The organism is Embleya sp. NPDC050154 (genome assembly GCF_044460165.1).
Taxonomy (GTDB): Bacteria; Actinomycetota; Actinomycetes; order Streptomycetales; family Streptomycetaceae; genus Embleya.
Genome location: NZ_JBITJP010000003.1, coordinates 418,244 through 475,914, shown reverse-complemented (window position 1 = coordinate 475,914; position 57,671 = coordinate 418,244). Strand labels below are relative to the sequence as shown.

48 protein-coding genes (2 of these 48 running past the window's edge) are annotated in these 57,671 nt (G+C 71.5%); 24 read left to right on the top strand and 24 right to left on the bottom strand.

Going from position 1 to position 57,671, the window contains the following annotated elements:
• Together ACIBSV_RS08725 and ACIBSV_RS08720 are read right to left on the bottom strand one after the other, a co-directional pair.
• A protein-coding gene (locus tag ACIBSV_RS08725) for a Cmx/CmrA family chloramphenicol efflux MFS transporter (RefSeq protein ID WP_395860674.1) crosses the window boundary here: on the bottom strand, nt 1-117 show its 5' portion. Its footprint begins 1,113 nt before the window's first position; 117 of the gene's 1,230 nt are visible here — the first part of the coding sequence; it begins with the start codon at nt 115-117; the stop codon falls past the left edge of the window.
• A complete protein-coding gene (locus tag ACIBSV_RS08720; RefSeq protein WP_395860672.1) occupies nt 114-446 on the bottom strand; it encodes a hypothetical protein in 333 nt (110 codons plus the stop codon). The genes ACIBSV_RS08725 and ACIBSV_RS08720 overlap by 4 nt, the downstream gene beginning before the upstream one ends.
• 90 nt (nt 447-536) lie before the next feature.
• Between ACIBSV_RS08720 and ACIBSV_RS08715 the strand changes: the two genes are divergently transcribed.
• The 3 genes from ACIBSV_RS08715 to ACIBSV_RS08705 all read left to right on the top strand — a co-directional run bounded on the left by ACIBSV_RS08715 (nt 537) and on the right by ACIBSV_RS08705 (nt 5,212).
• On the top strand, nt 537-1,130 hold the full coding sequence (locus tag ACIBSV_RS08715) for a helix-turn-helix domain-containing protein (protein ID WP_395860670.1): 594 nt from the start codon (nt 537-539) through the stop codon (nt 1,128-1,130).
• Nucleotides 1,131-1,744: 614 nt separating this feature from the next.
• Nucleotides 1,745-3,277: an ABC transporter substrate-binding protein gene (locus ACIBSV_RS08710; RefSeq protein WP_395860669.1), complete on the top strand. Its 1,533-nt coding sequence runs from the start codon at nt 1,745-1,747 to the stop codon at nt 3,275-3,277.
• A gap of 456 nt (nt 3,278-3,733) precedes the next feature.
• Complete coding sequence (locus ACIBSV_RS08705) at nt 3,734-5,212, top strand: PLP-dependent aminotransferase family protein (protein WP_395860667.1); 1,479 nt, start codon at nt 3,734-3,736, stop codon at nt 5,210-5,212.
• A gap of 36 nt (nt 5,213-5,248) precedes the next feature.
• Here ACIBSV_RS08705 and ACIBSV_RS08700 read toward each other — a convergent pair whose 3' ends face one another.
• From ACIBSV_RS08700 to ACIBSV_RS08685, 4 genes are all read right to left on the bottom strand, one after another.
• On the bottom strand, nt 5,249-6,103 hold the full coding sequence (locus tag ACIBSV_RS08700) for an NAD-dependent epimerase/dehydratase family protein (protein ID WP_395860665.1): 855 nt from the start codon (nt 6,101-6,103) through the stop codon (nt 5,249-5,251).
• Nucleotides 6,104-6,175: 72 nt separating this feature from the next.
• Nucleotides 6,176-6,580: a cupin domain-containing protein gene (locus ACIBSV_RS08695; protein ID WP_395860663.1), complete on the bottom strand. Its 405-nt coding sequence runs from the start codon at nt 6,578-6,580 to the stop codon at nt 6,176-6,178.
• 142 nt (nt 6,581-6,722) lie between these two features.
• On the bottom strand, nt 6,723-7,118 hold the full coding sequence (locus tag ACIBSV_RS08690; protein WP_395860661.1) for a GNAT family N-acetyltransferase: 396 nt from the start codon (nt 7,116-7,118) through the stop codon (nt 6,723-6,725).
• 123 nt (nt 7,119-7,241) lie between these two features.
• On the bottom strand, nt 7,242-7,907 hold the full coding sequence (locus ACIBSV_RS08685) for a TetR/AcrR family transcriptional regulator (protein ID WP_395860659.1): 666 nt from the start codon (nt 7,905-7,907) through the stop codon (nt 7,242-7,244).
• A gap of 69 nt (nt 7,908-7,976) precedes the next feature.
• On the opposite strand from ACIBSV_RS08685, the gene ACIBSV_RS08680 reads away from it, so the two are divergent.
• The 4 genes from ACIBSV_RS08680 (at nt 7,977) to ACIBSV_RS08665 (ending at nt 11,365) form a co-directional block, all read left to right on the top strand.
• Nucleotides 7,977-8,369, top strand: coding sequence for an O-methyltransferase (locus tag ACIBSV_RS08680; protein WP_395860657.1), 393 nt, complete (start codon nt 7,977-7,979; stop codon nt 8,367-8,369).
• The gene (locus tag ACIBSV_RS08675; RefSeq protein ID WP_395860977.1) at nt 8,321-8,638 is read left to right on the top strand and encodes an O-methyltransferase; all 318 of its coding nucleotides are present in this window, start codon (nt 8,321-8,323) and stop codon (nt 8,636-8,638) included. The genes ACIBSV_RS08680 and ACIBSV_RS08675 overlap by 49 nt, the downstream gene beginning before the upstream one ends.
• A gap of 223 nt (nt 8,639-8,861) precedes the next feature.
• Nucleotides 8,862-9,260, top strand: a complete 399-nt coding sequence (gene gcvH / locus ACIBSV_RS08670) for a glycine cleavage system protein GcvH (RefSeq protein WP_395860655.1) — start codon at nt 8,862-8,864, stop codon at nt 9,258-9,260.
• Nucleotides 9,261-9,559: 299 nt separating this feature from the next.
• Nucleotides 9,560-11,365, top strand: a complete 1,806-nt coding sequence (locus tag ACIBSV_RS08665; protein WP_395860653.1) for a gamma-glutamyltransferase family protein — start codon at nt 9,560-9,562, stop codon at nt 11,363-11,365.
• Between the two features lie 75 nt (nt 11,366-11,440).
• Here ACIBSV_RS08665 and ACIBSV_RS08660 read toward each other — a convergent pair whose 3' ends face one another.
• The 3 genes from ACIBSV_RS08660 to ACIBSV_RS08650 form a co-directional block, all read right to left on the bottom strand.
• A complete protein-coding gene (locus ACIBSV_RS08660) occupies nt 11,441-12,535 on the bottom strand; it encodes a C45 family autoproteolytic acyltransferase/hydolase (RefSeq protein ID WP_395860975.1) in 1,095 nt (364 codons plus the stop codon).
• Nucleotides 12,536-12,540: 5 nt separating this feature from the next.
• Entirely contained in the window at nt 12,541-14,172 is a 1,632-nt protein-coding gene (locus ACIBSV_RS08655; RefSeq protein WP_395860651.1) for an amidohydrolase, read from the bottom strand.
• A gap of 133 nt (nt 14,173-14,305) precedes the next feature.
• A complete protein-coding gene (locus ACIBSV_RS08650) occupies nt 14,306-15,730 on the bottom strand; it encodes a purine-cytosine permease family protein (RefSeq protein WP_395860649.1) in 1,425 nt (474 codons plus the stop codon).
• Between the two features lie 94 nt (nt 15,731-15,824).
• On the opposite strand from ACIBSV_RS08650, the gene ACIBSV_RS08645 reads away from it, so the two are divergent.
• Together ACIBSV_RS08645 and ACIBSV_RS08640 are read left to right on the top strand one after the other, a co-directional pair.
• Nucleotides 15,825-16,460, top strand: a complete 636-nt coding sequence (locus tag ACIBSV_RS08645; protein ID WP_395860647.1) for a TetR/AcrR family transcriptional regulator — start codon at nt 15,825-15,827, stop codon at nt 16,458-16,460.
• A gap of 92 nt (nt 16,461-16,552) precedes the next feature.
• Nucleotides 16,553-17,902, top strand: coding sequence for a hypothetical protein (locus ACIBSV_RS08640; protein ID WP_395860646.1), 1,350 nt, complete (start codon nt 16,553-16,555; stop codon nt 17,900-17,902).
• Nucleotides 17,903-18,001: 99 nt separating this feature from the next.
• On the opposite strand, the gene ACIBSV_RS08635 is transcribed toward ACIBSV_RS08640, so the two are convergent.
• The 6 genes from ACIBSV_RS08635 to ACIBSV_RS08610 all read right to left on the bottom strand — a co-directional run bounded on the left by ACIBSV_RS08635 (nt 18,002) and on the right by ACIBSV_RS08610 (nt 27,861).
• On the bottom strand, nt 18,002-19,708 hold the full coding sequence (locus ACIBSV_RS08635) for a hypothetical protein (RefSeq protein WP_395860644.1): 1,707 nt from the start codon (nt 19,706-19,708) through the stop codon (nt 18,002-18,004).
• 645 nt (nt 19,709-20,353) lie between these two features.
• The gene (locus tag ACIBSV_RS08630; RefSeq protein WP_395860643.1) at nt 20,354-20,632 is read right to left on the bottom strand and encodes a hypothetical protein; all 279 of its coding nucleotides are present in this window, start codon (nt 20,630-20,632) and stop codon (nt 20,354-20,356) included.
• 243 nt (nt 20,633-20,875) lie between these two features.
• Nucleotides 20,876-21,601 carry a respiratory nitrate reductase subunit gamma gene (narI, locus tag ACIBSV_RS08625; RefSeq protein WP_395860641.1) on the bottom strand — a complete coding sequence of 242 codons (726 nt, stop codon included), beginning with the start codon at nt 21,599-21,601 and terminating at the stop codon, nt 20,876-20,878.
• Entirely contained in the window at nt 21,598-22,269 is a 672-nt protein-coding gene (gene narJ / locus ACIBSV_RS08620; protein WP_395860639.1) for a nitrate reductase molybdenum cofactor assembly chaperone, read from the bottom strand. Before narJ ends, narI begins: the two co-directional genes overlap by 4 nt.
• Nucleotides 22,266-23,951 (bottom strand): nitrate reductase subunit beta, encoded by a 1,686-nt coding sequence (narH, locus tag ACIBSV_RS08615; protein ID WP_395860637.1) that lies wholly within the window; start codon nt 23,949-23,951, stop codon nt 22,266-22,268. The genes narJ and narH overlap by 4 nt, the downstream gene beginning before the upstream one ends.
• 1 nt (nt 23,952) lies before the next feature.
• On the bottom strand, nt 23,953-27,861 hold the full coding sequence (locus ACIBSV_RS08610) for a nitrate reductase subunit alpha (protein ID WP_395860635.1): 3,909 nt from the start codon (nt 27,859-27,861) through the stop codon (nt 23,953-23,955).
• A 136-nt stretch (nt 27,862-27,997) separates the two neighbouring features.
• On the opposite strand from ACIBSV_RS08610, the gene ACIBSV_RS08605 reads away from it, so the two are divergent.
• Complete coding sequence (locus ACIBSV_RS08605) at nt 27,998-29,257, top strand: nitrate/nitrite transporter (protein ID WP_395860633.1); 1,260 nt, start codon at nt 27,998-28,000, stop codon at nt 29,255-29,257.
• 63 nt (nt 29,258-29,320) lie between these two features.
• Here the strand turns inward: ACIBSV_RS08605 and ACIBSV_RS08600 are convergent, their stop codons facing one another.
• Nucleotides 29,321-30,268 (bottom strand): EamA family transporter, encoded by a 948-nt coding sequence (locus tag ACIBSV_RS08600; protein ID WP_395860631.1) that lies wholly within the window; start codon nt 30,266-30,268, stop codon nt 29,321-29,323.
• A 69-nt stretch (nt 30,269-30,337) separates the two neighbouring features.
• Here ACIBSV_RS08600 and ACIBSV_RS08595 point away from each other — a divergent pair, with 69 nt between their 5' ends.
• The 3 genes from ACIBSV_RS08595 to ACIBSV_RS08585 all read left to right on the top strand — a co-directional run bounded on the left by ACIBSV_RS08595 (nt 30,338) and on the right by ACIBSV_RS08585 (nt 34,214).
• The gene (locus ACIBSV_RS08595) at nt 30,338-31,285 is read left to right on the top strand and encodes a LysR family transcriptional regulator (protein ID WP_395860629.1); all 948 of its coding nucleotides are present in this window, start codon (nt 30,338-30,340) and stop codon (nt 31,283-31,285) included.
• A 214-nt stretch (nt 31,286-31,499) separates the two neighbouring features.
• Complete coding sequence (locus ACIBSV_RS08590; RefSeq protein WP_395860627.1) at nt 31,500-32,714, top strand: serine hydrolase domain-containing protein; 1,215 nt, start codon at nt 31,500-31,502, stop codon at nt 32,712-32,714.
• 234 nt (nt 32,715-32,948) lie between these two features.
• On the top strand, nt 32,949-34,214 hold the full coding sequence (locus tag ACIBSV_RS08585) for an APC family permease (protein ID WP_395860625.1): 1,266 nt from the start codon (nt 32,949-32,951) through the stop codon (nt 34,212-34,214).
• Nucleotides 34,215-34,251: 37 nt separating this feature from the next.
• On the opposite strand, the gene ACIBSV_RS08580 is transcribed toward ACIBSV_RS08585, so the two are convergent.
• On the bottom strand, nt 34,252-34,566 hold the full coding sequence (locus ACIBSV_RS08580; RefSeq protein WP_395860623.1) for a PadR family transcriptional regulator: 315 nt from the start codon (nt 34,564-34,566) through the stop codon (nt 34,252-34,254).
• A gap of 410 nt (nt 34,567-34,976) precedes the next feature.
• Between ACIBSV_RS08580 and ACIBSV_RS08575 the strand changes: the two genes are divergently transcribed.
• The 4 genes from ACIBSV_RS08575 (at nt 34,977) to ACIBSV_RS08560 (ending at nt 38,763) form a co-directional block, all read left to right on the top strand.
• Nucleotides 34,977-35,378 carry an SSI family serine proteinase inhibitor gene (locus ACIBSV_RS08575; RefSeq protein WP_395860621.1) on the top strand — a complete coding sequence of 134 codons (402 nt, stop codon included), beginning with the start codon at nt 34,977-34,979 and terminating at the stop codon, nt 35,376-35,378.
• Nucleotides 35,379-35,672: 294 nt separating this feature from the next.
• On the top strand, nt 35,673-36,101 hold the full coding sequence (locus ACIBSV_RS08570; protein WP_395860619.1) for a hypothetical protein: 429 nt from the start codon (nt 35,673-35,675) through the stop codon (nt 36,099-36,101).
• 317 nt (nt 36,102-36,418) lie between these two features.
• A complete protein-coding gene (locus ACIBSV_RS08565) occupies nt 36,419-37,426 on the top strand; it encodes an NAD(P)/FAD-dependent oxidoreductase (RefSeq protein ID WP_395860617.1) in 1,008 nt (335 codons plus the stop codon).
• 287 nt (nt 37,427-37,713) lie between these two features.
• Entirely contained in the window at nt 37,714-38,763 is a 1,050-nt protein-coding gene (locus ACIBSV_RS08560) for a phosphotransferase enzyme family protein (RefSeq protein ID WP_395860615.1), read from the top strand.
• A 99-nt stretch (nt 38,764-38,862) separates the two neighbouring features.
• On the opposite strand, the gene ACIBSV_RS08555 is transcribed toward ACIBSV_RS08560, so the two are convergent.
• The gene (locus ACIBSV_RS08555; protein ID WP_395860613.1) at nt 38,863-40,059 is read right to left on the bottom strand and encodes an FAD-dependent oxidoreductase; all 1,197 of its coding nucleotides are present in this window, start codon (nt 40,057-40,059) and stop codon (nt 38,863-38,865) included.
• Between the two features lie 59 nt (nt 40,060-40,118).
• On the opposite strand from ACIBSV_RS08555, the gene ACIBSV_RS08550 reads away from it, so the two are divergent.
• The gene (locus ACIBSV_RS08550; protein WP_395860611.1) at nt 40,119-40,817 is read left to right on the top strand and encodes a TetR/AcrR family transcriptional regulator; all 699 of its coding nucleotides are present in this window, start codon (nt 40,119-40,121) and stop codon (nt 40,815-40,817) included.
• Nucleotides 40,818-40,850: 33 nt separating this feature from the next.
• Here ACIBSV_RS08550 and ACIBSV_RS08545 read toward each other — a convergent pair whose 3' ends face one another.
• Entirely contained in the window at nt 40,851-41,492 is a 642-nt protein-coding gene (locus ACIBSV_RS08545) for a TetR/AcrR family transcriptional regulator (protein ID WP_395860608.1), read from the bottom strand.
• 70 nt (nt 41,493-41,562) lie between these two features.
• Between ACIBSV_RS08545 and ACIBSV_RS08540 the strand changes: the two genes are divergently transcribed.
• Nucleotides 41,563-42,363, top strand: a complete 801-nt coding sequence (locus tag ACIBSV_RS08540; RefSeq protein WP_395860607.1) for a TauD/TfdA dioxygenase family protein — start codon at nt 41,563-41,565, stop codon at nt 42,361-42,363.
• 271 nt (nt 42,364-42,634) lie between these two features.
• Here the strand turns inward: ACIBSV_RS08540 and ACIBSV_RS08535 are convergent, their stop codons facing one another.
• From ACIBSV_RS08535 to ACIBSV_RS08525, 3 genes are all read right to left on the bottom strand, one after another.
• Entirely contained in the window at nt 42,635-42,883 is a 249-nt protein-coding gene (locus tag ACIBSV_RS08535) for a hypothetical protein (protein ID WP_395860605.1), read from the bottom strand.
• 368 nt (nt 42,884-43,251) lie between these two features.
• Nucleotides 43,252-44,274, bottom strand: coding sequence for a hypothetical protein (locus ACIBSV_RS08530; protein WP_395860603.1), 1,023 nt, complete (start codon nt 44,272-44,274; stop codon nt 43,252-43,254).
• 123 nt (nt 44,275-44,397) lie between these two features.
• Nucleotides 44,398-44,835 carry a Fur family transcriptional regulator gene (locus ACIBSV_RS08525; RefSeq protein WP_395860601.1) on the bottom strand — a complete coding sequence of 146 codons (438 nt, stop codon included), beginning with the start codon at nt 44,833-44,835 and terminating at the stop codon, nt 44,398-44,400.
• A gap of 579 nt (nt 44,836-45,414) precedes the next feature.
• Here ACIBSV_RS08525 and katG point away from each other — a divergent pair.
• Complete coding sequence (gene katG, locus ACIBSV_RS08520; protein WP_395860599.1) at nt 45,415-47,646, top strand: catalase/peroxidase HPI; 2,232 nt, start codon at nt 45,415-45,417, stop codon at nt 47,644-47,646.
• Nucleotides 47,647-47,744: 98 nt separating this feature from the next.
• Here katG and ACIBSV_RS08515 read toward each other — a convergent pair whose 3' ends face one another.
• Complete coding sequence (locus ACIBSV_RS08515; protein ID WP_395860597.1) at nt 47,745-49,508, bottom strand: hypothetical protein; 1,764 nt, start codon at nt 49,506-49,508, stop codon at nt 47,745-47,747.
• A 1,008-nt stretch (nt 49,509-50,516) separates the two neighbouring features.
• Between ACIBSV_RS08515 and ACIBSV_RS08510 the strand changes: the two genes are divergently transcribed.
• The 4 genes from ACIBSV_RS08510 to ACIBSV_RS08495 all read left to right on the top strand — a co-directional run bounded on the left by ACIBSV_RS08510 (nt 50,517) and on the right by ACIBSV_RS08495 (nt 57,557).
• Entirely contained in the window at nt 50,517-53,219 is a 2,703-nt protein-coding gene (locus ACIBSV_RS08510; RefSeq protein ID WP_395860595.1) for an immune inhibitor A domain-containing protein, read from the top strand.
• 147 nt (nt 53,220-53,366) lie between these two features.
• Entirely contained in the window at nt 53,367-54,317 is a 951-nt protein-coding gene (locus ACIBSV_RS08505) for a LysR family transcriptional regulator (RefSeq protein WP_395860593.1), read from the top strand.
• Nucleotides 54,318-54,368: 51 nt separating this feature from the next.
• Nucleotides 54,369-54,665, top strand: a complete 297-nt coding sequence (locus ACIBSV_RS08500; protein ID WP_395860591.1) for a DUF6506 family protein — start codon at nt 54,369-54,371, stop codon at nt 54,663-54,665.
• A gap of 105 nt (nt 54,666-54,770) precedes the next feature.
• A complete protein-coding gene (locus tag ACIBSV_RS08495; protein ID WP_395860589.1) occupies nt 54,771-57,557 on the top strand; it encodes a SpoIIE family protein phosphatase in 2,787 nt (928 codons plus the stop codon).
• Nucleotides 57,558-57,638: 81 nt separating this feature from the next.
• On the opposite strand, the gene ACIBSV_RS08490 is transcribed toward ACIBSV_RS08495, so the two are convergent.
• Nucleotides 57,639-57,671 carry the 3' portion of an amidase gene (locus tag ACIBSV_RS08490; protein ID WP_395860587.1) on the bottom strand. The gene runs 1,557 nt beyond the window's last position, so only the last 33 of its 1,590 coding nucleotides appear in the window; its start codon lies off the right edge, out of view; its stop codon occupies nt 57,639-57,641.

The window sequence follows — 57,671 nt, the reverse complement described above, 5'->3', positions numbered from 1 at the left end:
TCCGGCGAGCAGGAACTCGGCGCTGCCCATCGCGAAGAGACTGAACGAGAGCAGGTACACGCCGAAGGGAAGTCGGCCCGCCGCGATCGGCTGTTGCGGTGTCTTCGTGGTGCTCATCGGGCCACACCCCCGGCGCACTCGTGCCGGACCGCCTCGGTGGTCACGTCCGGTTCACGGAGCCGGCCGATGATCGTGCCGGTCGCGCTTACTCGCCCGTGGTCGAACTCGCCTGCATAGCCGGTGGATTCACTGCGTCCGATGGCCAAACACCCGGACGGAGCCGTGCTGTCCCGGCACCCGAAGCCGGGTACGCGCGCGGCCCGCAGCTTCCGTGGCTTCCCGTCGTCCACCACCAGGACGGCTGCTTGCGCCCTGGCCACGACGATTCCGACGCTCGGGCCCGCGGCCCCCGCGCCGATGATCACTACATCACGATGGTCGGTCATGACTGTCACCTCCGAGACGACCGTGACGCTCGTGATGCCGAAAGAGCAATAATCGTTGCCGATACCGGGACGACGTGTTGTGATGGATCGATGGATTCCCTGCCCGCCATCGCCGCCACCCTCGGCCGGATCGGACCCCGACTGCGCCGGCTCCGGGAGAAGCGGAATCTGTCGCTGACCCGGCTCGGCGACATCACCGGCATCTCCAAAAGCACCCTGTCACGGCTCGAATCCGGGCAGCGCAAGCCAAGCCTGGAACTGCTCCTGCCGATTGCCGCCGCTCTGGCGGTGTCGTTGGACGACATCGTGGCCGCCCCACGAGTGGTCGCCCCTCGGGTCGTCCCGAAGCCGAGGGGATCGAACGGGCGAGTCTTCGTCTCGCTCGCGCGGCAGCAGGCCGGCGAGCCCAGGGCGTTCCGGGTGACGATCCCCCGAGACGAGACGGAGGCCGTCATGCGTACCCACACGGGATACGCGTGGCTGTACGTGCTCACCGGCAGACTCCGGCTGATCGTGGACGAACGCGACGTGATCCTCGGCCCCGGAGAGGCCGCCGAATTCGACACCCGACACCCCCACTGGTTCGGATCCAGCGGCCACGGCGACGTCGAGGTGCTCAGCCTGTTCGGCAAGCAGGGCGAACGCATCCGCGTCCGGGTCTCGGGCCGACCCCCGGCGGCCTGAAGCCCGAGCGCACGAGCCGCGGGCACCGACGATCACGGGGGCGACCGGTCGCCCGGATCGCGGCCCCCGCAGGGGACCTGGGATCCTGGCTCGCGTGGCCCGGGACTCCGATCTCGCGACGTCGGACCGAGCCGACTCGGCCGCGAGCCGGGGTTCGGGAACCGCCCTCTCCGTACGGCGAGTTGGTTGGTCGTCGGCCACGGTGCGTGTTTCGGGTCGCGGGTGGGCATTCCGCGTCGGATGGATAGCCTCCTCGCGAACGCGCCTATACCTTCTGTTGCGCCGCGAGATCCCGAGCGCGATCCGTCCGTGTCCCGTGGTGTTCTCGTCACGTCCCGGTAGCGACGGACCGATCGACACGCGAGACGCGCGAGGCGCGATGCGACGCGCGAACGCGAAGTGCGGCGCGAGTATTCGGGCGGTTCGACACCCGGACGCGGCGGACACCGGCTGACCGGCGACGCACGGTATCCAATTCCGTCGACACATTGGCAGGTAGGCACGTAGTGCTTTTTGCGAAACGAACGACACGAAGAACCACCGAAGTCGGCGGACCCGTTCGAGACGTCGGACCCGTTCGGAACGTACTGCGCCCCTCGGCCCTGGCGCTGGTGATGATCTGCCTGACCGCCACGGCGGGATGCGGGTTGGTCGGCGACGACGACTCCGACGCGGCCGGCAAGCCGCAGGCGGGCGGTTCGGCCGTCTTCCTCCTCCCCGGTGAGCCACGCGGGCTCGACCCGTTCAGCGCGAGCTACCCGAACGTGGCCGACGGGAACCGGATGACGGCGCTGTACGACGTCCTGGTCTGGACGGAACCGGCGACCGGCACCGTGCACCCCAAGCTGGCCGAGTCGTTGATCAGCGACGACCAACTCACGAACTGGACGCTGACCCTGCGTCCGGGACTGCGCTTCTCGGACGGATCGCCCCTGGACGCGGCCGCGGTCAAGGCGACCTGGGACGCCCACCGGGACCCGACGGTGAACTCGTTGGTCGGCGGGGTACTGCGGGACGTCAAGCTGGTCCAGGTGGCGCCGTTGCAACTGCGGATCGAACTCCCATCCGCCAACGCCAACTTCGATCACCTGGTCGCCCGCAACCTGGCGTTCGTCGCCCCCGCGAAGTACGTCGCGACCCCCGACGGTCGAGCCGCGCTCAAGCGCGCCCCGGTCGGCGCGGGCCCGTTCAAGCTGGCGGCCTGGGAGCCCGGAAAAGACCTGCGCATGGTGCGCAACGAGAATTACTGGCAGAAGGGACTGCCCCACCTGGACGAACTCGTGTTCCGGGTGGACCGCAACATCGCGGCGGCGCCGGAGTCGATCGCGGAGGGTCGGGCGGACATCACCGTCACCACCGACCCGACCGTGCTGGGCGACGCCCGGGACAAGAACCTGACGGTCGACGAAACCCTGCTCAACGGCGGCCTGATGATCGCCTTCAACATGCGCAAGCCGCCGTTCGACAACCCGGACGCACGTCGGGCGATCGCGCTGGCGCTCAGCGGCGAGGACCTCAACCGCCGCTTCTACAAGGGCCTCGGCGTCCAGGCCAGGGGTATCTTCAACGCGAGTTCCCCGCTGGCGAACGTCAACCTGGCCGCCGTGGAGAACAAGCCCCAGCAAGCCGGCGAGCTCTTTGCCAAGCTCACCTCGAACGGGCAAAAGCCTTTCGTCTTCCACTACATGGTGCCCGACAGCCCCAAGTCCCGGGAGATCGCCGAGTACATCCGCCGAACGCTGGCCGGATACCCGGGGGTGACCATGATCGTCGACGTCGTCGACATCGCGTCGCTGGTCACGCGCGTCTCCTCCAAGCGCGACTTCGAGGCCACCGTCTTCCAACTGTGGGCGGACGACGTGGAACCGACCGTGCACCAGTTCCTGGTCACGGGGGGCGTCAACAACATCACCGGCTACAGCAACGCCACCGTGGACAAGGCGCTGGGGGAGGGCCGACTGTCTCCCGACCCCAAGGTCCGCCGCGACGCCTACACACGTGTGCAGACCTCGCTGAACCGCGACATGCCCTTCTGGGTGTACCTGGAAGCTTCGGCGGCGGCCGTGCACAGTCGGCATATGACCGGCATCGAGCCCTTCAACGACGGACTCGTGCACTTCGACCAGATCACCCGCACCGGCAACTGACCGACGCCTTCCCTCGGGACCAGGACCCGACGAGCACCGCGGCCCCGCACCCATGACGAGCGCCGGTGGGAACCTCCCACCGGCGCGCCGTCGGGTCCTTGCCCGTCGACGTGGTCACCGATCGGCCGCCGAAGGTGTGCCGCGGACACCGGGCCGGACCGCGGGTGCGGATGGCGTCAGTCGGCGATGCGCGGGGCGAGTTTGCCCGTGGTGGTGGCGCGTTCGGCGTGGGCGTGGGCTTGTGCGGCCCGGTCCAAGGGAAAGGCTCGGTCCAGAGTACGAACTCACCGAGCTGGGACGGGGTGTCGCCCGGCCGTTGAGCGGGCTTCGGGACTGGGTCGAGACCAATGTGGACCTGGTCCGCCCCGGCTGAATCGGGCTTGGCACGCGTGACGGGCGGCGCGTCCGGGGGCACCGGCGGGCCGGAAGGCGGCGTGCGCCGGCAGGCTGTGGGGTATGCGTCATCCTTCCGTCGGCGGAGTCGATCCGCCTCCTTTCGTTGCCGGAGTCGATCTGCACATCGACGTCGATCGGCGTACCGCCGGGACCGGTCGCTCCGTGGAGGAGGCGTTGCGCGAGGCCGTGCGCTCGGGGCGCCTGGCTCCCGGTACTCGCTTGCCCGGCTCGCGCGCCCTGGCTGCGGATCTGGGCCTCGCGCGCGGCACGGTCGTCGGCGTGTACGGCCAACTCGTCGCCGAGGGGTGGCTGATCGCGGAGCCGGGGTCCGGCACGCGGGTGGCGGACGTCGGCGGCGTCGAGCCGTCCCGCGCCGGTGGCGGCGGAAGGCGGGTGCCGACCGAAAGCCGGGTGTGGGCCGATCTGCGACCGGGCCGGCCCGATCTCGCGTCCTTCCCCCGTACCGCGTGGGCGAGTGCGGTGCGTCGGGTCCTGGCCGGGGTGGAGGCGGGCGGCCTCGACTACGGCGACGTCGAGGGGACCGCGAGCCTGCGGGCGAACCTGGCCGCGTATGTGGCCCGGACCCGGGGCGTACGCGCCACACCGGACGCGGTCGTCGTCACTGCGGGATTCACCCACGCGCTCGCGGTGCTCGCGCGTGCGCTGCGCGGCCTGGGCGTACGCCGGGCCGCGACCGAGGACCCGGGGTTGGCCCGACACCGGGAACTGTTCGCCGCCGCGGGGGTGGACTGTGTCCCGCTGCGCGTGGACGAGTTCGGCGCGGACCCGGCGGGCCTCACGCCCGACACCGGGGTCGTGCTGCTGACCCCGGCGCACCAGCATCCGGCCGGCGTCGTGCTTTCGCCCGCGCGACGCGGCGAGTTCGCCGCCTGGGCCCGGCGTGCCGGTGGCTTTGTGATCGAGGACGACTACGACGGCGAGTTCCGCTACGACGGCCGGCCGGTCGGGGCGCTGCAGGCGCGCGATCCCGAACGGGTCGTCTTCGCGGGGAGTACCAGCAAGACCCTCGCTCCCGGCCTGCGCCTGGGCTGGCTGGTCGTGCCGCCGGCGCTGCGCGAGCCGGTGACGGCGGCGCTGCGCGAGAGCGGCACCGGGGTGTCCGTGATCGAGCAACTCACGCTCGCGGAGCTGATCGCGCACGGCGACTACGACCGGCATGTGCGTCGTGCCCGCCTGGCCTATCGGCGGCGCCGCGGCGAACTCGCCGATCGGGTCACCGCGGTGACCGGGATTTCCCTGGTGGGGGTCGCGGCGGGACTGCACGCGTTGCTGCCCCTGCCTTCGGCGGAGCACGAGCGCCGACTGATCGCCGCCGGGCAGTACGTGGGCCTGCGCCTGCACGGCCTGCACGTCTCCGGCTACCGACACCCACCCGACGAATCGGCCCCGGCCGCCCTCGTCCTGGGCTATGCCACGCCGTCACCGCACACCTGGCGCCGGGCGCTGGACCTGCTCGGCGAGGTGCTCGACGCGGAGGGTTTGCGGGCGGGGCCGACGCGGCGGCGACCGGGGGGATAGCGCGACGATCCCCCGGGTGTCGGAGCCTGCTCCCGGTTACAGGGTGGCGAAGCCCGATCGCCAGGAGAGGTGGGTCGGCGTCCAGCCCAGGTGCTTGCGGGCGAAGTGGTTGTCGGCGCCTCTGGCCCAACCGGCGCGTGGCGCGTCGGGCGCCTCGGCGGGCGGTGCCGCGCCCACCGCGGCGGCGAACACCGGCACCCAGGCGTCGGCCGCCGCCGGTTCGTCGTCGACGAGGTTGACCACGCCGCTCGGCCAGCCCAGTGCGGCCACCGCCGCCGCGGCCGCGTCGTCGACGTGGACGAAACTGGACACGTCCGCCCCGCCGGCCAACCGCCCCGCACGCGCGTCGGCCGCCCTGCTGCCGTCGGCCGCGAACCACGTGCCCGGGCCGTACAGCAGCCCGTAACGCAGCACCACCCACTCGGGCAGTTCGCGTACGGCCGACTCCAGGGCGAGCACGCCGTCGATCGTGCCACGTCGGGGCTCGTCCGTCGTGGCGTCCAGCGGCGTCGTCTCGTCGGCGGGCTCCTCGCCCGCCTCGTAGACCCACGCGATGCTCTGGGCCACGACGCGCCGTACGCCTGCCGCGTGTGCGGCGTCGACGAGGTTGCGGGTGCCGATCCGGCGCACGCGTGCGTTGGCGGAAAGGTCGCCCGCGGCCAGATCGGTGAGTTGGTGCATCACGAGGTCCGGCGCGGCGTCCACCACGACGCGGGTGAGCGCCTCGCGGTCGTAGACGTCCGCCGACACGACGGTGACGTCGGGTGCGTGCAACTCGGCCGCGGCGTCCGGGCGTCGCGAGAGCGCGGTGACCCGGTGTCCCGCCGCGACGAGCCGGGGGACGATACGCCGTCCCAGGACACCGGTGGCGCCGGCAACGAGAACGTGCATGGTGTGGAACTCCTGTACGGGGTCGGGATCGGATGACGATGCGCCCGCGCCGGGATGGCGGGGGCGCGGTACTCACGGGGTGGGTCGGGGCGCCCGCCGGTCCCGCCGTTCGGCCAGTTCACGCTCGTCGACGACGGTCAGCATGGGTTCGCCGGGAACGCCGAGCATGACCACCACGAAGCGACTCCACGCGTCGGTGAGGTTGTTGCCGGCCCGGTAGTGGATGACGTCGCCGCCCGGTTCCCAGAACGCCTCGCCGGCATGGATGATCCGCTCGGGTTCGCCTTCGAGTTCGAAGACCATCTCGCCTTCCAACATGTAACCGAAGACCGGACCCGAGTGCCGGTGCGGCGGTGTCCCCGGGTCGCCCGGCGGCAGTTCGACCGTCATCGTCATGGCTTCGGTGGGGGTCGGCAGGAAGGGCGGTATCTGGTGGAGGAGGGATGTCAGCACGGTCCCACCGCTTTTTTCGTTCATGGCGGCAAACGTAGAGGCGGACCGGACCGCATGACTGGTCCACTTCACGCCGGATCGGATGGACCGGTTCGCCCCGTCGGACCGCCCGGATCGACCGAAGCGCCCGGTCCGCGCCCCGGAACCCGAGGGGTCGGCCACGGGTTCACAACGCGATCAGGCCCGCCGCGGTCTCGCCGAAGCCGCAGACATCGACGTAGAACGACCGCAAGTGCTCCTCGAAGTCGACGTGCAGCCATGCGCACCCCGCCGCGCGGGCCCCTTCGGCGGCCGTGCCGACCAGCACGGAGCCGATGCCCCGGGACCGGGCGCGCCGAGCCACGACCGTGTCCAGGACGAAGGCATGGACCCCGCCGTCCCAGGCAACGTTGACGAAGCCGATCAAGCGGCCGTCCTCGCGCGCACAGACCCAGCCGAGGCTGTGCCGCTCCAGCCGTGCGCGCCAGGGGATCCGCCCGATCGGGTGGTCGAACCCTTCGGCGTGCAACTCCTCGAGGGCCGAATCGTCGAAGTCGCCCCGCCATTCGTACGTGATATCCACGGCCCGAACGTAGCGACGGCAAGGGCGGATGCCGGCACGACCCGTCGGGTCGAGACCGTGCGCACCCGAGTCGGGCGGGAGGCCGCCCTCCGGGCGTCGGGTGGCCACGTGGGGCGATTCGGGTCAGGGCCGCGTTCGTGGGGCCGGCTCGTGTCGGGCCAGGAACGCGTCGACGAGGGCGTCGGTGAAGGTGTCGCCGATGGGTTCGTCGGTCACCAGTACGCGATAGTAGAGCGGGCCCACGAGTTGGTCCGTCTCAGTCGCGATGTCGAGATCGGCGGGCAACGAGCCGCCGTTCATGGCGCGTTCCAACGGCAGGCGATCGCGACCGCGTTGCGCGTCGAGCCATCGGACCCGGAAGTCCCGGGCGAATGCCGGATCGTGCTGAGCCTGTGCGATCAGCGCCCGGAAGACGGCCCCGGAGTCGGACTCGGCGAGGAAGTACGCCAACCGTCGCAGGTAGTCGCGCAGGTCCCCCGCGAGGTCGCCGGAATCGGGCGGCGACAGGTCCTCTGCGGCGTCCTCGAGGAAGGCGTCCATCAGGACGTCGGTCTTGGTGCTCCACCAACGGTAGATGGTCTGCTTGGCCACGCCGGCTCGCGCGGCGATGCCCTCCATCGTGACGCCGGCGAATCCCTTCTCGGCGAGCAGGTCGTCGGCCGCCTCGAGAACCGCCCTGCGGGCCTGTTCGCTGCGTCCGTGCCGGTTGCCGTGGTGTGCCCGCCCGGATCCACCGGTGCCGGCCGGCGTGGCGTCATCCGCCGTGGCCCTGTGAGTCTCGGATGTCATCTTCTCGCCTCCCCGCGCCGAGGATATTGCATCTAGAAAAGACGTGACGTTGCGTCTAGCCTAGCTTTCATGACACCCACCCTCACGCTCGCCGACCCCCGAGTCCGAACGGCCCTCGGCAGGATGTTCGAGGAAGCCGAACAGGACGACACCGTCGCCGCCCGGCGCGACGCGGAACTGCCCGGCGGCTTCGCCCCGCTGTCACCCCAGGAACGGGCCGACGCCTCGGCCGAGGTCTACATGCCGATCTCCGCCGACGGCGGAGCACTGCTGTACAACCTGGTCCGAGCCGCGCGCCCGAGCACGGTCGTCGAGTTCGGCACGTCCTTCGGGATCTCCACGCTGTACCTGGCTGCGGCCGTGCGCGACAACGGCGCCGGACGCGTCGTCACCACCGAGATGAGAAGGAAAAGATCGCCGCGGCGCGCCGCACCTTCGCCGAGACCGGCCTGGACGACCTGATCACCGTGCTGGAGGGAGATGCCCGGGACACCCTCCGCGATCTGGACGCCCCCGCCGACTTCCTGCTGCTGGACGGGTGGAAGGACTTGTGCCTGCCGGTATTGCGCCTGTTGGAGCCACGCCTGCGGCCCGGCACGCTGGTCGTGGCCGACGACGTCGAACTGAGCAGTCTGCAGCCGTATCTCGACTACGTCCGCGACCCGGAGAACGGCTATCACAACGTGACGTTCCCGGTGGAGGACGGCATGGAGATCAGTTGCCGTCTGTGAACCGGCGGAGAACCCGCCGGTGGGCGTGCCGGGGAACGTGACGGAGAACGTGCCGACGGGGCGTGCCCGGTCGGCTGCGGGCCGGCGATGCGGCGGCATGTCCGTAATGGAGCCTTTCGGGTGAGTGCACTGTTCCGGTGGGTCTCCTCTGCGTCAGGCTGGTCGCGGCCGTGCGCGGATCTCGCGTCGGCGTACGCATGACATCGGCAGGAGACCGACCGATATGACGACCGTGCCCGCGGACCGCAAGTACACCCAGGACCACGAATGGATCCTGCCGACCACGGGCGGCAAGGCCCGGATCGGCATCACCGACTTCGCGCAAAAGCAGCTTGGCGACGTCGTGTTCGTGGAGGTGCCCACCGTCGGCTACACGCTTCAGGCCACGGAGGCGCTCGGGAGCGTCGAGTCGGTCAAGGCCGTCACCGAGATCTACGCCCCCGTCGACGGCAGCGTCATCGCCGTGAACGAACTCCTCGAAGGCGAACCCGAACTCCTCAACACCGACCCTTACGACAAGGGATGGGTCGTGGAGGTCACCCTCGTCGATCCCAAAAGCCTGAACGACCTCCTCACCGCCGAGCGGTACCAGGCGTACCTCGACCGGGAAGAGTCCGACTGACTCCCACCGCCGCGGTCGCCGACGCGACGCGCACGGGCACGGTCGACTCCCACGCAACCCGCGGCACACGACGGGTGAGCCCGAGCGGGCCGAAGACGAGACCGTGTCCGTGTCCGTGCCCGTGTCCGGCCAGTGGACGCGGCGAGGGGTGAGGGGCGAGGTCGCGGGACGGGACGTGCGAGGTCGCGGCCCGGTCGACGGTCCGTGCGTGGCAACGCCGACGTCAACGCCAACGGGCACCGGACTCCGGGCGAACCCGCGCTCTTGTTGCGATGCCGGCGCCGGCGTACGGTCCGGCCATGGGCATTCGACCGGCGCTTCGGGGCGACTTCGGCATGGTGTCGTCCACCCACCGGCTGGCCTCCGAGGCGGCCTTCGCGGTGCTGGAGGACGACGGGAACGCGTTCGACGCCGCGGTCGCGGCCGCGTTCGTACTGCATGTCGTCGAACCGCACCTGAACGGACCGGCCGGCGAGGTGCCGATTCTGCTCGCACCCGCCGGCGGCCCAGTGCGAGTGTTATGCGGTCAGGGCATCGCGCCGGCGGGTGCGAGCATCGCCCACTACACCGGGTTGGGCCTGGAACTGGTCCCCGGCACCGGCCCGTTGGCCGCCGCCGTGCCGGGAGCCTTCGACGCGTGGATGCTGCTGTTGCGCGACCACGGCAGCAAGTCGCCGGCGACGGTGCTCGATCACGCGATCGGCCTCGCCGAGCACGGGCACCTGCCGCTTCCGGGCGTCGCGCAGACCGTGACCCGCATGCGCGAGCTCTTCGAGACGGAATGGACCACCTCCGCCGAGGTCTACCTCCCGCACGGGATGACGCCGAGCCCGCGCCGACCCCTGCGCAACCAAGCCCTCGCGCACACGTGGCGGCGTGTGCTGGCCGAGGCGGCCGCGGCCGGCGGCGATCGCGAGGCGCAGATCGACGCGGCCCGCCGCTGCTGGCGCGAGGGCTTCGTGGCCCTGGATATCGCGGAGTTCGCGGCCCGACCCACCATGGACACCTCCGGTGAGCGGCACGCCGGCACCCTCACCGGCGCGGACCTGGCGAACTGGTCGGCGGCGTACGAGGAACCGATCCGTCGGCGGTGGCGGGACTGGGAGGTGTGCAAGCCGGGCGGCTGGTCCCAAGGGCCGGTCATGTTGCAGCAGTTGGCCCTGCTCGCGGACGAACCGGCCTACGGATCGGCCGAGTACGTGCACACCCTGATCGAGGGCGGCAAACTCGCGATGGCCGATCGCGAGGCCTGGTACGGGGACGCCGCCGAGGTGCCGTTGGACGACCTGCTCAGCGCCGACTACAGCGCCGACCGACGTGCCCTGATCGGCCGCGAGGCATCCTACGTGCTGCGCCCGGGTCGGCCCGGCGGACGTACCCCGATCCTCGGCCGACACGCACGCGAGGCGGCCGACCGCGCGGCGGGACACCGCGATCGGCAACCGAGTCGCGTGCACCACCCGGGGACGGGTGAGCCGACGGTCGCGCCGACCGGAGCCACCCGGGGCGACACCTGCCATCTCGACGTGGTCGACCGCTGGGGCAACCTGGTCTCGGCCACCCCCAGCGGCGGTTGGCTCCAGTCCAATCCGGTGATCCCCACGCTCGGCTTTCCGCTCGGTACCCGACTCCAGATGACCTGGCTCGAACCGGGCCTGCCCAACTCGTTGACTCCGGGCCGTCGGCCGCGCACCACCCTCAGTCCCTCGCTGGCCCTGCGCGGCGGCGTCCCGGTCCTGGCCTTCGGCACGCCGGGTGGCGACCGGCAGGACCAATGGCAGACCCACTTCCTGCTCGCCCTCACGCTCAGCGGCCGAACCGCCGGCACGCTCGACGTCCAGGGTGCGATCGACGAGCCCAACTGGCACCAGGACAGCTTTCCTTCCTCGTTCTACCCGCGCGAGATGCTGCCCGGCGGCGTGACCGCCGAGGCCGGCCTGGGACCGGCGGTGCTCGACGACCTGCGCCGCCGCGGGCACGACCTGACCGTCGTCGAGCCCGGTTCGGTGAGCCGGCTGTGTGCCGTCGCCCGCGATCCGGAGACCGGCGCGCTGACGGCGGGCGTACACCGGTCCGGCGGACAGGGCCACGCGACCGGGCGCTGAGGCCCGGCCCCGATCGGCCACGCCGATTCCCGAGGCGCGTACACCCCGCGACCCCGCCGCGCGGCATCCGCGCGATCAGGCCCGGAGCGTGCGCCAGTCCCGCGAGGCGGCTTCGGCGGGTGTGCCGTCCAGGACGGTCGCGGTGCGTGCGGCCGGTTCCAGGACGACGGTCGCGAGCGTGGCCCAGCGTTGCCCCAGTGGCTTGTCCGGATCGGCGCGGCAGGTCACGGGTGGTTCGCCGGCTCCCGTCACGAGGTAGTCCACCAATTCGTCGGCCGCGTTCGGCGCGCCCCGGTGCGCGAGACGCGCGCGCACGAAGTCGTAGCGCTCACCGGAGTCGGGTTGGTAGAGCCAGGTCTTCTCGTCGGCCGCGGGCGTCGGGGAGAGGAAGTGGTTCGTGCGGACCAGGACGCCGTTCTGCGGTGCGATCTCGAAGACGCCGACGGGACTCACGTCGAGCAGGACCGCCGTCGATTCGTCGAAGAGCGAGAACGATCCCGACGACGCGATCGGCGCGCCGCGGACGATCTCCACCGCCTCGGCGACGCTGCCGGCCTCTTCCAGCACGATCGCCGCGAGTACGTGCACGGGGACGCCGCCGACACCGTCGCGGAGGTGACCGAGGATGTTGAAGTGCAGGGCGAGGCCGGCGCTGTTGACGCCGATCTTGCCCAGGATGCCGTTCTCGGTGAGGCCGACCACGTCGTGCCTGCCGCCGCGCGATTCGAGCGTGTGCCAACAATCGCTCAGCTCGACGTGCCAGTCCCAGGTCTGGATGCCGAACGTGCGTGAAGCCGCGGAGTCGCCGTCTCCGAGCCGGCGCACGATCGTGGTGCACTCGCCCGGCGGCACGACCGTGCTGCGCGCGAGGATCTCCGTGCGCGCGTTGAGCGCCGCGACGCGCCACGGTTCCACCCGGGCTCCCTCGGCGATGCCCTCGATCTCGGCGCGGGCGCCGGGACGGAAGTCGTCGATCGTGTCGAGGGCTCGCGCGGCATCCGCCCGCGCCCGCGTCGATGTGATGCCGCCGAGTGCGAAGAGCCGGTCGTAGATCTCGACCGCGTCGTGGATCCCCGCGCGCAGTCCCGCGCCGCGGGCCACGCCGCGGGCGTGTGGATCGATCGCGGAGGCGACGATGTGCGGGCGGGAATCGGGATGGGGGTTCGGCATGACGATCACGAGCGTTCCTTCGGGAGGTCGGTGTACAGGCGGACGTCGCCGTCGACGACCGTCGCCAGGACGGCGTTGTCGGCCTGGGCCTCGGGAGTCAGGTCGAGCGGATTCGCGGCGAGGATCGTGAGATCGGCGAGGTAACCCGGGGCGACGCGCCCGAGTTCGTGGCCGGCGCCGCCGGCGTGCGCGGCGGCGAGCGTCATGCCCGCATAGGCCTCGCGAGCCGAGAGCGCCTGCTCCGGATGTACCGGCGTGCTGCCCGGTTCCTCGACGGGGCGTCGCAGTTGGCAGTCGGCGAGCCCCACGCGCGGGTCGCCCGGGCCGATCGGCCAGTCGGATCCGAGCGCCACGACGGCGTGATGGTCCACGAGGTCGCGCGTACGCCAGCCGTGCGCGGCGCGATCGGGGCCGATGCGGCGCGACCAGTTGTCGGTGCCGTCCCCGCGTGTGTGTCGGGTGGCGTGCGCGGGTTGCAGGCTCGCCACGACGCCGAGTTCGGCGAACCGGCCGAGGAGGTCGTCGGGGATCGATTCGACGTGCTCGATCCGGTGCGGACCCCGGACGACGGACCCGACCTCCTCGATCACGTCGAGCGCGAAGCGCACGGCCCGATCGCCGATCGCGTGCGTCGCGGTGGGGATGCCACGCTCGACGAAGAACCGCATCGCGGCGCGATAGGCGTCCACGTCGCGCCACAGCGGCTCGCAGTTCTCGCCGTGCGTGTCCGGGCGCTCGAACCAGGCGGTGCCGTTGTCCGCGGTTCCGTCGAGCATGAATTTCGCCCCCTCGACGTGCCAGCGTCGGCCGCGCAGACCCTGGAGACCGGCGACACGCCGCCACTCGTCCGGACCGGAATCGGCCGCCACCAGAGGTGAACAGCGGATCCGCAACGGCAGGTCGGTGTCTTCCTCGATGCGTCGATACACGGCCTCCGACGGGTCGGTGAAGTCCAGCGCGTGCAGGCCGGTGAGGCCGGCGCGGGCCAGGCGTTCGAGTTCGTGTCGGACGTACTCGGCGGCGGTGTCCACGGAGACTTCCGGATAGTGCGCGAACACCAGGTCCATCGCCTGGAGTTCGACGACGTATCCGGTCGGGCGGCCGTCCGGCCCGACCTCGACCGAGGAGGCGTCGGTGAATGTCTCACGACCGGTCAGGCCGACGAGTTCCACGGCATGGGTACTGACCACGAGCGCGTGCGCGTCGCGCGTCATCAGCGAGATCGCGCGCCCGGGGAAACGCTCGTCGAACACGGAACCGGTGGGCTCGTCGGGAAAGGCGTTGACGTCGAGGTCGTAGCCCGTGATCCAGCCGTCCTCGGGCTGTGCGTCGACGGCTTCGGCCAGGTGGTCGCACACCTGGTCGAGGGTGCGGGCCCCGGACAGGTCGACGCCGCTGCCGATCGAGATGGAGCCCCACACGGGATGGGCGTGCACGTCGGTGAGGCCCGGCAGGATCGTGGCGTCCGGGAACTCGTACACGGTCGTCTCGGGACCGCGCAACGACGCGGTGCTCGACGCGTCGCCGACGGCGAGGATGCGACCGTCGCGGATCGCGACCGCGTCGGCGGGCGGTGCCGCGGTATCGGTGCGGAGATGTTCGACGTGTCGGGCGAGCACTATGACATCGGCGTGCACGGGTTGGTTCTCTTTCGGAGTCGAGGCGTCGGAGTCGAGGCGTCCGGACCGGGGTGCCCGGTTCGGGGCGTCCGGTTCGGGGCGTACAAGGGGGCGCGGGCGCGCGGGGGGCCACCGGTGCGCGAGGGGCGCGTCAGGCGTCGGGGATCGATCGAAGGAAGCGGCACAGGCCCCAGTAGATCGCCGCCGCGGTGAGCATCCCGCCCGGAATGGCCAGGTCGAGATCACCCGTGCCGGCCGCGACGGGGCCGGTCCAAAAGCTGGTGGTCACACACATCGCGGCGATGATCCCGCCGACGGTGATGGCGAGGATCCCGGCCCAATGCACACCGCCGCGATACCAGAACGGGCCGTCGCGCCGTTCGGCGAGCAGTTCGGAGCCGTCGTAGCGGTTGCGCCGCAGAACCAGGTCGGTCACCGCAACCGCCATGGCCGGCCCCGTCACCACGACGACGAGTTCGAGCATCGTGTTGACGCTCGTGAGGAAGTCGAAGACGAGGATCGCGAAGAGCGTCATGGTCGTGCCCAGGACGCCGATGATGAGCACGGCCGGGATCCGGGCGAGGCGGATGCCGACGGACTGGACCGCGAGGCCGGCGCTGTAGGCCGTCATGCCGTTGTTCGCCACGGTGTTGCAGACGACCGCGATGACGAACACGGGGACGAACCAGCCCGGGAGGATGTTCTCCAGCGCACGTTGCGGATCGCTCATGTCCAGGCTCGTGGCCGCCAGCGCGCCCACGCCGGTGAAGACGACGCTCGGCAGGTACGCGCCGAAGGCCGTCCACCCGGCGATGGCGACGGGGCTGGTGCCGCGGGGGAGATAGCGGGCGAGGTCCGGGCTGTTGCTGTAGGACAGCGGCGTGGAGGCGATGATCGTGAAGCCCGCCGTGAGGGTGGCGAACAGGGCGGCTCCGTGCAGCGGTTCGGCGGGCGCGTAGGACCAGTCGGTCTCGGCCAGAACGTAGCCCGTCACCACCACGAACACGATCGTCAGGAAGGTGCTGAGGCCGGCGTACAGCCGCACGATCGTCGCGTGCCCGTAGATCGCGACGAGCAGCGTCGCGCCGGCTATCGCGCAGACGATCACGGCCTCGACGGCCGAATTGTCCGGGAGGCCGACGCGCCGCGCGAGGCCGATGCCCGCGACCGACGCGGCCGACCAGTTCAGGGCCAGATAGGCGGATGCGATCAGCCATCCGGTGAGCACCAGGACGATCCTGTTGCCCAGCACGCCGTACATGGCGCGGGAGACCACCGACCCGCTCGTGCCGGCGGCCGGACCGCTGATCGCGACCACGCCCGTGAGGATCCACAGCAGGTTGCCGACGAGTGCGACACCGATGGCCTGCACCGGCGAGAGCCCCATCAGGACCAGCGTCGCGCCGATGACGAAGCTCAGGTAGCTGACGTTCGGGGCCGCCCAGATGGCGAAGAGTTCACGGGCTCGCCCGTGCCGTTCGGTGACGGGGACCTGGTCGATGCCCCGGGTCTCCGGGCGACCCGCACGGTCGCGGGCACAGTCGTCGGGGGCCGCCGTGGGGAGTGCGTGGTTCATACGTCGAGACCTCTCGGGGCACACCGCTAGCAACCACTGCTATTGGTCTCTTGGCCAATGGGGTATTGGCCACACATCCAATAGGGTGGTCGGTATGACGTCAAGCCCCCCGTCGACGCGGGTTCGCAAGATGCCCGAGGAGCGTCGCGCCGAGATCGTCGCAACCGCCGCGCGGATCGCGCTCGAAGAGGGTCTCGAGCGCATCACGCTCCGTCGCGTCGCCGACGAACTCGGCGTGCGCCCCGGACTGATCGGCCACTACTTCCCGGCCGCCGACGACCTGGTGAGCGAGGCGTTCACGCACGCCGCCACCAAGGAACGCGCGGCGCTGCTGCCGGAGGAGGAGGCCGGGCTCGCCCCCGTCGATCGACTCGGCCGCTTTCTCGTGCGCCTGACCGACGGCGAATTCGTCGACCTCGGCCGCCTCTGGCTCAACGCACGCCACGTCAGCCGGTTCAAACCCGGTCTTCGCGCCGCGGTGCGGGCACAGGAGTCGCTCACCCGCGACGCCCTCACCGCGCTCGTCGACGAGGGTGTGCGCTCGGGCGAGTTCACGACGGACGACCCGCTCGGGGTCACCCTGCACATCCTCGTCAACGTGGACGGCCTCGGCGCGTACAGCAACGACGACGTGCCGTTCGACCACCCCGCCCTGCACGACATGTCGATCGGGACGGCCGAGCGCATGCTCGGACTGCCGCCGGGCACGCTGCGCGCTCGTACACGCTGAGACGGCTTCCCGGGGCCTGCCTGTTCCCGGGGCCGGCGTCCGCACGGGGCCGACTTCCGCACGGGCCGGCGCGGCGGCAGTAGCCTGAATACATGACGAAAGTCGCATTTCGGTGCCAGTGCCTACCGCCGAAGACGGCCGTCCTCGGGCTCGCGCTCGTGCTGGCGGTCCTGCTCTTCGCGGCGGCGCCCGCCCACGCGGCGGCCGGCGGCGGCATCGGGACGATCGCCGCGTCGCTGCGCGACGACCCCGTGTACACCGTCCCGGCGGCCGAGGACGTGCTGCCGTCGGCCACCGCCGACGCGTTGCGGACGAAGATCCGGTCCGCCGACAAGCCGATCTTCGTGGTCTCGGTACCGGCCGACTCGCCACTCGCGTCGGCCGGTTCGCCCGCGGCCGTACTGTCGGGCCTGCGTGAGCAGGTGGGCCGACCGGGCGTGTACGCGGTCACCGTGGGTCGCACGTTCGACGCCGCGGCCGACGCGTCGGTGATGTCCCGCGCACGGCTCGCCACCCTCAAGAGCGACGTACTGGCCGCACACCAGGGAGACGGACCGGGCCTGCTGACCGCCTTCGTCGACGGGGCCGCGGCCGACGCGCAGCAGCCGTCGGCACCGGCGCGCGACGACGGCGGCTCGTCGTGGGTCGGCCTCGCCGTGGTCGGGGCCGTGCTCGTCGCCGGAGCCGGCACGATCCTCATGCTGCGCAGGCGGACCCGCACCCGCCGGGCGGCGCAGGCACGGCAGGAACTGGAGCAGGTGCGGCCGGTCGTCGACGAGGACATCACCGCATACGGCGAGACGCTCGATCGGGCCGCCTTCGATCCGGGGGCGGCCGACTCCGACGACGCCATGCGCGAGGAATGGACCAGGGCCCTCGACGCCTACGAACGGGCGAAGTCGGCCATGGCGTCGGCCCGGGAACCCGCGGATGTGCGTGCGGTCAGCGAGGCCCTGGACGACGGACGATTCGCCCTCGCGACCCTGGCGGCCCGACGTACCGGCGCGGCCCTGCCGCAACGCCGACCGCCGTGCTTCTTCGACCCGCGCCACGGTCCGTCCGTGCGCGACATGCGCTGGGCACCGGCGAACGGCGCCGAGCGGGAGGTACCGGTGTGTGCGGCCGACGCGGCCCGCCTGGACGACGGTCTGGACCCGGAGATCCGCGAGGTGGACAGTGCCGGCGGTCGTCGCCCGTACTGGGAGGCCGGTCCCGCCTACGGTCCATGGGCGGCCGGGTGGTACGGCGGCATGTTGCTCCCGGGCCTGCTCATCGGGACCACACTGGGCGCGTCGATGAACCTGGGCTACGCGGCGGAGGCGGGCGCGGCCGGGGCGGGGGACGGCGGATTCGGTGGCCTCGGTGACGGGGGCGGCGGCTTCGGGGGCTGGGGCGGAGACGGCGGTGGCGGCTGGGGCGGTGACGGCGGCGGCTCGTTCTGACCCCGAAGAAGACGACGCCGGCGCCTGTCGTCGGGACCGGGCGCCGGCGCCCGGTTCCCCGCCCGCCCGAAGCCGGGCGCGCGGGGAACCGCGTCCTTCTCAATAATCGATCGTGCTCTGGTACAGGCTCTTCAGCGGACCGTTCGCGGAGGTGTCGTATCCGTCGGCCCTGCGCTGTTGCCAGAACTCGGCGAATGTCGTGGACCGGTGTCGCAGGAACGTGTTCCAGACATTGCCCGGGGCGGCCTCGCCGTAGACGTCGGAGCCCTCGTTCGTGGTGTCGGTGAGGTCGATCAACGCACCGGCCACGCGACCCTCGACCGCGTCACCGTCGTCCCAACCCGACGTGCTCCAGGAGGGAGTCTCCAGGTTCATGGACGCACCGCTCGGCCACCGGTAGTACGGATCCTTGTACACGCTCGCCGGCACCCACTCGGCGAAGCCCTCCACCCACGCGCACCCCGTCGAGGACTTCGCCGAGACACCGTGCGGGCTGCAGTTGGGGATGGGCGGCGCGTGGTCCTCGTAGACGTCGCCCATGATGGCGTGCGTGAGTTCGTGGACCACGGTCATGTGCGAGTCGGGGGCGTCCGCCTTGAGGTGGATCTGCTTGTTCCCGTAGTAGTTGCCGACCGTCGAGTCCGGTGCCCAGTTGAGCACGACCTGCCGGCACGTGGTGTCCAGGCCGTCCCAGCAGGTGTTGCCCGGTACCCACTTCCACGCGTCGTTGAGCGCGTCGAACGCGTGCAGCGCGCGCATCCTGTCGGCCGCGCCGGGCTTGCGGTCGCCGAACGAGGTGGTGCTTCCGTTGGCGACGTTGGAGACCGTGGGCGTGTTGAACGTGAACGCGTTCGTGGTGCCGGTGGCCTGGACGCGCCAGTTCTTGTTGGTGGTGGTGAGCTTGACGTAGACGTCCTGGCCCGAATTGTTGCTCTCGGCGTTGTCGAAGCACAGTTTGTACTCGCCCTTGGTCCCGGTGAGGCCGGAGGCGAGCCGGTCGTGCGCGTTGCTCGTGTCGGCGTCCCACGCCTCGACGGTCATGTTGACCACCGGCCGGGTGACACCCTTCTCGTCGACGTACAGCCACTTGCCGGTCGCGCAGGCGGTCGGTGCCGCGGCGGCGACGAGGGCGCGCGGTGCCGGCGGGTCGTCGCCGGCGGGTGCGGCCAGACCGGCCGGGGACAACGACTCGGCCGTCAGGTGCGGTGTCGATTCCTGCGGCGTGACGTCGGGCGAGACCTCGACGGAGTCCGCGTCGGTCGACCGCTGCGCGCCGAAGCTCGACATGCCCGGGGCCGCGCCCACGGTGAGCGGGATCAGGTCCTCGGCGGCGTCCACTCCCGCGCGCAGGTCGGCGGCGGCGCGCACCTTGACCTCCGCGGGACCGGCCGCCTTCGCGACGATCCGTCCCGTGTAGATGACGGACTGCCCGGCCTTGAACGAACGCACGGTGCCCGCACGGTTGATGCCGCCCAGGTGCACGGGGTTGGGCGAGGGATGCGAGGACAGGGTCAGTCCCACGGGCGGGTCGACCCAGGCGAGGTTGGCGGGCAGATCCGCCTCGACGCGCACACCCTTCGCCGCGATCTGGGCGCTCACCACGAACCGGACGCCGGCGGTCTCGCCGACCGCGAGGGGGTGATCGACGGTGGCGTCCACCGAGAAGCAACCGCGCTCCTCTCCGGCCTCCGGCGCGTCCGGATTCGGGCGGGTGGTGCACGCCTGCGGTCCGGTGGGGCCCTTGGTCGAGCTCCCGGAGTCCAGGGCCGCGAACGCCCCGGCCCCCAATCCGACCTGAATCGCCACGGCGCCGGCGACGACTATCAGCACACGTCGTCTGGACCGTACGGATTTTCGGTTGATCATGGTGGTCGAACCTAGCCACACACGTCGGGCGCCACTATCCGATGTGCGCGAGGGGACCGGGAAGTGCCGGCCTCGGCCGGATCGGGGCTCACGGGTGGCGCCGGGTCGGGAGGCTCGCGGGTGGTGTCGGGGCGCGGTGCGACGACCACGCACGGGGAGGACGGTCGGTGTCCTGCCCCGCGCGGAATCGGTGATCGGGATCCCGGGTGGGGGTTCGCGGCGTGCTGTCCAGGCCGCCGATCGCCACTGCCCGGGATACCCGATGTGGCCCACCGCGTGGATTACGGACGGGGCTCGGCGCTCCCTGCCGAAGTACCACCTCCGGCCAGGCCCCCGAGTCGCCCGCAGCCCGCCCGACCACGCGTGTGGGTGTGTTGCCCGAGACGCCGATCCATGTCGTTCGTCGTCTCTCGGGCAGCCTGTCGCATGTGCCCGATGGTGCCAAGTGATGCAGCCCCAGGATCGGTTGGCGTCCGGGCCACGACGTCTGGGCCTGCGTCGAGGCGCGTCGGCGGCGCGCACACGGGGACTGCGCGTGCTCGGCGTCTGCTCGGTACGCGCCGACGGGCGGCTGCCTCCCTGCGCCTACTTGACGTAGAGCGCGAAGTAGCCCAGGAGGATGTCGTACGGACACTTCCAGGTCGAGAAGCCCTCACGCTGGTACTGCTGGCCGGCGTCCACACACTTGTTCCGGGTCGTGTAGTAGTCGATGAACAGCCAGCCGGCCGCCGCCTGGGCCGGGGCCGACGCCACCGTCGTCGAGGCCGGTGGGGCCTTCGCCGTCGTCGCCTGGGCCGGGGCGCCGAGCGCCGTCATCGACGCGATGGCGAGTGTCGTGGTCAGCAGTGCGGCACGCTTGCGCATGAGGAATTCCCTCCGGGAATGCGAGTGGAAGAGGCAAAGCGCCCCCGATCCTTGTTCGCAAACTCCGTACCGCGCAAGGCATTTGCCGGCTTTGCGGGGGGCAAACGCCGACCGCTCGGGCCGCCCGGACCACGCGTTTTCGGCCACCCGATGCCCTGCCGCACGCTCTCCGACCACACTCTCCGACCACGCTCTCCGACCTTGATTGCCGAGCACTCCGCCCCGCGAAGTCCGGCCCCGCCGTTACCGGCCGACCCGCTCCCAGCCGCGTCGGGGTTCCGTCGCGCCCGGCGAGCGGGTATCGCGGCTGCGATAGACGACATACGGGCGGAAGAGGTAGCCCAGTGGCGCGCTGAAGGCGTGCACGAGGCGGGTGAACGGGAACAGCGCGAACAGCAGCATCGCGAGCACGACGTGTACCCGGTAGGTGGTCGGTGCCTCGGCCATCAGCTCCGTTCTCGGCCGCAGGTAGGACAGGCTGCGGAACCACGGGGCGATCGTCTCGCGGTAGTTGTGCTCGTGCGGGCCCACCGTGTTCCACAACGTCGCGGCGGTGCCCGCGAGGATGGTGCCGGCGAGGAAGACGTACATCAGCTTGTCGTTGCGGGTGGTGGCCGAGAACACCGGGCCGGTGGTGCGCCGGCGCAGGATCAGCAGCACGATGCCGGCGATTGTCATCAGCGCGGCGACCAGCCCCAGGGCGGTGGCCGCGACGTGGTAGGCGTGTTCGCCGACGCCCACCGCGTCCGTCCACGACTGCGGGATCAACAGGCCCACGACGTGCCCGGCGATCACGAACAGCAGGCCGTAGTGGAACAGCGGGCTGCCGATCCGTAGCAGTCGCGACTCGTACAACTGGGAGGAGCGGGTGGTCCAGCCGAATTTGTCGTAGCGGTGGCGCCAGACGGTCCCGCCGACGAGGACGACCAGGGCCAGATACGGCAGCACCGCCCACAACATGGTGTTCATCGCTCGACCCCGCGCGCTCGATAGCCGTCCAGGCCCACGTCCTCGCGCGGTGGCCCGGCGTGCGCGAGGGCGCGGGCCTGGGCGCGGTCCGCGGGGGAGGCGCCGGGCAGCGTCGCGCACACCGCCTCCAGGACGCCCGCGTACGGGGTCCCCACGTCGAGCAGCGCGAACCGCAACAGCTCGATGCCGGGGCGGTGTTCGCCCAGCAGCGCCTCGCCGGCCGCGGCCGGTCCGGGACCGCCGGTGGCGGCGAACTCCAGCACCGCGGGCAGGAAGTCCGGCAGTTCCTCGCCGGTGAACTCCAGGCCGTGCTCGCGATAGATGCGCTTGAAGGTCACCAGTGCCTCGCCGCGCCGTCGGGTGTCGCCCTCGCGCCACCAACTCAGGTACAGACTCCGCCGGTTGCGCATATCGAAGACGGTCACGTAGTGCGCGGCAAGCTCGGCCGCCGGCCACGCGCACACGTCGTCGAGGAAGGCCGTCAGCAGTGCGCCGGCCGGCCTCGGACCGATCTGTGCCAGCGCGCCGCGCACCAGCGGCACCCGGGAGTGGAAGATCTCGTCCGGGTAGTGCAGGCACAACGCGGCGGCCTGGCGGATCACCGCCGTCGAGTACCGGTCGTCGAGCCGGGCCGACTTGGCCCGGAACCGGTTGGTGAGCGACCTCATCGGTGCGTGCCCCCCTCTTCGCGTTCGGGGAACAGCCCGGCCGGTCGACCGTTGCCGTCCCAGTTGAGCAGGTTCACCCGGGCGCCGGGGCCCGAGGTGTCCGCGGGCCGGTCGGCGGTGCCGCGGTCGCGCAGGGCGTGGAAGTTCTCCACGCTCACCGGTACCGGTCTCCCGGACGCCTCGCCGAAGGGCCCGGATCCGCCCATTCCCGGCCCGCCGTCGAAGTCCAGGCTGCATCCGCCGGGCAGCGCGGATTCCTCCAGGCGGCGGGCGTCGCCGATCGCGGCGGTGGGGATCACGTAGCGCTCGTCGTACTTGGCGATCGCCAACAGGCGGTACAGGTCACGCACTTCCTGCCCGGTAAGACCGGCCAGGGCGGCCACGGCCTCGTCCGGTTCCTCGTCGAGGTTGATCGCCCGCATGTAGGAGCGTATGGCCGCGAGCCGTTCCAGCGCCGCGCGGACCGGCGCGGTGTCGCCGGCGGTGAACAACTCGGCGAGGTACTCGAGCGGGACGCGCAGGGTGTCGATCGCGCCGAAGAGGTTGCCGGCCTCCTCACCGTCGAAGCCGGTCGAGGTCAGCGCGTCGACCACCGGGGACAGGGGCGGGATGTACCAGACCATCGGCATGGTCCGGAACTCCGGGTGCAGGGGCAGGGCGACCCGGTACTCGGCGATCAGCGCGTACACCGGTGAGCGGCGGGCCGCCTCGATCCAGGCGTGGGTGATGCCGGCCTCCTCGGCCGCGCGCCGCACGGCGGGGTCCTCGGGGTCCAGGAACACGCCCAGTTGGGCCCGGTACAGGTCCCTGTCGTCCTCGACGGAGGCCGCCGCCAGTACCGCGTCCGCGTCGTAGAGGACGACGCCGAGGTAGCGCAACCGGCCCACGCAGGTCTCCGAGCACACGGTCGGCAGCCCCACCTCGATCCGGGGGTAACACATCGTGCACTTCTCGGCCTTGCCGGTCTTGTGGTTGAAGTAGACCTTCTTGTATGGGCAGGCGGTGACGCACATGCGCCAGCCGCGGCAGTCGTCCTGGTCGACCAGGACGATGCCGTCCTCGCTGCGCTTGTACATCGCGCCGGACGGGCAGGCGGACACGCACGAGGGGTTGAGGCAGTGTTCGCAGATCCTGGGCAGATAGAACATGAAGGTCTGTTCGAACTCGAAGCGGACCTTGTCCGCGACCTTCTCCCGGGTCTTGGCCACCATCGGGTCCAGGTGCCCGAGTTCGGCGGTGCCGCCGAGGTTGTCGTCCCAGTTGGAACTCCAGGTGATCTCCATCGGCTCGCCGCTGAGCAGCGAGCGCGGACGGGCGACCGGGATGTCGTCGCCGAGCGGGGCGTCGGTGAGGTTGCGGTAGTCGTAGGTCCAGGGCTCGTAGTAGTCCGCGATGGTCGGCATTCTCGGGTTGGAGAAGATCCGCGAGAGTCGGTGCAGCCGTCCGCCGGAAGCCAGTTGCAGCCTTCCGCGCCTGTTGCGCCGCCAACCTCCCTGCCACTGCCGTTGGTCCTCGTAGCGGCGCGGGTAGCCCTGGCCGGGGCGGGTCTCGACGTTGTTGAACCACGCGTACTCCACGCCGCCGCGGTTGGTCCAGGTCTGTTTGCAGGTGACCGAGCAGGTGTGGCAGCCGATGCACTTGTCGAGGTTCATCACCATGGCGATCTGGGCCATCACGCGCATCTCAGTACTCCACGTCCTGCGAGCGGCGGCGGATCACGGTGACCTCGTCGCGTTGGTTGCCGGTCGGACCCAGGTAGTTGAACGCCCAGCTCAGTTGCGCGTATCCGCCGATCAGATGGGTGGGTTTGAGCAGGACGCGGGTGAGCGTGTTGTGGATGCCGCCGCGTTTGCCGGTGCTCTGCGCCTTGGGCACGCCCACGGTGCGATCCTGCGCGTGGTGCATGTAGACGGTGCCGGTGGGCATCCGGTGCGAGACCACCGCGCGGGCGGTGACCACACCGTTGCGGTTGACCGCCTCGATCCAGTCGTTGTCGCGGACCCCGATCGCCCGCGCGTCGGCGGTGCTCAGCCAGATGCCCGGTCCGCCGCGCGAGAGCGAGAGCATGAAGAGGTTGTCCTGGTACTCGGAGTGGATCGACCACTTGTTGTGCGGGGTCAGATAGCGGACCGTCACCTCGCGGTTGCCGTCCGGGCCCAGGCGGGGTTCGCCGAACAGGCGGTGCACGTCCAGCGGCGGCCGGTAGACCGGCAGCGCCTCGCCGAGTTCGTGCATCCAGTCGTGGTCGAGGAAGAAGTGCTGGCGGCCGGTGAGGGTGTGCCAGGGTTTGAGGTGTTCGGTGTTGAGGGTGAACGCGGTGTAGCGACGGCCGCCGGCCTCGCTGCCGGACCACTCCGGCGAGGTGATCACCGGCTCGGGCCGGGCCTGGGTGTCCGCGTAGCCGATGCGCTTGCCCTCGTGTTCGGCGGCCAGGTGCGCCATCGGCTGTCCGGTGCGCGCCTCCAGGGTGCGGAATCCTTGAACGGCCAGCCTGCCGTTGGTCGTTCCGGACAGGGTCAGGATCGCGTCGCAGGCCCGTACGGCGGTGTCGACGAGCGGGCGGCCGTCGGCGACCCCGCCGCGCGCGGTGCCGTTGAGCCGGCGCAGGTCCTCGATCTCGGCCCGCACGTCGAAGGTGATGCCCTTGACCGGCAGGCCCAGCGCCTCGGCGAGCGGTCCCAGGGTGGCCATCTTGGCCGCCACCGCGGTGTAGTCGCGCTCGACCACGGTCAGGTTCGGCATGGTCCGGCCCGGCACCGGCGGGCACCGACCGGCGCGCCAGTCCGGCGCGGTCCCGCCGGGTTGGGCGATCTCGCCGGGGGTGTCGTGCTGGAGCGCGGTGGCCACCAGGTCGCGGCGGGTGCCCAGGTGTTCGCGCGCCAGTTCGCTGAAGCGCGCGGCGATCGCGTGGAACGTGTCGAAGTCGGTGCGAGCCTGCCACGGCGGGTCGATCGCGGGGGTGAACGCGTGCACGAAGGGGTGCATGTCGGTGGAGGACAGGTCGTGCTTCTCGTACCAGGTCGCGGCCGGCAGCACCACGTCCGACATCAGCGTCGTGGACGTCATCCGGAAGTCCAGCGACAGCAGCAGGTCGAGCTTGCCCTCCGGGGCCTGTTCGCGCCAACGCACCCCGCGCGGCCGGGAGTCCGGCGGCGCCTGCTCGGCGCGCAGCGAACTGTCGGTGCCCAGCAGGTGTTTGGTGAAGTATTCGGCGCCCTTGGCGGAGGAGCCGAGCAGGTTGGAGCGCCACACGGTGAGCACCCGCGGCCAGTTCCGCGGCGCGTCCGGGTCCTCGCAGGCGAAGCCGAGTCTCCCGTCGCGCAGGGCCTCGACCGTGTGCTCGACGGGGTCGGCGCCGGCGCGGTCGGCCTCGTCGACCAGGTCCAGCGGGTTGCGGTCGAAGGTGGGGTACGAGGGCATCCAGCCCAGCCGGGCCGACATCGCCAGGCAGTCCGCGCCGGTCATCCCGCTCAGGTCGCCCGCGCCCAGCGGCGAGGCCAGCACGTCGGCGGTGAAGCCGTCGTAGCGCCACTGGTCGGTGTTGAGGTACCAGTACGCGGTGCCGATCATCTGCCGCGGCGGCCGGGACCAGTCGTTGGCGCTCGCGAGGGTGGCCCACCCGGTGGCCGGCCGACACTTCTCCTGACCCACGTAGTGCGCCCAGCCGCCACCGTTGCGGCCCTGGCAGCCGGTGAGTTGCAGCAGGGCCAGGAAGGTGCGGTAGATCGTCTCGGAGTGGAACCAGTGGTTGGTGCCGGCGCCCATCAGGATCATGCAGCGGCCCTTGGACCGCTCGGCGGTGTCGGCGAATTCGCGGGCGATCTTGACCGTGCGCGCCGCCGGCACCGAGGTGAGCGTCTCCTGCCACGCGGGTGTGCCCGGTTGGGTCGCGTCGCCGTAGCCGGTGGGCCAGGTGCCCGGCAGGCCCTCGCGAGGCACTCCGTACTGGGCGAGGAGCAGGTCGAACACCGTGGTGACCAGGGGGCCGTCGGGGGTGAGTCGACGGGCCGGTACACCCCGGCGCAGCACCTCGCCGCGCCCTTGGCCGTGGGCGCCGCCCTCGGTGTCGAAGCGGGGCAGCAGCACCTCGACGCCGTGTGCGCGCGGATCCCGGTGCAGGGTCAGTCGCGGGCGGACGCCGGCCAGGTCGAGGTTCCAGTGGCCCTTCCCGGATTCGGTCCAGCGGAAGCCGATCGAGCCGCCGGGGACGACGGGTTCGCCGGTGCGCTCGTCCAGGAGCACGGTCTTCCAGTCCGCGCCCTCGTCCGCCGGGCCGGTCGGCCCGTGCGGGTGTGCGCCCGCCGCGATCGGGTCGGCGAGATCGGCGGCGCGCAGGAACTTGGCGGGGGTGTACGCGCCGGGCTCGTCGGCGCGTTCGGTCAGGGTGACCAGGAACGGCAGGTCGGTGAACTGTTTGACGTAGCCGTCGAAGAAGTCGACCGTCCGGTCGACGAAACACTCCTTGAGGATCACGTGGCCCATCGCCATGGCCAGCGCGGCGTCGGTGCCCGGGTGCGGGTGCAGCCATTCGTCGGCGAACTTCGCGTTGTCCGCGTAGTCCGGCGCGACCACCACCACCTTCTGCCCGCGATAGCGCGCCTCCGCCATCCAGTGCGCGTCGGGCGTACGGGTGACGGGCACGTTGGAGCCCCACATGAACAAGTACGCCGCGTCCCACCAGTCGCCCGACTCGGGCACGTCGGTCTGGTCGCCGAACACCTGCGGCGAGGCCACCGGCAGGTCGGCGTACCAGTCGTAGAAGGACAACATCGGCGCGCCGATCAGGCTCATGAAGCGCGCGCCGGCCGCGTGCGAGACCATCGACATCGCCGGGATCGGCGAGAACCCGGCGACCCGGTCGGGGCCGTGGGTCTTGATGGTGTGCACGTGCGCGGCGGCGACCATCTCGACCGCCTCGTCCCACGTCGCCCGGACCAGACCGCCCCGGCCCCGGGCGCGTTGGTAGCACCGGCGGCGTTCGGGGTCGCCGACCACGTCGGCCCAGGCCAGGACCGGGTCGCCGAGGCGCTGTAGGGCCTCGCGGTACATCCGGAGGAGCACCCCGCGCACGTAGGGGAAGCGCACCCGGGTGGGGGAGTAGGTGTACCAGGAGAACGCGGCACCGCGCGGGCAGCCGCGCGGTTCGTATTCGGGCCGGTCGGGACCGACCGAGGGATAGTCGGTGGCCTGGGTCTCCCAGGTGATCACGCCGTCCTTGACGTACACCTTCCAGCGACACGAGCCGGTGCAGTTGACGCCGTGGGTGGAGTCGACGACCTTGTCGTGGCTCCATCGCTCGCGGTAGAAGACGTCGCCCTGTCTGCCGCCCCGGCGGTATTGGGTGCGCAGGTCCGGCGAGACCACCGCGTTGCGCCGGAAGAACCGGCCGGTGCGCAGGAGCAGGTCGCTCGCGGGACCGTCCAGGCCGGGTGCCGGGGGCGGGTCGAAGGGCGGCGGGCCGATCGGGAGCGGGTCTGCGGGTGAGGCGTCCGAGGATGACGGGTCTGCGGACGATCGGTCTGCGGGCGGGGGCGAACCGTTGTCCATGACGACCCTTCGAGGCGACTGCTCCGCGTCCTGAATGCGAGTCAATGTCCTATATATAACGGTTCGGTCATCGGATTCGGGTGCATAGCTCACCGTGTCCGGCCACCTGGGCGCAGAACACGCGAAGGGACCATCACACGTGGAGCAGACTCGGCCTGCGGCTCGGGCGAGGGGTGCCCGGGTGCCGCGCGCCGCCTGGGTCAACCTCGCGGTCGCCACCTTCGGCATCCTGATCAACTTCTGGGCCTGGGGCCTGATCAGCCCGCTCGGCCCCACCTACAAGGAAGACCTCGGGCTCAGTTCGTTCCAGCAGTCGTTCCTGGTCGCCGTGCCGGTCCTGGTCGGCGCGCTCGGGCGGATCCCGGCCGGCGCGCTGACCGACCGCTACGGCGCGCGGATGATGGTGCCGGCGATCAGCTTCCTGACCGTGCTGCCGGTGCTTGCCCTGAGCGTGTTCGACTCGTTCGCGATGCTGCTCGTGGTCGGGTTCGTGCTCGGTGTCGGCGGCAGCTTCTTCGCGGTCGGCGTGCCCTACGTCAACGCGTGGTTCCCGCCGGACAAGCGCGGTACCGCGATCGGCGTCTTCGGCATCGGCACCGGCGGCACCGCGATCGCCGCGTTCTTCACGCCCCGGCTGCTGCGCTGGGTGGACGACCCGAACTTCCAGTTCTACCTGGTCGCGTGCGTCCTGATCGGGTACGGCCTGATCGCCGCCCTGGTGGTGCGGGACGCCCCCGGGCGCACCGTGCCCGACCGGTTGTTCGGTCCGCGCTTCACCGCCGCGCTCAAGCAGCCCTCGACGCTGCCGATGGCGCTGCTGTACGCGGTGTCCTTCGGCGGGTTCGTCGCGTTCGGCGTGTACCTGCCCACCTACCTGCGCGAGGTGTACGCGGTGAGCCAGGACTCGGCGTCCACCCGCGCGGCCGGCTTCACCGTGATCGCGGTGTTGTGTCGGCCGATCGGCGGCGCGCTGTCCGACCGGATCGGGCCGGCGAAGGTGCTGATCGGGTCGTACGCGGTGCTCGGCGTGGCGGCCGTGTGGCAGGCGTTCAGCCCGGACCTGATGCCGCAGGGCACGATCGCGTTCCTGGTAATGGCCGGCATGCTCGGCGCGGGCAGCGGCGCGGTGTTCGCGCTGGTCGCCAACCTGACGCCGAAGGACAAGGTCGGCACGGTCACCGGTCTGGTCGGTGCGGCGGGCGGTCTCGGCGGCTTCGTGCCACCGCTGATCATGGGCTCGGTCTACAGCGGGACCGGCTCGTACGCGATCGGCCTGATGCTGCTGTCCGACGCGGCCTTCGCGGCCATGGTGTACTGCGCGGCGCGGCTCCTGGGGCACGATCGTCGACCTGCCGAATCGGCGGAGTCGGCGGAGTCGGCGGAGCCGGGGAAGTCGGCGGAGTGGCGAGCGGGCACGGGGGCCGGGGCCGAGACCCGTTAGGTCCCGGATCCGGCTCGGCGCGCACGGATCGCCGACCGTGCGCCGGCCGGTGGTTCGGCCCGCTCAGCACGCTTCCCGGGCGACGGGGCGCGGACGCGGCGGGTCGGCGTGCGGGTCCCGGGGTTCGGGGCTTGTGCGGGCGCCCGTGCGGGTTGCGCCGATGCCGGCGATCACCACGAAGACGACGCCGGCCGCGGGTACCGGACCGGGTATCTGGTCGAGCACCAGCAGGCCCATCAGGAGCGCGATGGCCGGCTCCAGGCTCATCAGCGTGCCGAAGGCGGACGTGGTGAGCCGGCGCAACGCGAGGAATTCGAGGGTGAACGGCAGTACGGCGCTCATCGCGGCCAGCCCCAGCATGGCCGCGAGCAGGGGCCAGGTCAGGCCACCGAACCCGGTGGGAGCGGCGACGAGGACGGCGAGGAGGCCGGCCACGGACATCGAGACGGCCAGCCCGTTCAGGCCGGTGACCCGATCGCCGATGTGTTGGGTCAGCAGGATGTACGCCGCCCAACAGACCGCGGCGGCCAACGCGAAGCCCACACCGGCGAGATCGGTGCCCGCGTGCCAGGGTTCGGTCAGCAGGAGCACGCCCGCGCCGGCCATGGCCGTCCAGTGCCTGCGTCCACCGCCCGATCCGTACAGGGAGACGGCCAGCGGCCCGAGGAACTCCAGGGCACTCGCGGTGCCGAGTGGCAGGCGCGCCACGGCGAGCATGAAGAAGAGCATCATGCCGCCGCTCACCGCACCGAGCATGACGCACGCCCCCAGGTCCCGGCCGGCGAAGTCGCGGCGGCGCGGGCGCACGAGGACCAGCAGGAGCACGCCGGCCCACGCCAGGCGCAGCCCGGCGGTTCCCAGCGCGCCGAGCCGGTCGATCAGCGGTACCGAGAGCGCCAGCCCGAGCTGGACGGTGGACATGGAGACCACGGCCATCAGGGCTCCGGTCGCCGGGTCCGGCAGGCGCGGCCGGGCGATCGCGAGTCGGGTGCGTGATTGCGGCGTGCTCATGGGATCAAGTAGATGACCTCGGCATTGTTCGTGTCCACGTGCCGATTCGAAACATATCGTTCGTCAATCGTGGACAATGGGGAGGTGGAGACCCGACGGCTGCAGATATTGGTGGAATTGGCCCGGCTGGGATCCATGCGCGCGGTCGCGGACATGTTGGAAACCACCACCTCGACGGTCTCGCAGCAGATCGCCGCGCTGGCCCGAGACATGGGTGCCGCCCTGATCGAGCCGCAGGGGCGCCGGGTCCGGCTCACTCCGGCGGGGCGTCGGCTGGCGGAACACGCCGTGACCATCCTCGCCGCGGTGGAGGCGGCGCGGCACGACCTCTCGCCCGGCGCGGAGCCCAACGGCACTGTGCGCGTCGCCGGGTTCGCCACCGCCATCCGGACCCGTCTGCTGCCCGTGGTCATCGACCTCGCCGTCGCCCATCCGCGGGTCCGGGTCCTGATCCGCGAGCACGAACCCGCCGAGGCGCTGGAACTCCTGGCGGAGGACGGTACGGACCTTGCGCTCACCTACGACTACAACCTGGCGCCGGCCGCCGAGGACCCGAGCGTGCGGACCACCGCGCTGTGGACCGCCCGATGGGGGCTGGGCGTTCCCGCGCACGCCGACGCCGGCGAGGGGACGACAGCGGAGGTGTTCGCCCGCTTCGACGCCCACTCCTGGATCGTCAACTCCCGCAACACTGCGGACGAGACCGTCATCCGTACGCTCGCCTCGACTGCGGGGTTCACCCCGCACATCACGCACCAGGCCGACAGCCTCGACCTGGTGCAGGGCATGATCGTCGCCGGTCTCGGCGTGGGCCTGCTGCCCATGCACACCGAGCCGTTGCCCGGGGTGCGGCTGGTCCCGCTCGCCGTCCCGGAGGTGGAACAGCGCGTCTTCGCGGTAGCCCGCCACGGCCGGCTGAACTGGCCCCCGCTCGCCCTGGTGACCGATCTCCTCCTGCGGCGGACCGGCGAGGCCGCTGCCGGGGGACCGGGTGAGGTGTCCTCCGGGGGTGCGTGACGCGCCTTCCGGTGGGATGCGACGCCTCTTCCGGCGGCGTGTGACGCCCTCTTCCGGTGGACCGCGTGACGTCCGCGCGCCGGCGGCGGCGGGGGCCGGTGCGGCCGTACGGGTGGAATCGCCGGGGCGTGTTCGGGGGCGCGGGGGCCGGGGCCGGGGCGGATGGTGATCTTGGCCGACAAAGTCCCCGCACTCCCGGAAGAGACGTCCCGCCATGCGTCGTGCCCCCGCCTGCCGACTCGCCACCGCCCTGTTCGCCCTCACCGCACTGGTCCCGCTCACCCTGACCGCGCCCGCGGCACAGGCCTCGCGGCCGACGGCCGTCGTGGTCGCCGCGGACCCGCACAACGACGACCGTCCCCCGCACCACGGACTCGACCCCGCGCTCGTGGCCCGCCTCGACGAGGCGATCGAGCGCACCCGCCAGGAGGCCGGCGTGCCCGGCGTGACCGTGGGGTTGTGGCTGCCCGGACGCGGCAACTACGTCCGGTCCACCGGCGTGGCCGACAAGGAGACCGGTGCGCCGATGACGCCCGACCTCAACATGCGGATCGGCAGCGAGACCAAGACCTTCACCATCACCGCCCTGCTGGAACTGGTCGACGACGGACTGATCGGGCTGGACGACCCGATCTCCGACTACATCGACGGCGTCCCCGACGGCGAACACATCACCATCCGGCAGATGGCGGAGATGCGCAGCGGCCTGTTCTCGTACACCTTCGACGAGGAGTTCGTGACCACCCTGCTGGGCGACCCGACCCGCCCGTGGACCCCGCAGGAACTGCTGGCGTACGCCTTCCGGCACCCGAACGTCTTCGCTCCGGGTACACAGTTCCAGTACTCCAACACCAACACCGTCCTGCTCGGTCTCGTCGTGGAGAAGCTCGGCGGGATGCCGCTCGCCGAGTTCATCCACCGACGCGTCACCGGCCCGGCCAAGCTGCGCCACACCCTGTTCCCGGAGGGCGCCGAGTTCCCGTCGCCGCACGCGCACGGGTACACCGACCAGACGCTGTCCGGCGAGGTCGTCGACGCGACCGACTGGAACCCGAGTTGGGGCTGGGCGGCGGGCGCGATGATCTCCGACCTGCACGATCTGCGCCGCTGGGCCAAGGTGGTCGCCACCGGCACGCTGCTCTCCCCGGCTACCCAGGCGGAGCGGGAGAAGTTCATCCCGGTACCGAACTTCGACGACGCCGGGTACGGCCTGGGCCTGTTCCGGACCCACGGCTGGGTCGGGCACAACGGCTCGCTGCCGGGCTACGAGAGCGTGACGATGTACCTGCCGGAGCAGGACGCCACCATGGTGATCCTGCTCAACACCGACATCCTGCACGACGGTTCCGAGCCGAGCACGCTCTTCGCCAAGGCGATCACGTCCATCATCACTCCGGACCACGTCTACGATCTGCCGCCTCAGGGCTGATCGCAGCACGGTGCGACGCACCGCACCGCGCCACGGCACACCGCACCGCTTCGTTCGCACGGCAGCGTGTGCCGCGAGTCGCCCGGGTCTCCGGGGGCTCGTGGCCGCGCTGCCGGCCGCGTTTCGACGTCGCACCGCTGTTCGGGCTTTGTCGGCGGCGCGATGGGTCGGTCCTATATCGTGATCCGATATCGGGGTCCGTAATGGATGTGAAGCGCGGTCGGGGAGCGAGCGATGGGGATGTCGGCGGCGTCTGCCGAGGCGGGGGAGCTGAAGCGCCATCTGGGCGTTTTCGACGCCGTGGTGATCGGGCTCGGGTCGATGATCGGCGCCGGCATCTTCGCGGCGCTCGCGCCGGCCGCGGGCGCGGCGGGCTCGGGTCTGCTGCCGGCTCTGGCGCTGGCCGCGGTGGTGGCCTACTGCAACGCCACCTCCTCGGCCCGGCTGGCGGCCCGCTACCCGCAGTCCGGCGGCACGTACGTGTACGGACGCGAGCGCCTCGGCGACTTCTGGGGCTACCTGGCCGGGTGGGGCTTCGTGGTCGGCAAGACCGCCTCGTGCGCGGCCATGGCGCTGACCGTCGGCTCATACGCGTGGCCGGGCCAGGCGCACGCGGTCGCCGTGGCCGCGGTGGTGGCGCTGACCGCGGTCAACTATGTCGGGGTACAGAAGGCCGCGTGGCTGACCCGGGGGATCGTCGCGGTCGTGCTCGCGGTGCTCGCCGCCGTGGTCACCGCCTGCCTCACCGGCGGTACCGGCGACGGCGCGCACCTGCGGATCGGCGCGGACGCCACGTTCGGCGGAGTGCTCCAGGCGGCCGGTCTGCTGTTCTTCGCGTTCGCCGGGTACGCGCGCATCGCCACCCTCGGCGAGGAGGTCCGCGACCCGAAGCGGACCATCCCCCGGGCGATCCCGACCGCGCTGGGCATCACCCTGGTGGTGTACGCGGCCGTAGCCGCGGCAGTGCTCGCGGTGCTGGGACCCGAGCGCCTCGCGCACACCGCCGACCCGCTCGCCGAGGCCGTACGCGCCGCCGGCGTCCCCGAACTCGCGCCGCTGGTGCGCGTCGGGGCGGTCGTCGCGGCGCTCGGCTCGTTGCTGGCGCTGATCCTGGGCGTCTCCCGCACCACGCTGGCGATGGCCCGCGACCGGCATCTGCCGCACGTCCTGGCCGCCGTACATCCGCGATTCGAGGTGCCGCACCGCGCCGAGCTCGCGGTCGGCGCGGTGGTGGCCGTACTGGCCGGCACGACGGACGTGCGCGGCGCGATCGGGTTCTCCTCGTTCGGCGTGCTGGCCTACTACGCGATCGCCAACGCCAGTGCCTGGACGCTCACTCCGACCGAGGGCCGCCCGCCGCGGGTCGTGCCGATCCTTGGCACGGCCGGTTGCCTGGTGCTGGCCTTCTCGCTCCCCGTGGCCTCGGTGGTGTGGGGGGCCGCGGTGCTCGCGGCGGGCGCCGCCGGCTACGGCCTGCGCAGGAGGTTCGCCGGCGCCTGACGGATCGTCGGGTCGTCGTGGGGGAACCGGCCGCCGGCTACCGGCGGGGCCGGTCCGCTTCGGGCAACACCTCGCGGGCCAGTTCCGCCAGCGCCCGGCGGTCCTCGGCCAGCGCGGCCCGGCCCGCGTCGGTCGCCCGATACACGCGGCGGGTGCGGCCCTCGACCACCCGCTGCTCGGAGGTCAGCAGCCCGTCCGCCTCCATGCGGTGCAGCGTCGGGTAGAGCGTGCCCGGGCTGATCCGGTAGCCGTGACCGGCCAGTTCCTCGGCCATCCACGCACCGTGGATCTCGTCCTCGGCCGCGTGGTGGAGGATGTGCAGTCGCACCGCACCTCGTTGGAACTCCCGCACCCGTCGACCACCCCTCCCCGGGTCACCCACCAGGTGACGAATCCGATATCGAACTCCGATACTACGGGCGGTCGGTCACGGTGCGCGTCGGGTCGTTCGCGTCGCCGGCGGCCCGGTTTCGGGAGGGCCGGGTGGGAGTGGCGGCGACTTCGCGCGGGGCGGGGCGCGGTGACGGGCTTCCGGTTGCGCGGGAACGGTGAAACCCGATTACTTTACGTGTGCGATCGACTACGTTGAGGACATGGGTGGATCCGGAGCTACTCCGCAGCGAGTCCGGAGCGAGTCCGGAGCCGCGCGGCTCGGCCGCGACGGTCGAGGCGAGCCGGTCGAATCCGACCCTTCGGTGAGTCGTTCTTGTTCCTTTTCGACCCATGCGCGCGATGCCGCGCGCCCTATCCCGGGAGCAGCCCGTGTTGATCCGCCGTCTTGTCGTCGCCGTCGCCGTTGTCGTCGCGGTGCAATGCCCGATTCCCTCCGCCGTCGCGCGCACGGTGGACCACTTGACCGTGACGGTGGCCGACAACCCCGAGGGGGTGATCACGTACACCCTGGCATGTCACCCCGCGGGCGGCAGCCATCCCGAGTCGCGGGCGGCCTGCGATCGACTGGACGCCACGACCACCGGCGGACGCGACCCGTTCGCGCCGGTCCCCGCCGGCGCGCACTGCACGATGATCTATGGCGGACCCGCCACCGCGCGCATCACCGGCACCTGGGCGGGCCGTTCGATCGACGCCGGCTTCAAGCGTGTCGACGGTTGCGAGATCTCCCGCTGGGACAACCTCGTCCCGGTCCTGCCCCGGGCTCGCTGATCCCCCGCAGGCGCGCCCCCGGTTGATCCCCCGCGCCTGTCCCGGGCATGCGATGCCCGAACGAACTCCGTGACCGCGTACGAGTGGTGCGCGCAGGCGACGCCCGCGCGGCGGGCGTCACGGCTTCGGGGAATGCGGCATTAGTGGCAATGTCACCGCCCGTTCGGCGCGCTCCGGGCGCGCCGGCGGCCGGGGCGTGGTGGAGTCGACGGCGAGCCGGGTCGTGGGCGCGAGGACGAACGCGCCCACGATTCGGACGAAGCGTCGGCGTGACAGGCCCGGACAGGAGCGGTGATGACTCCCGACATCCACATCGAGGACCAGGAGGACCGGGGCAGGCGGTGTCCGTTGGGCGCGTGCTCGTCGCACGCGTGCGGTGGACCCACCGACGAGAGCGGCGTGCCGATGCTCGGCCGGGTGCCCGGGATCGCCGAGGTCGACGACAGTCCGCCCGGGTGCGGCGTGCATCTGGGGGAGGCCTTGGTGACGCGGGACCCGGAGTTGTGGGTCGGCCTGGTGTTCGAGACGCCCACCGGTGACACCGATCCGGACCGTGAGGCGCGGGCGGCGGTGACGGAATTCGCCGAACACGTCGCCTTGGACGTCCTGGATCAGCGCGCCGAGGCGGTCGAGGACCCGGACGAGGTGGTGTTGCGGCCGGTGGACGCGGACGAACTCGCGCGGGCCGTGGAGTACGCCCTGGCCGCGGTCGGCGTCGCGTAGGACGCGTCACCGGCATGGCGGGCGGGCGGGTCCGGGTCGGACCGGGCCCGCCGGCGCTCCACTCCGGAGCGTCGTGGACCCGGTCCTCGCCCTGGTTCACCGGCCGCTTCCCCGCATCCGGTGGGCACGCCCGCCCGACGAGCCGGCGACCGCGCGGTGACGGGTGGAGGTGGCTCGCGGCCGTGCCCGTTCGTACCCGCGCGTGACCACGACCGGCCGGAAGCGCATGCCCGCGCCCGATGTGCCGTTGCCGAATCGGCAACGAAGTTTGCTGATGCGTGGGTCGCGGGCGCACGCTCGGGGTGGAGGTGATCGCCTTGAGCGATACGACGAACGATGTGCGCGCCACCTGGACCGGCGACGACGATGTGTACGACGTGGTGATCGTGGGTGCGGGTGCGGCGGGGCTGAGTGCGGCCCTCGTGCTGGGTCGGTCCCGTCGCCGGGTCGCGGTGGTCGGCGCGGGCGAGCCGCGCAACGCTCCCGCGGCGCACATGCACGGATTCCTGTCCCGGGACGGCATGGCGCCGGGCGAGTTGTTGGCGGTGGGTCGGGCCGAGGTCGCCGGCTACGGGGTGGACCTGTTCGAGAACCGGGTGGATCGCATCGACCCCGGTTTCGTGGTCGGGCTGGACGGCGGCGTGGTGTTGAGGACCCGCCGGGTGGTGGTGGCCACCGGGCTGCGGGACGAGCTCCCCGATCTCCCCGGCGTACGGGAACGCTGGGGCAGGGACGTGCTGTTCTGCCCGTACTGCCACGGGTACGAGGTACGTGACGCGCCCATCGGTGTGCTGGGTACCCATCCCGGGGCGGTGCAGCACGCGCTGCTGATCCGGCAGTGGTCGCACGATGTCGTCCTCTTCACGCACACCCTGGACCTCGGCGCGCCGGAGCGCGAACGGCTGGCCGCGCGCGGCGTCACCGTCGCCGATGGTGTGATCAAGCGCCTGGTGGTGGCGGAGGACCGGGTGTGCGGCGTCGAGTCGGTCGACGGCCGGGTCTTCCCCCGCCGCGCGGTCTTCGTGGTCCCGCGGATGGTGCCGCACGACACGTTGCTCACCGAACTGGGCTGCGCACGGGACGAGAACGGCCGGGTGAGCACGGACGACGCGGGCCGGACCAGTGTGTTCGGAGTGTGGGCGGTCGGCAACGTCTCCGACCCGAAGGCGCTTGTGATCACCGCCGCGGGGCAGGGCGCCGCAGCCGCGTTCGCCCTCAATCTCGACCTGGTCGCCGAGGACGTCGAGCGCGCCATGGCGGACCACACCCCCGCCGAGCACGGAGACCACTCACATCCGGCTCCCCAGCTCGCCCTGTCCGACTGAACATCGGGCGGCGGCGCCGGCGCCGGCGGAGTCCGCGACACCGGCGTCTCGGGGGAAGGGGCCTTCGCGGGGCGGTGGTGGCGGGGTCGAAAGACCGGCAAGGGCAATGTTCCTTCCGGAGCGGCGACCGGGTGCCGGGCAGGAGCCGACACGCCGGAGGGGGCTCGGACGCCGCGGGCATGGGGGAGCAGGGCGAGCGCCGACCGTGAACCGCGTCGTCGGATCGGTGGCGTCCGTCGCCGAGGGTGGCGCGGGCCGCGGTATGCCGGGCGTGATCCAATATGGCGGTGACGACGCACGATGGCACACCCGGACGTTTCGAGGATGTCGTGGCGGATCGGCTCGTGCGGGGGTACGGCCTCGATGTGGCCGTCGTGGAGCGTGTCCCGTTCGGAGCGGAGACCGACAACTTCTCGGTCCGACTGTCGGACGGCGTTCGGGTCTTCGCCAAGGTCTACCGGGACGGCGACGACCTCGATCGGCACGCGGTGCGCCTGGAATCCACGCACTTCGCCCGTACTCAGGGCGTACCCACTCCGGCCATCGTCCCCGACCGCGCCGGACGCACGCTCTCCCGAGAGCCCGGACCCGCCCTGTCCGTCTGGGAGTTCGTCGCCGCGACGACGTCCACGCGACCCTGGTCCCCGCGGCTCGCCGAGGACCTCGGTCTGACGCTGGGGCGCCTGCATCGCGCCTTCGCCCGGCACCCCGGGGCCTCCCGACTCGTCCCGGTCCGACCACTGTGGTGGGACCGGGACCCCGCACGCGCGCTCGACACCGCGGACGCGCTGCTGCGCCGTATCGGCGAGCCCCACACGGAGGCCGACGCCGCGCGACGCGACCAGGTCGCGGTACGCCGCGCGGACCTGGCGGCGCACGCCCCCGGGTTGACCGCGGGACTGCCCCCGGTGTCGATGCAGCCGGTGCACTACGACTTCACCCGTCCGAACGTGCTCGTCGGCCCCGACGACACGGTCGCCGCCGTCATCGACCTGCACGACTGCATCGCCCCACCGGCGTGGGAACTGGGCCGGATCGCGTTCGACCCGCTCACCGTGGCCACCACCGACGACTGGCCCGGCACGGCGCTGACCCTGGTCGCCGCCTACCGCTCGGAGAATCCCGACCTGCCCGCCGACCAGGTCCTCGCGTGCGCGCGGATGGCCCTGCTCCAGGCCATGCAGTCGTTCTACGGCGTCCGGGAGCACTACGAACGACCCGATCCCGTGCACCAGACGGACCTCGACGGCTACTGGCACCGCCGCTGGCAGATGACCCGCCGCCTCCTCGACACCCTGCCCGACATCGAGACCGCCCTCCGGACATCCGTGCGCTGAACGCGACCGTCGTGCACGGCGTGTTCGTCGTGTCCGGCGGCACCACACCGGCGTCGTCGGCGGCGGACACGCTCCATCGGGCGATTTGAACGGCGCGGGTCAGGCGGTGGGTTGGGGGAGGTTGCCGCAGTCGTGGGTGTAGAGCCAGGAGGTGGCTCGGCCGTGGAAGAGGGGGAACGCCACCGGCATCACCAGGTCGCGGATGCGTCGGGCGAGCGGGCCGGCGGTCTTGGCGTCGCGGTTGGCGGAGGCCGACTTGACCATCTTGGCGACGCGGTGCGAGCGGGCGGCGTCGTATGCCGAGAGCGCGGCGGCCGGCGAGGGGTGCGCGGCCAGGGACTGGGCCAGGACCAGAGCGTCCTCCAGGGCCATCGACGCGCCCTGGCCCGCCCCGACGGGGTGTGCGGCGTCGCCGAGCAGTGCGATGCGGTCGTTGTGGCGCAGCGGGATCGCGTCGAGCCGGTGCATCAGGGTGGGACGGTGCAGTTCGGCGGTCGCGGCGAGGATCGCGGTCGGGACGCGTTCGTGCCGGTAGAGCCCGGCCAGGCGGCCCAGCCACTCCTCGTCGGTGAGTGCGAGTTCCGGCGCGGTGGGGCAGGAGACCTGCGCCGCCCACCAGACGCGGCCGTCGGGGGCGGTGAGGTGGATGAAGGCGCCGTTGCGGGCGAATGTCATGTTGAAGGCGCCGGGTTCGAGGTCGATGCCGCGAGTGGTGCCCGGGGTGACGTCGCGGGGGATGCCATCGGCGATGCCCGAGATGCTGTAGAGGCCGGCGTACTCGGGGGTGGGCGCGTGCGGGTCGAGCAGCGAGCGGGTGGTCGACCGGAGGCCGTCCGCACCGACAAGCAGTGACGCCTGCGCCGTACGGCCGCCGGCGAAGACCGCCCGTACACCGCGCTCGCCGGCGACCGCGTCCACCAGGCACTCGCCGGTGACGACGGTCGCCCCGGCGGCCACGGCCTCCGCGCGCAGCGCCTCGACCAGCGCGCCGCGCATCAGGGTCACGCTGTGCAGGTCGTCGTCGGCGAGCCGACCGCGCGGGACGTCGCCCAGCAGCTTGCCCGAACTCGACCACATGCGCTGGCGTGGCACGGCGAAGCCGGCTCGCTGCACCTGCTCCAGTACGCCGAGGGAGCGCAACACCCGCAGGCCGTTGCCCGCCAGGCTCAGGAACGAGCCCACCCGGCCCGCCGGTTCGGCGTACGCCTCGTACACAGTGACGTCCAGTCCCAGCCGGCGCAGGGCTATCGCGCTCGCGGCCCCGGCCACCCCGCCGCCGATCACGATCACGTTCATGCCAACTCCTTGAATTCGGATTCAGTGAATCTCAATTCATCGAACTGGGGTTCACTATGATGACGGGCAGGCCAGACGTCAAGCCCGGGAAGGAGCGCCAGTCGATGGGCGTGCGCAAGGAGAAGGCGGCCGAGACCGAGGCGGCGCTGAAGGACGCGGCACGGCGGCTGTTCGCCGAGCGCGGCTATCTCGACACGAAGATCACCGACATCACGCGTGAGGCCGGACGCGCCACCGGTTCCTTCTACGCCCACTTCGCGGACAAGAACGCCCTGCTCCAGGCCCTGATGCGGGACCTGAACACGCAGGCCGACACCGAGATCGGCGTGGCGGACCATCCGGCCGATCACGATCTGACCGACCCCGAGCAGTTGCGTGAGCATCTGGCCGTCACCTGGCGGGTGATCCGCGACCATCTGCCGGTGGTGGTGGCTCTGATGCAGACGAGCTTCGCCGGCCCGCCCGGCGAGGGTCGCGCGTGGGCGAGCCTGGCCCAGGAGACCGGCATCCTGCGCGAGCACCTGGAATGGCTCCGCGGGCGCGGTCATCGGCTCCCGGGCGACCCGGAGGTGGTGGCCGCGGCCATGGGCGCGATGGTCTCGATGCTCGGGTTCGCGGTGATCACCGCGGGCGAGGACGGACCGCGGGCCGGCGACGGGGAGATCGTCGACACCCTCACCGCACTGCTCCTGCACGGCCTGGCGGGACCCGCGTCCGACGCGAGTCGACCCGCCGCCGATCGTCCCGGACTCCGGTGACCGGGTGGGCGCGCGGGTCGCGGCGCGCGTGGTTCAGGAGCCGGGAGCGGCGGCGCGGGTCAGTACGCCGATCGCGGCGGACTTGAGATCCGCCAGCGATTCGTCGAGTGGGAGCGGGAGTTCGCCGGCTTCCGCGAGGCCGCGTTCGGCGTCGGCGAGCGCGGCGGTGACCAGGAGTTGCATCAGGCGCAGGCGGGCGGCGTGGTGTGCGGCCGGCACGCCGGGGGCGCTTGCCGCCAGGCCGGCCGTCAGGCGCGCGACGACCTCGCGGATGCCGCCGGTGACATCGGCGCCCAGGGGCGGGGTGAGCGGGGTGCCCTCCAGCGTGAAGCGGTGCACGAACCGCGCGTAGTGGCTGTCCCGGGAGTCGGCGCGCAAGCGCTCGGCGAGGGGTCGCAGATAGATGTCCACGAGGGCGTCGAGGTCGTCGCGCCGGTCCTCGGGCAGGTTCGCGAGCAGTTCGAGGCGGCGGTCGTTGAGCGGGGCCAGGCGATCCTCGTACAGCGCCCGCACCAGTGCGTCGCGGCTGCCGAAGTGATATTGGACCGCGGAGTTGTTGCGCTGGCCGGCCGCCGCGCCGATCTCGCGCAGCGAGACGGCGGCGACGCCGCGCTCGGCGAACAGGCGCTCGGCCGCGTCCAGGATGCGCGCTCGGGTCTCGGTCTTGACATCCACGCGAGCAGTGTAAGACATTGCGTCTCAACCAATTAAGTCAGAGTGTCTCACGATCATGGCAGGTGTGCCCGTGTTCGACATACGCCCCCTCACCCCCACCATCGGCGCCGAGGTCCATGGCCTGGACCTGCGCCGCGATCTCGACGAGTCGTGCCACGTCGCGCTGGCGGACGCGCTCCACGAGCACCAGGTGCTGTTCTTTCGCGATCAGCGGATCACCGCCCACCGGCAGCGCGATGTCGCGGCCGGATTCGGCACCCTGCAACACTTCCCGTTCGGCGAACCCGCCGCGCCCGACCTGCCCGAGGTGATGGTGCTCGCCACCGGCGGCGAGGGGCCCAAGATCTCCAACGCCGACATCTGGCACAGCGACGCCACCTTCCTGGCCCGGCCTCCGCTGGGCACGATGCTGCGCGCGGTGTCGCTGCCGCCGAGCGGGGGCGACACGCTGTGGGCGGACATGGAGAGCGCGTACCTGTCGCTGTCCGCGCCGATGCGCGCGATGCTCGACGGGCTGACCGCCGAACACGACTTCGCCAAGTCCCGGTCGCATCGCGGCGGCGACAAGGACGCGCTTCCGCCGGTCGTGCACCCGGTCGTGCGCACCCACCCGGTCACCGGCCGGCGCTGTCTCTACCTGAACCGCATCTTCACCACCCGGATCCTCGAACTCGAGGAAAGGGAGAACGAGTTGCTGCTGCCTTTCCTGTTCGACCAGGCGACCCGGCCGGAGCATCAGGTCCGGTTCACCTGGCGGTCGGGCGACATCGCGCTCTGGGACAACCGCAGTACGCAGCACTACGCCACCTACGACTATCAAGGGCCGCGGGTCATGCACCGCATCGTCATCGAGGGCGACGAACCCCGCTGAGCCGCGCACACCGCCGAGTCACGCCGAGTCGCGAGGTGCGCCGAGCCCCGAGCCCCGAGCCCCGAGCCCCGAGCCCCGAGCCCCGAGCCGCGAGCCGCGAAGCCCGCCGGCCGTGAGCCGCGACCTGGTGCCGGACAGCCGACGGCGCCGCCCCGGATGGGAGGGCGGCGCCGTCGGCGGTGCGGTGAAGGCGGTCAGGACAGGACGAGTTGGGTCACCGACGGACCCGGCAGGGTGATCGACAGGCGGCCGTCGACGATCTGTCGGGGCGTCAGCGGAGTCGGCTTGGCGTAACTGGTGGGCGAACCGTGAGGTACGAGTGGTAGCCATATCCGGTCACGTCCGCGCTGAACGTGTCGGCCGGCACCGGTCGTTGGACGGCGGCCAGGTCGACGGACACGTTGTCGTCGGCGGCCTGCGCGGTCCCGGTGGACAGCGTGCCGGCGGTCAGGGCGAGTACCGCCCCCGCGGCGATGGCTATCGGAATCCTGCGGCGTCGCTTGTCGCGGTGGATCGACACGGAGCATCCTTCGGCGGTCGGAACCGGGCATCGATGTCGCCGGACGCGGGCCGGTGGTCCGCCTTTTGGGCCCGGCCGGAGCCTCGCGCCGACGTCGCCCAATCTATGGCGGATCCCGGTTCCGCAGATGTTCACGCGGGCCGCGCGCGAGCACTCGGGGCCGCCAATCGCTGGGCCTCGACGGCCGATTCGGCCGGCCCGGTCGTGCGCGGCGGCGCCGATCGTGAAGTACGAGCCATTTCCGCCCTGTTCGCGCAGACGGGCGCCGGGATCGACCTCGGCCCGCGAGCGTCGACCCGCCCGATTCGGCTGGCACGGTTGCGCGCCGAGTCACGCTCCGGCACCGACCCCGACCGGCGAGGCCCGTTTCATTCGCCGCGGCCCGCACGGTTTCGTTCGAGGTCGCGAAGCCGGGCCCGGGCGGTGTTCGCGGCGGACTTCTCGATGCGTGCCAGTTCGTCGGCGTCCTCGTGCGCGCGTCGTGCGTCCCGGGCCTGTCGATCGAGCCGGCCGACCGTGTCCCGCGCCTCGGCGAGGCGGCGTTCGAGGTCCTCGGCGTCGGCGAGTGCCTCCCGATGCCGGTCGCGGGCGGCGTCGGCCCGCTGTTCGAGCACCCGCGCGGCTTCGCGGGCTTCCTCGGCCGCGGTGTCGGCGGCCTCCAGATCGGCGCGGGCGCGGGTGAGTCGGGCCTCGTGACGCTCGCGTTCCGCGGCGCGGCGCGTGGCCTCGCGGGCGCCGGCGGTGTCGTCGTCCTTCGCGTGCCGGGCCCGTCCCTTGCCGCTCGCGCGTGCGGGAGTGCTCGTGCTCTTTGTACTCGTGCTCTTCGTACTCGTGCTCTTCCGTGCGGGTGTGGCCCCGGGCGGCGTGGACGTGGCGAGCGGGCCGAAGTCCCCGGTGGGCTCCAGCGCGCCGGCGAGCGTGCCGGCCGCCAGTGCCCGGGCCGCGGCGGGGTCGGCGAGCGCGGCGGCGAGGGTGTCCTGGAGTGCACGGCGGGTCGAATCGGCGACGGCGGGATGTCCGCGCGTGGCGGCCAGGGCCTGCGCCTGCCGCTGGAGGGCGTCGATCACCTGATGGCGTCGACGGGAGAGTTCGCGCAACTCGGGGCCCTGGAGGTGCTCCTGGGCCTGCCGCATGGCCGCGCCGAGTTCGAGGAACGCCTCGATCTCCGCGCGCTGTTCGCGGACGAGCAGATTCGCCAACCAGGCGGCCTGCACGGGACGCCGCAGCTTGCCGATCCGGTCGGCGACGGCACGGTTTCCGGCCTTGCGGGCCCGGGCGGCGTACGCGTCACGCGCGGCGGTGAACTCGTCGGGCGAGAGCCCGTACAGCTCCCGGGCCACCGCGTCCTCGTCGACGGCTTCGGGCTCGGCGTCGGACCGCTTCGTACTCACGGCGTCCCTATTGCCGTTTCCGGTGCCCGTTCATCCCTGCCGGATCCCCGATGGCCGATCCGGGCGGCAGCTCGGGCGGTCGTGGTGGACCGCCCCGGGTCGAGAAGGAACGCCGGTCGGTACCTACGCGCCGGAGTCCGCGCCGGTCCTCCCGGCGCACGACGGGCACAGTCCGCGGTAGGTGACCTCGACCTGGGACACCGTGAAGCCGAATCGCTGGTCCGCCGGCAGATCGGCCAGCGGGCTGCCGGTGGGGTGGACGTCGCGGACGGTTCCGCAGGAGGAGCACACCAGGTGCTGGTGCGGGTGATGCGCGTTGGGGTCGTAGCGCTTGGCCCGGCCGTCGGTGGAGACCTCGATGACCTCACCGAGGGAGACCAACTCGCCCAGGGCGTTGTAGACGGTCGCCCGGGAGATCTCGGGCAGCCGCTGCGCCGCGCGGGCGTGCACTTCGTCGGCGGTGAGATGCACGTGGTCGCCGTCGAGGACCTCCGCAACGACACGCCGCTGGGAGGTCAACCGCCAGCCGCGCTCTCTCAGTCGCTCCAGCAGGTCGCTCATATGGGTTCACCTATTCGGTTCGGTGGGGTAGCCCGAAGTTTACCGGTGGACGTACGGACGTCCGGATTCCGGTTGGGTATGGGTCTGGCGTACATCTTGACTTGGACTCTGTCCATCGTAGGATCGGTTCCGGCGGTAGCCAAGGGGTAGGAAGACTCCAGGACAAGGGGTACGAAACCGTATGACGGCAGGAGACACGGACATGACGGGACCACTGCCGAGCAGCCGCGCGGTGCCGGCCTGCGGGTGAGGATCGATCATGTCGCGCTGCTCCGGACCGTCGGGGATGGTGACCGCCTCGATATCGGGGCGGGCGAGCGTCGTCACGATGCGTGACGGAAGTCCGTATCCGCCTTCATCGCGTCGTCCGCGCCGAGGCTTCCTGCCGGGCCTGCCAGACCCGGCGGCCTCGCCGGCCCCGCCCGACCCGTTCGACCGCGCCCCACGAGCACGGGTCCCGGTCGACGGAGTGGACGGGGCGAGATCGACCGTCGCGAGACTTGTACCCCGACCGCTCCACCGCCCACCCCCGCCCACAGCTCCTGAGCACCGCGATCAGCCTGGTCCGGAAGGGATCCCATGTCTGAGAACCATGATGCAATCGTCGTAGACGCGAAGACGGAGGGCGGAGGTGGTTGCCCGGTCGCGCACGAGCGGGCCCCGCACCCGACGCAGGGTGGCGGAAACCGCCAGTGGTGGCCGGAGCGGCTCAACCTGAAGATCCTCGCCAAGAACCCGGCCGTGGCCAACCCGTTCGGCGAGGAGTTCGACTACGCCGCGGCGTTCAACAGCCTCGACCTCGCCGCCGTGAAGCAGGACATCGCGCAGGTGCTGACGACCTCGCAGGACTGGTGGCCGGCCGACTTCGGCAACTACGGCCCGCTGATGATCCGGATGGCGTGGCACAGCGCCGGCACCTACCGGATCAGCGACGGCCGCGGCGGTGCCGGGGCCGGTCAGCAGCGCTTCGCGCCGCTCAACAGTTGGCCGGACAACGCGAGCCTGGACAAGGCCCGCCGACTGCTGTGGCCGGTCAAGCAGAAGTACGGCCGGAGCCTGTCGTGGGCCGACCTGATGGTCCTCACCGGCAACGTCGCCCTGGAGTCGATGGGCTTCGAGACCTTCGGCTTCGGCGGTGGTCGGGTCGACGTGTGGGAGCCCGACGAGGACGTCTACTGGGGCCCGGAGACCACCTGGCTCGGCGACGAGCGATACACCGGTGACCGGGACCTGGAGAACCCCCTCGGCGCGGTGCAGATGGGCCTGATCTACGTCAACCCCGAGGGTCCGAACGGCACCCCGGACCCGCTGGCCGCGGCCCGCGACATCCGTGAGACGTTCCGCCGGATGGCGATGAACGACGAGGAGACGGTCGCCCTGATCGCGGGCGGTCACACCTTCGGCAAGACCCACGGCGCGGGTCCGGCGGACAGCGTCGGCCCCGACCCCGAGGCGTCGCCGCTGGAGCAGCAGGGCCTCGGTTGGAAGAGCAGCTTCGGTACCGGCGCGGGTGGCGACGCGATCACCAGCGGCCTCGAGGGCATCTGGACCAACACCCCCACGACGTGGGACAACAGCTTCTTCGAGATCCTGTTCGGCCACGAGTGGGAGCTGTTCAAGAGCCCGGCCGGCGCGCACCAGTGGCGGCCGAAGGACGGCGGCGGCGCCGGCACCGTCCCCGACGCGCACGACCCGTCCAAGAGCCACGCGCCGACCATGCTGACGACCGACCTCTCGCTCCGGATCGACCCGGCGTACGAGCAGATCTCGCGGCGCTTCCTGGAGAACCCCGCCGAGTTCGCGGACGCCTTCGCGCGGGCGTGGTTCAAGCTGACGCACCGCGACATGGGTCCGGTCGTGCGCTACCTCGGTCCCGAGGTCCCCAGCGAGACGCTGCTGTGGCAGGACCCGCTTCCGGCGGTCACGCACGAGCTCGTCGACGCCCAGGACATCGCGTCGCTCAAGAGCCGGGTCCTCGAGTCGGGCCTGTCGGTGTCCCAGCTCGTGTCCGCGGCGTGGGCGTCCGCCTCGTCCTTCCGCGGCAGTGACAAGCGGGGCGGCGCCAATGGTGCGCGGGTGCGCCTCCAGCCGCAGATCGGGTGGGAGGCCAACGACCCGGACGAGCTGGCCACGGTGCTGCGCGCGCTGGAAGGCATCCAGGAGGCGTTCAACGCCGATCGCACCGACGGCAAGCGGATCTCGCTCGCCGACCTGATCGTGCTCGCCGGTGCCGCGGCCGTCGAGCGGGCCGCCAAGGACGCCGGGTTCGACGTCGAGGTGCCCTTCACGGCGGGCCGGGTGGACGCGGCGCAGGAGCAGACCGACGTGGAGTCGTTCAGCGCGCTGGAGCCCACCGCCGACGGCTTCCGCAACTACCTCGGCAAGGGCAACCGGCTGCCGGCCGAGTACCTGCTGATCGACCGGGCGAACCTGCTCACCCTGAGCGCCCCCGAGACGACGGTCCTCGTCGGTGGCCTGCGCGTGCTGGGCGCGAACCACCAGCAGTCGTCGGTGGGCGTGTTCACCGCGACTCCCGGTTCGTTGACCAACGACTTCTTCGTCAACCTGCTCGACCTGGGCACGACGTGGAAGGCGACATCCGAGGACGCGAGCACGTTCGAGGGTCGCGACGCGACCACGGGCGAGCTCAAGTGGACCGGCAGCCGGGTCGACCTCCTGTTCGGGTCGAACTCCGAGTTGCGCGCGCTGGCCGAGGTCTACGCGAGCGACGACGCGAAGGAGAAGTTCGTCCACGACTTCGTCGCGGCGTGGGTCAAGGTGTCGAACCTGGACCGGTTCGACATCGCGTGATCAGCACGTCCGGGTCGGCCCGTGTGGGCCGACCCGGACGTGTCGGCTTCGGCTTGGAGCAACGAGCGGGTTCCGCTCGGCGGATCACCCGGACCGGGTCAGGGGGTGTTGCGCCCGCAGAACTTCCTCTCGGCATCGAACGGATCGGCCGGGATGGTGAGGTGGGTGCGTCGCCAGGAGCCCTTCAGGTTGTCCAGGAAACGGCCCGCGGTCATCGGCGCGCGCGTGGACGCGGCGAGTTCGGCGAGTTCGCCGCAGCCCAGTGCGTGCCGCGCGGCCGTGACCTGTGCGGAGGTGACCGGCTCCGGCCGGGCGAAGTTGCCGGCGGGATTCACCGGCGCCGCCGGGTCCGCGTACGCCGCCAGGAGCCACGCGTTGCTCAGCGGTTTCGAATGCCCGGGCTTGGTCACCGGAAGCTCGAACCGCGCCCCGATCGGATTCACCAGGCCCCAGTAGTCCACCAGCCGCACGTCCGCGGGTGACAAGGCGCCGGCGGTGCCGAGGTAGACACCGATGACCGCGACCCGCGCCGGGATGTCCTCGCGCAGCGGCACCGTGATGATGTCGCCTTCCAGGCGCGGCCCGTAGTAGATCAACGACCGTCGGCCGGAAGCGAGTTCGGCCTCCACGGCGGCCTTGGTCAGCGGGTGGGTGCGCAGGAAGTCGCGGGCCGAGGCGGGGTGCGACGATCCGGTGAAGCTCGCGTAGTAGGCGCGCTCGTCGCCGACCATCGACGTGGGCGAGGGGCTGTAGCGCAGGAGGATCCCGCTGATCGGCGACCATACGGCCAGAGCGAGGGCGGGCGCCGCCAGGGCCCTGGACAGCGGCAGTACGGCGACCGGCAGGAGCAGCAGGAACAGGATCGGTACGAGCATGCGCGCGTGCATGTAGTCGCCGCCCACCTTGACCACGTAGCCGAACAGGATCGCGGCGGCGGCCGGTGGCGCCAGGACGACGATCGTGTCGCCGCGTCGCTCGTGGAGGCCGCGCAGCGCGTACCCGGCGCCGATCACGATCGCCGACAGCGGGGCCCACAGCAGGTAGGGACCGGTGAAGTCGGTGACGTATGCCCAGCCGCGCTCCCACAACGACCCGTCGGCGCCCTTGGTGAGCGCCGGCATCGGGAAGACGATGCCGTAGTAGCCCATCCGGAAGATCTGGTAGGCCGTCGGTAGGGCGGCCGCGACGCCCGCGAGGGCGAACGTCCCGCGGATCGTGGGTCGTCGGATGAACCACAGCGCGAGCAGGAACACGACGGTGACGGCCGCCGCCTCCGGGCGGACCAGTGGGCCGAGGCCGATGATTGCCGCCGTGGCGAGCGCGCGGCGACGGGATCCGCCGGCGCGCAGCCGTACCAGCAGCCACCACGAGCCGGCCGTCCAGCACATGTTCAGACCGGTCTCCAGGCCGGACGTCGCGTACTCCCACATCGGCCGCAGACCGAGCGGGACCAGGATCCCGAACGGGACCAGCAGGCTCTCGGCGCGGCCGGCCCCGGTGTGCAGCCGCCGCGCGCCGTCCACGGCGAACAGCACGGCGGCGCAGGTCAGGAACAGCCCGAGCATCCACGACAGGGCCGTGGTATCGCCGCGGCGCAGGACGAAGCCGAACAGCGCGAGCAGCCACTGCCACAACGTGCTCGTCGAGGCCTCGGCGCGCTCGCCGGGGCTGGAGACGGGACCGTTGCCGGCCAGGATCTCGCGGACCACGCGGGTGAAGATCAGCGCGTCGTCGCACACCCAGCGGGCGTGATAGCCGAGGACGCCGATCGCCAGCGCCGTGACCGGGGCGAGGGCGCGGTTCCAACGTGGCCGAATCCCGGGCGCCTCGGCGGCGGGCGTCTCGGGTTCGTGCCGCGCCACGCCTTCGGGTCCGTGCGCTCCTCTCGGGTTTCGGCTCCCTTCGGGTCTCGCGGTGGACGCGGGCTCGGTATCGGCGACTGGGGTCATTCGGGCTCACCTGTAAATCTCGGGTCGGGTCGCGGGAACGGCGTTGCCTGGTCCGGGGCATGGCGAAATGGCGGCTCGGCCGCCGACGCCGGATGAGGTGCATGGGGAGTGTGACGGCATGCCGGCAGAGCCCTTGGCTCGGCGGCGGGCGCGCGTTTGTGGGTGGGGCCGGGTTGTCCCGGGAGGCGCGACGCCTGCGCGACGAGGCCTCGCTTGGAAAACGCGATGAACCCGGCGGGCCGTTACACCCGCGCCGGCAACGCACCCCGACAACATCCGAACGACCGGATCGCGAACCGCCCGTACGCGGCGCACGGGACGGGTACGGATCTCACGGCCGCGATGTCGGACGACGCACCCAAGGTGCCCTCAAGCGACGAGCCGGGGGATGAGGAATGGGCTTCTTCGACGGGGCTCGAATCCCATGGGGCGCGGGTTTTCGGGTGTCGGCATCCCGAGCCACGATGCCCGCCGGGCGGCCCGCGCGGGACCTGCGAAAGATGTGTGTTCGGGTGCGAAGGATGGGTGTGGGAGATACGAAAGTCGACTGCCCGTCGGGGTCAACCGGAACCGATCAAGCCAAGTCCCTAGCCCTACTCGGCCCGCCCCGCCGGGCGTTTAGTAAAGAGATCGTAAAGAAACCTTGGTGTCCCCTGTCTCTGCCGTCACTTGCGCCTCTAGTGTCCGGGACGCCCGGCCCCAACTCCCGCCGCCGCCGTGACCCGACGGTCGACGGGAGGCAGGCGTCGGGTTCTGCCGAATCAGCTCGACGTCGTGGGCGCGTACGGCACCACAGCACCCTGATCGGCGTCGCTTCGCGTCCGGGATCACCTTCCGGGCGGAAGGGGGACCATCTTGAGTCGAGCGATACCCGGACGCGGTGGCACACCGCCGCGAGCCATCCGGCGTTTGCGTGGCCCGGTGACGTTATTGTCCGTCTCGCTCCTCGCGGTCACGGGACTGACCGCAGCGCCGGGCATCACGTCGTCCGCGGCGGCCGCACGTGTGGACAACACCAAGGCTGTGTGGAATCCCGGTCCCGAGGACCAGTACTTCAATCCCGTCGAGGCCGAGGACGGCCAGGGCGGCGGGATCGACGCCGAGCAGGGCGGTGCCGACAAGGCCCGCAAGGCCAAGGAAGGACCCGGCCGCAAGGAGCGCGAGGGCAACCCACGCGCGGCAGCGCAACTGCGCCTGCTGGAGGCCGAGTCCCAGCGCACGGGCAAGAGCCCGGAGCAACTCAGAGCCGAGAAGGCCGGCTTGGCACCGGGCTCGAAGCAGGATGCCAAGCTGCTGACGGTTCTCGTCGAGTTCAACGAGAACGCCAACGACGACTTCTCCGGGTTCAACCGCCGGGCGAGTGTCACCGACCCCTCCTGTGTGCTCGAACCTCCGGGCACGATCAAGAACGGGCCGCTGCACAACAAGATCCCCGACCCGGCGCTCACCGGGCGGGACAACAACTCGCAGTGGGTCAAGGACTTCAGCCCGGAGCACTTCAACAAGATGCTCTACACCAAGCAGGGCATCACCGATCGTATGCGGTTGGACCTGACCGGTCCCGACGGCAAGCCCGGCATCGACATCTCCGGCTACACGATGAAGAACATGTACGAGGAGATGTCGGGCGGCAAGTACACCGTGTCCGGTACCGCCACCCCGTGGATCAAGGTCGCGCACTCCGAGGCGTGGTACGGCGCCGGCCGCTGCGGGCAGCGTGAGCAGGACATGGGCGGGCACCCGGACAACCCCGCGGGCGCGAACCGGTTGGCGATCGACGCGGTGGACGAACTCGCGCGCAGCCAGCCGAACTTCCCGTGGGCCGACTACGACAAGGAGGACACCGGAGACGCGGACGGCGACGGGAACCTCCTCGAACCGGACGGCGTGGTCGACCACTTGGTCCTCGTGCACTCGGGCAAGGACAAGTCCACCGGCGGCGGCGCCGAGGGCACGTACGCCATCTGGGCGCACTCCAGCGCCGTGGCGGGCGGATACACGGTTCCGGGCACGCAACTGAAGGTCGCCAACTACATCGTGCAGCCGGAGGACTCCGGCGTGGGCGTGTTCGCCCACGAGTACGGCCACGACCTCGGTCTGCCGGACCTGTACGACAACTTCAGCGGTGGTCAGTCGGACGTCAACTTCTGGGACCTGATGGCCAACGGATCGCACTCCGGGCCGCTGTTCCAGTCGATGCCCGCGCACATGAGCGCGTGGTCCAAGTACTCGCTGGGCTGGCTGACACCCGAGGTCCTGAAGGTGGGCGACAAGCCCGCGCTGGTCACGCTCGGACAGGCGGCCCAGACACCCAAGGGCACCAAACAGGCGGTCCGGGTCAATCTCCCGGACAAGGTGATCAGGTTCAGCACGCCGCACAGTGGTCAGAAGGCGTGGTACTCGAACAACGACCAGGACTGGGCGGACGTCAAGCTGGTTCGCGACGTCGCGGTCCCGGCGGGCTCCGACGTGAAGTTCCGCTGGTGGACCGACTATGTCCTGGAGGAGGACTGGGACTTCGGCTTCGTCGAGGTGTCCACCGACGGCGGCACCACCTGGACGCAGCTCCAGGTGCGTGACGAGGCCGGCACGCTCGTGTCGACCCCGCCGGACTACCCGGACCCCAACGGCAACCTCCGAGCCTTCGGCAAGAGCACCGGGTTGACCGGCGACAGCCACGGCTGGCGCCACGACCAGGTGGACCTGACGCCGTACGCGGGGCGGAACATCAAGCTGCGCATCGGCGTCGACACGGACGCGGCGACGCAGGAGAAGGGTTGGGTCGCCGACGACTTCTCGCTCACCAACGGCACCACCACCGTGTGGTCCGACGATGTCGAGCAGGGTGCCAACGGCTGGACTCCGCAAGGTGGTTCGTCCGGCGGCGGCACCAGGGGCGCGGGCTGGATCGTCACCGACGGCACGTTCAGCCGCGAGCAGTACTACCTGCTCGAGTGGCGCAACATGTCCGGCTTCGACCAGGGCCTGAAGTACACCTACACGTTCGGTGAGAACGGCAAGCGCGAGAAGCTCGCGTACAACGCGCCGGGCCTGCTGGTGTGGCTGCGGGACAGCTCGTACGAGAACAACGGCGTGCTGTTCAACATCGACAAGGCCCCGTCGTGGGGCGCCAAGGGCGAGTTGCTCCTGGTCGACGCGCACCCGGAGCCCTACCGCTTCCCGGACGCGCCGTCGAACCAGGCGGCCAACCTGGAACCCCGAGTGCAGTCGGCCAACGCGGCGTTCAGTTTCAAGGACACGCCCGGATTCCGGGCCTGCCGCACGGCCGGCGACCACTGCGCGCAATTCGCCAAGACGGAACCGGTGCGGTTCTTCTCCGACACGCTCGGCTACGCGCCGGGCGCGGAGGCCAACGGCACCGGCTTCGCGCCCAAGGACCGCAACGGTTCGACCGTGGTTCCGGCGCGGGCTCCGTACTCGACCAAGGTCACCAAGACGGACGGCTCGCCGGACTTCGCCAACTACGGCAAGCCGTTCTTCTCCTCGGTGCTCGGCTCCGGCAACCCCGGGTGGGAGAAGGCATACGGCGTGACCGTGTTCCCGGTCCTCCCATTGTCCGGTGACAAGGGCGCCGTCGTCTGGATCGCACCCGCCCGCAAGTAGCCACAAGTCCGCACGTGTGCGACATCGGCCCCCACGACGCGCTTCCGGTCGTGGGGGCCGACCCATCGGGGGCGATCCGCGCACGGCCCGGGGGCGCGGACGGGGCGGCCCGGGTGCGACCGGCTGCGCGGGGATAACATCCGCCGGATGGAGTTGCGTCAGTTGCGGTACTTTCTCGCGGTCCACGAGGAGCGGCACCTCACCCGGGCCGCGTACGCGCTGGGCATCCGGCCGACGTCGTTGAGCCAGCAGATCATCGCTCTCGAGCGCGTGCTCGGGGCGCCGCTGTTCGTGCGTACCCCGGGCGGCATGACGCCGACCGAGGCGGCCGACCGACTGGTGGCGGACGCGCGGGCCGCGGTGGAGGCGGCACGGCGGGCGAAGGAGTCGGTACACGGGCGGCGCGTGATGCGCGCCGCACTCACGCCGGGGGCGCCGCCCTGGGTCGCGCCCGCGTTGTGGCGGGCGGCCGGGGAGTCCACGCCCGAGATCGCCGACCGACAGACGGGCGAACAACTGGTGCGGCTGCGCGCCGGCTCGTTGGACGTGGGGGTAGTGGTACTGCCGGAGGACCTGCACGACCTCGCGTGCGTGGAGGTCGGCGACGCGGAGTTGGGAGTCCTGGTCGCCGGCGGGCATCGCCTCGCGCGGCGGAGCACGGTGGACTGGGCCGACCTGTCCGGGAGCGCGCTGTTGTGGTTCGCGCGGTCGTCGGCGCCCGGCTACCACGACGCGACGCGTGCGGCCTGGACGCGTGCGGGGTGGCGGCCGAGAGTGATCCGCGAAGGTCCACCGCGGCGCGCGTTGTTCACCGCCGAGCTGGCCGGCGGCGACGACATGGTGGCACTGCGGCCCGCGTGGGACGCGCACGACGCAGACGGCCTGGTGTGGCTGCCGTTCGCGACGGACGCGCCGCGCATCCGGCACGCGCTGGTCTGGAACGCCGACGATTCGTACGCGGCGCGGTATGCCGCGACCGCCGCCGACCTGGTGCGTGAGGCGCGACCTCAGGCCCGTGCGGGTGCGCCTCGTGGACGGCGGGCGGTCGAAGGCGGTGTGCTGGGATCGACCGGGCCCGCCGCGTCGAGGATCCGATAGGTCGACGACGCCGGGGGCCGACAGCGAGGAGTCGAACAGGAGGCGTCCGCCATGGCGCTGACGGCATGGGGATTCATCTACACCGCTTCGGGCGCCGATCCCGACCGCGAGACCGTCGTCGTGACACCCGACTGCCGTTCCGTGTTCGTCGGTGTGGACCGGCCCGAGCAGGCGATCCGGGTGGCTCGGCGCCTGGTCGCGGAAGGTGCCCAACTGATCGAGCTGTGCGGAGGATTCGGGCCGGTGTGGGCCGCCAGGGTGATCGAGGCCGTCGAAGGCGCGGTCCCGGTGGGGGCGGTGGCGTACGGCGCGGAGGCGGTGGACCAGGTGCACGCGATCTTCGCGTGAGGCGCCGACTGGGCGCGTTCGCCTCGCGGCGCGCCGCGCGTGGTGGTCTCGTCCCATGGGTCCCACGAGTGGTCCCGTGACGCCCCAGTGGGTACAACGGTAGACATGGCCGATGATTCCGGCCGATTTCGGGGTGCATCGGTTCAGTCACCGTCCGGCAGGCGCCGGCGAAGCGTTGCCGGGCAGGTGTTCGTCCTGCAAGTCGCCGTGGTGTTTCTGCTTGTCGCCGGCGCCGTGCTCGCGCTGGTGGTGCAGTCCCGACACGACAGCGACCGCGAGGCCCGCAACCGGGCGGTCGCCGTCGCGCAGACGTTCGCCCACTCGCCCGGGGTGATCGCCGCGTTGCGTTCACCCGACCCGTCCGCGGTGCTGCAACCGCTGACCGAGGCGGGGCGGATGGCCGCCGGTGTGGACTTCATCGTGGTGACCGACACCCAGGGGATCCGCTACACGCACCCCAGGCCGGAACTGATCGGTCTGCCCGTCGTCGCCAACATCGAGCCCGCGCTGGCCGGGCACATGCTCGTGGAGAGCGTGAACGGCCCGCTCGGACGCGAGGTGCAGGCGGTGGTCCCGGTCACCGCCCCCGACGGCACGGTCGAGGGTGTGGTCATCGCCGGGCTGCGGGTCAAGAACGTGACCGGCGTGGTCGACCGGCAACTGCCGATCATCCTGGCCACCGGTGCCGCCGCGCTCGCCCTGGCCACCGGCGGGACCGCACTGGTGACCCGGCGGCTGCGGCGCCAGACACGGGGCCTGGGCCCGGCCGAGATGACCCGCATGTACGAACACCACCACTCGGTACTCCACGCGGTTCGCGAGGGCGTGCTCATCGTCGGCGCCGACACCCGCCTGGTGCTGGCGAACGACGAGGCCAGACGACTGCTCGACCTCCCGCCCGACGCCGAGGGCCGGCGGATCGCCGACCTGCCCGGCCTCGAACCGGGCACGGCCGCGCTGCTGATCTCCGGTCGTGTGGTCTCGGACGAGGTCCATCCCGCCGGGGATCGATTGCTGGCGGTCAACCAGCGGCCCACGGATCGTCACGGCGGTCCGCGCGGGACGGTCGCGACCCTGCGCGACACGACCGAGTTGATGACGCTCTCCGGCAGGGCCGAGGTGGCGGGCAGGCGGCTGAAACTGCTGTACGACGCCGGGGTGGCGATCGGCACCACCCTGAACATGGTGCGCACCGCCGAGGAACTCGCCGACGTCGCGGTCCCGCGTTTCGCCGACTTCGTCACCGTCGACCTGGCCGCCCCGGTCCTGGACGGAGGGGAGCCGACCGGTAGCGGCGCCAACATGCGCCGCAGCGCCGTCGCCGGCATCCGCGACGATCACCCCCTGTACCCGCTCGGCACCCTGATCGACTTCGTCCCCTCGACCCCGCAGGCCCGCGGACTCGACAGCGGCCGGTCGGAGATCGTGGCCGATCTCGCGACCGCGGACGACTGGCACGCCCAGGACCGGGAGCGCGCGGGAGCGATCGTCGAATACGGGATCCACTCCCTGATCACGGTCCCGGTCCAGGCGCGCGGCTCGGTGCTGGGCGTGGCCAACTTCTGGCGGAGGGAAAAGCCCGAGCCGTTCGACCGGGAGGACCTGTTCCTCGCCGAGGAACTGGTCGCGCGCGCCGCGGTCAGCATCGACAACGCACGCCGCTACGCCCGCGAACACACTCTGGCGACGGCGCTGCAACGCAGTCTGCTGCCGCGTGCCCTGCCCGCGCAGAGCGCGCTGGAGGTGGCCCACCGCTATCTGCCCGCGCAGTCCGGGGTGAGCGGCGACTGGTTCGACGTGATCCCGCTCTCCGGTGCCCGGGTGGCCCTGGTCGTCGGTGACGTCGTCGGCCACGGGCTGCACGCCGCGGCCACCATGGGCCGGCTGCGTACCGCGGTGCACAACTTCTCCACGCTCGACCTGCCGCCCGACGAACTCCTCAGCCACCTGGACGACCTGGTCGGCCGGATCGACCAGGACGAGGCGGACCCGGACGTCGGGGCCGGCATCATCGGCGCCACCTGCCTGTACGCGATCTACGACCCGGTGTCGCGGCGCTGCGCGATGGCCCGGGCCGGGCATCCGTTGCCCGCGCTGGTGCACCCGGACGGCATCGTGGAGTTCCCCGACCTGCCCGCCGGGCCGCCGCTGGGACTGGGCGGCATGCCGTTCGAGACCATCGAGATGGAGGTTGCCGAGGGCAGTTCGCTCGTCCTGTACACGGACGGGTTGATCGAGGACCGCACCCGCGACCTGGACGTCGGGATGGGGCTGCTGCGCCAGGCCCTGGCCCACCCCGGCCGCACCCCGGAGCAGAGCTGCGCGGCGGTCCTGGACGCGCTGCTCCCCGAACACCCCAAGGACGACATCGCCCTGCTCGTCGCCCGCACCCGCACCCTGGACGGCGCCCGGGTGGCCGAATGGGAGGTGCCGTCGGATCCCGCCGCGGTGGCCGGGATGCGCGAGGTGGTCTCCGCGAAACTGGAGGAGTGGGGGCTGGGCGATCAGCTCTTCGGCACCGAGTTGATCCTCAGCGAGCTGATCACCAACGCCATCCGCTACGGGTCCGAGCCGATCCGGGTACGGCTGTTGCGCGACCGGAGCCTGATCTGCGAGGTGGCCGACGGCAGCAGCACCGCCCCTCACCTGCGGTACGCGGCCACCATGGACGAGGGCGGCCGGGGTCTGTTCCTGGTCGCCCAGATCGCCGCGCGCTGGGGTACGCGGTACATCCCAGAGGGCAAGATCATCTGGGCGGAACAGCCCCTGCCCGACCCCACCGAAGCACACGCCGCCCCGGCGCCCGCGGATACCGATCCCGCGGACACCGATCCCACGGACACCGATCCCGCGGACTTCGGGACGGCCCCGGCGAACGAACGGACTTCGTGATGACGCGGCGACCCGCCACCGGGAGGTGTGCCCGCTCGGGAAACACCTCGCGGTGGCGGACTTCCCGCGGGCGACCGCCGGTCAGGTGCCGGGTTCCACGGTCGGGAGGTAGCG

What these genes read in the sequence shown, in the direction of transcription:
- ACIBSV_RS08720 (WP_395860672.1), bottom strand. Translation starts at nt 446, where the DNA reads ATGACCGACCATCGTGATGTAGTGATCATCGGCGCGGGGGCCGCGGGC.
- ACIBSV_RS08570 (WP_395860619.1), top strand. Translation starts at nt 35,673, where the DNA reads ATGACTCCCGACATCCACATCGAGGACCAGGAGGACCGGGGCAGGCGG.
- gcvH (WP_395860655.1), top strand. Translation starts at nt 8,862, where the DNA reads ATGACGACCGTGCCCGCGGACCGCAAGTACACCCAGGACCACGAATGG.
- ACIBSV_RS08715 (WP_395860670.1), top strand. Translation starts at nt 537, where the DNA reads ATGGATTCCCTGCCCGCCATCGCCGCCACCCTCGGCCGGATCGGACCC.
- ACIBSV_RS08600 (WP_395860631.1), bottom strand. Translation starts at nt 30,268, where the DNA reads ATGAGCACGCCGCAATCACGCACCCGACTCGCGATCGCCCGGCCGCGC.
- ACIBSV_RS08645 (WP_395860647.1), top strand. Translation starts at nt 15,825, where the DNA reads ATGACGTCAAGCCCCCCGTCGACGCGGGTTCGCAAGATGCCCGAGGAG.
- ACIBSV_RS08500 (WP_395860591.1), top strand. Translation starts at nt 54,369, where the DNA reads ATGGCGCTGACGGCATGGGGATTCATCTACACCGCTTCGGGCGCCGAT.
- katG (WP_395860599.1), top strand. Translation starts at nt 45,415, where the DNA reads ATGTCTGAGAACCATGATGCAATCGTCGTAGACGCGAAGACGGAGGGC.
- ACIBSV_RS08705 (WP_395860667.1), top strand. Translation starts at nt 3,734, where the DNA reads ATGCGTCATCCTTCCGTCGGCGGAGTCGATCCGCCTCCTTTCGTTGCC.
- ACIBSV_RS08665 (WP_395860653.1), top strand. Translation starts at nt 9,560, where the DNA reads ATGGGCATTCGACCGGCGCTTCGGGGCGACTTCGGCATGGTGTCGTCC.
- ACIBSV_RS08630 (WP_395860643.1), bottom strand. Translation starts at nt 20,632, where the DNA reads ATGCGCAAGCGTGCCGCACTGCTGACCACGACACTCGCCATCGCGTCG.
- ACIBSV_RS08640 (WP_395860646.1), top strand. Translation starts at nt 16,553, where the DNA reads ATGACGAAAGTCGCATTTCGGTGCCAGTGCCTACCGCCGAAGACGGCC.
- ACIBSV_RS08695 (WP_395860663.1), bottom strand. Translation starts at nt 6,580, where the DNA reads ATGAACGAAAAAAGCGGTGGGACCGTGCTGACATCCCTCCTCCACCAG.
- ACIBSV_RS08585 (WP_395860625.1), top strand. Translation starts at nt 32,949, where the DNA reads ATGGGGATGTCGGCGGCGTCTGCCGAGGCGGGGGAGCTGAAGCGCCAT.
- ACIBSV_RS08680 (WP_395860657.1), top strand. Translation starts at nt 7,977, where the DNA reads ATGACACCCACCCTCACGCTCGCCGACCCCCGAGTCCGAACGGCCCTC.
- ACIBSV_RS08495 (WP_395860589.1), top strand. Translation starts at nt 54,771, where the DNA reads ATGGCCGATGATTCCGGCCGATTTCGGGGTGCATCGGTTCAGTCACCG.
- ACIBSV_RS08590 (WP_395860627.1), top strand. Translation starts at nt 31,500, where the DNA reads ATGCGTCGTGCCCCCGCCTGCCGACTCGCCACCGCCCTGTTCGCCCTC.
- ACIBSV_RS08700 (WP_395860665.1), bottom strand. Translation starts at nt 6,103, where the DNA reads ATGCACGTTCTCGTTGCCGGCGCCACCGGTGTCCTGGGACGGCGTATC.
- ACIBSV_RS08685 (WP_395860659.1), bottom strand. Translation starts at nt 7,907, where the DNA reads ATGACATCCGAGACTCACAGGGCCACGGCGGATGACGCCACGCCGGCC.
- narH (WP_395860637.1), bottom strand. Translation starts at nt 23,951, where the DNA reads ATGCGCGTGATGGCCCAGATCGCCATGGTGATGAACCTCGACAAGTGC.
- ACIBSV_RS08525 (WP_395860601.1), bottom strand. Translation starts at nt 44,835, where the DNA reads ATGAGCGACCTGCTGGAGCGACTGAGAGAGCGCGGCTGGCGGTTGACC.
- narI (WP_395860641.1), bottom strand. Translation starts at nt 21,601, where the DNA reads ATGAACACCATGTTGTGGGCGGTGCTGCCGTATCTGGCCCTGGTCGTC.
- ACIBSV_RS08650 (WP_395860649.1), bottom strand. Translation starts at nt 15,730, where the DNA reads ATGAACCACGCACTCCCCACGGCGGCCCCCGACGACTGTGCCCGCGAC.
- ACIBSV_RS08505 (WP_395860593.1), top strand. Translation starts at nt 53,367, where the DNA reads ATGGAGTTGCGTCAGTTGCGGTACTTTCTCGCGGTCCACGAGGAGCGG.
- ACIBSV_RS08710 (WP_395860669.1), top strand. Translation starts at nt 1,745, where the DNA reads ATGATCTGCCTGACCGCCACGGCGGGATGCGGGTTGGTCGGCGACGAC.
- ACIBSV_RS08555 (WP_395860613.1), bottom strand. Translation starts at nt 40,059, where the DNA reads ATGAACGTGATCGTGATCGGCGGCGGGGTGGCCGGGGCCGCGAGCGCG.
- ACIBSV_RS08550 (WP_395860611.1), top strand. Translation starts at nt 40,119, where the DNA reads ATGACGGGCAGGCCAGACGTCAAGCCCGGGAAGGAGCGCCAGTCGATG.
- ACIBSV_RS08660 (WP_395860975.1), bottom strand. Translation starts at nt 12,535, where the DNA reads ATGCCGAACCCCCATCCCGATTCCCGCCCGCACATCGTCGCCTCCGCG.
- narJ (WP_395860639.1), bottom strand. Translation starts at nt 22,269, where the DNA reads ATGAGGTCGCTCACCAACCGGTTCCGGGCCAAGTCGGCCCGGCTCGAC.